The sequence below is a fragment of the Sporolactobacillus sp. PKPK-6 genome (assembly GCF_056678885.1).
The window spans coordinates 1-57,671 of the sequence record NZ_JBWXPA010000001.1 but is presented as its reverse complement, the minus strand read 5'-3'; the positions used below and the strand labels follow the sequence as shown (position 1 = coordinate 57,671).

The window sequence follows — 57,671 nt, the reverse complement described above, 5'->3', positions numbered from 1 at the left end:
GAATCTTTCTTTATTTCGGTAAGTCCATCCATGAAACACACATCCTTCATCATTTTATACTTTCTCAGCAGAATGGTATTGATGTAGTATTCTTGTTCCGATCTCATTTTAACATAGCAAATCATTCTGCTTGAATGATCTGTTGTTTATTTTTTTCCGCCGCTTCATTCTTTTCAGGCCAATCCCTGAAACCAAGGTTTATTCGCTGATGACTAATAAGTAATTTTGCTTTATAGTGGTTAAGGTTGTTAAAAAAGCTGTTTTTTGAGGTGAAAGCAATGAGTCCTGAACATACTGCAACGCCTACCAAACATAATGTCCCGCATTTTTTTCTGCCAATTTATCAATCACGGGCATTTAGAGCATTGTGGATCGGAAATACGCTCTCTGTGTTTGGTTCATCGATTACAGGCATTATTATTCCCATACTCGTTTATTCACTGACACAGTCAACGCTTGCCATGGGATTTGTTATGACTGCCTATATGCTTCCCAATGTCATTATCTTGCCCTTTGCCGGAATCATTGTAGATAAAGTGAATCGAGCAAAATTGATGCGTTTGACTGACATCGTTCGCTGCTCGATGGCATTCACAATCATGGGTATGGGATTAAACGGATCGTTAACTATTCACCTATTGTCAATGTTTGCAATTATACTTGGAATTATGGATGGACTTTTTCAACCCGCCTTTTCAGCAATGAGAGCGACCGTCTTCACACCGGAAATCCGCACCTCTGCAAATGCCCTGAATCAATTAAGCATTCAAGGCATGCGATTGCTCGGACCGGCATTAGGCGGATTAATCGTCACCGTGTGGTCTGCACCCATCGGATTTGGTATTGATGGGGTTACTTTTCTTGTCTCTTTTACCTGTCTGCTCTATTTGACCAAAGAAGGGAAAATAAGAAAAGCAGCTTTAGAAGCGAAAAAAACTTCCTTTATACACGACTGTTTCGGCGGCATCGAGATCATTAAGCAAAATACATGGCTGTGGGTAACCATCATGGCTTTTTGCTTTATCAATATCTGCACAACAGGGATTACCGTCATCATCATTCCTTGGCTGATGAATGTGCATCATCACTTTCCTTCCTACGTTTACGGCCTTGTTATGTCAGGGCAGGCAATTGGAGCTGCATTGGCTGCCTTTATTTTCGGCATGCGCAAAACATGGCATCATCGCGGTATCATTGCCTATCTTGGGATTGCTCTCGGCGGACTCGCGTTCATTGCCATGCCATTCGTATATAATATCGTCCTTCTCATCGTACTCATGATTTTTGAAGGTTTAGGGAGCATGGCTTTCGGATTAATCTGGGAAACAAGTCTTCAAGATCTTGTCGCTCCTGAAGCGTTTGGGCGCGTCGCGAGTATTGACATGCTCGGATCATTTGCACTTATTCCGGTCGGTTATATGTTCACAGGCTGGTTTGCCAATGTACTTGGAGGCGTTTCTGCAATGCTCGTGCTCAGCTCGCTGACACTTCTGCTGATCGCACTGAGCCTGTGTATTCCGGCCATTCGAAATTTCGATTAGTTATTCATTGCTATTTCCTGATTCGATCAATTCACTCTTAGCTGTGCCCGTTAATTCTCGGAAACAGAAACAATCAGTTAAATGGTCATTAACCATTCCTGTCGCTTGCATAAACGCGTAACAGATTGTCGGGCCAACAAATTTGAAACCTCTTTTTTTCAGATCTTTACTCATCAGAATTGATTCTTCAGTTAATGCGGGGATGGTTTTTGCTTCCTTATAATGATGAATAATTGGCTGTCCTTCTACAAAGGACCATAGGTACTTGTTAAAGGGTTGTTCTTTTTCAACTTCAAAAAACTGGCGTGCATTTGTAACAATAGCATTAATCTTGAGCCTGTTCCTGATAATCCCTGAGTTGTTCATTAACTGTTCAATTTTATCATCAGAAAAAGCCGAGATGGATTGAGGATCGAAACCATCAAATGCCTCCCGATATGCTTCACGTCGTTTTAAAATCGTAATCCAGCTCAATCCGGCCTGCATTCCTTCTAAGCAGAGCATCTCGAACAATTTTAGTGAATCATACTGGGGACGCCCCCACTCATGATCATGATAGTCTAAATAGACTGGGTCTGTTGTGTTCCAAGCGCAACGCCTGATCTTCTGGTCATGTATGTTTTCCAACTCGCTTTTCCTCCCTTAATCCGTAAGTGTTGTTTTGAATATCGCCTTCATATGGTTAAGAAATAAGTCATGCTGATTCGTGAAGGTCGCCATTCCTTTTCGATGGGCGACCGTCTTGTATCCTCTTGAATACGCACCATATGCAGTCAGAAAGTCACAGATATCCGTGCATACTCCTGTTAAGTGAACCGTGTCGATGCGATGCTCTTTTAGCTGCTGATCAAGGTCCGTTCGGATAAAAGCATCATACTCAGACTTAGGAATAAAGATGACATTTGAGTCCTTCTCATGTGTTTGAAACCATTCTCCGAGCCGTCCATACAATTGAGCGCCCCATGTACCTTTTACATTATGCGGCGGCCAAAGCTGGAAATGTGGATCATTCGGTTCATGTGCGTCCATGCAGAAAAAAATTGGTTTCTTCTCGCTTAAAAACCTGTCAGCAAGTTTCACAATATAAGGAACAATGCTCTGCGCTGGTTTCCCCGCTGTCAGTCCACCTCGATCATCAACGAAATCATTGCTCATATCAATAACTAGAAGAGCTTCATTACCCATCTGAACATCCTCCAATCTGCTGTAGACACCGATTTTTAATAGGTCTCATAATCTTATCTTTAAGTCTGTTCGCTCATATTGATCACAACTCAATCAATTGAAATGTGACCATCCAGCTGTGTCCCCCCGTTCTCTTCCAAAAGAAAAGACAGCTTTAAATTAATTATAGAACATTTGTTTTCATTTAACTATAAATAAGTAATTCATTCATCACTTTGGCATGGCAACAATTGCTTGCAACAATCGTGCACATTGAAAAAGCGGAAGCCGCGTATTCGTGTTACCTACGCCTGCTTCCGCTCTGTTTGATATCGACACATTATCCATGCCGTTGATGTGCGCAATCAGAATGACAGCTTTGAAAATTGACACTTTCGATTTGAATCGTTGAGTGTTCCAGATGATAGCCATCAAGCACTTGTTCGACTTGTCTCAGCATGTCATCATGGTTGATACCCTCTTCGACTGTCAGATGACAGCTTAACGAAAAAAATCCCGAAGTGATCGTCCAAATGTGGAGATCATGGATTCCGTTAACACCTTCCAATGCTGTAATCCGACTGCGAATTTCATCCAGATCAAGATTATCGGGCTTAGCTTCCATTAAGACGTTAATCGAGTCGCGTGTGACACTCCATCCGCTTTTCAATATAATTACAGATACAATCATGCTGGCAATCGGATCGGCAAGTCCCCAACCGAAAAACATAATTAGTGCCGATGCGGTAACAGCCCCAACAGAGCCAAGCAAATCGCCAAGCACATGTAAAAATGCACTTCGTACATTCAAATTGTCATCTTTTTCGCCTTGCATTAGAATTTTTGCCACAATAATATTTACGAGAAGTCCTATGAATGCAATCATCATCATTTCGCCGCTCGCAATGGTGACAGGCTGCGCAATTCTTGTGATCGCCTCTATGATAATCCAAATTGAAATAAGGAGAAGCAGAATTCCATTAAATAGAGCTGCCAATATCTCAAATCGCTTGTATCCGAACGTTTTCCGATTATTTACAGAAATTTTGCTTCCAATCACCATTGCAGTAAAACTCAAGCCCAGAGAAACAGCATCACTAAGCATATGTCCTGCATCCGACATCAGCGTTAAGCTTCCGCTTAAATAACCGCCGACGGCTTCAACGATCATGAATCCGAAAATAATCAAAAAACTGATAAGCAGTGCCTTTTGATTCGCTGTATGGTGGTGATGCGTGTGACCGTGCGCAACTTCATGATTATGCATTGAATGATTTGCCAAATTTTGTTCACTTCTTTCCTCGATAAGGGCCAAAAACATATGACTAACCGTTCATATGTATAGTATCCGTTTTTTTTAATTAACTGTCAATGGTCTCTTGTTTATGCTCTCAAACCTGCTCACGTTGTATTTTTGATATACTTTAAAATAAGTAAATCGTTTTTTTGAATACTTTGCTTCTAGCAAGTTTGCTGTTCCAGTGTACAGATCATGCAAATTACGCCGTTCTGACGTGAACAGCGAGCAGCATTTATATAAAATAAGGCCGATGAAAAAAGGTGGGAAACTATGGATTTTAAAGGCATTCATCACTGTGCAATCATCTGTTCCAATTATGAACGTTCAAAACATTTCTATGTAGATCTGTTAGGACTTTCCGTTATTAACGAAATCTACAGGGAAGACCGAAACTCCTATAAACTGGATCTTGCAATCGGAAATGGCAACTGCGGCCAAATCGAACTTTTTTCATTTACAAATCCTCCTCAGCGATCAACACATCCAGAGGCATGTGGACTCAGGCATCTCGCCTTATCTGTTGATGACTTGGAGAAAACTGTTACTGAACTAAACGACAAAGAGATAGAGACAGAACCCATACGTGTAGATCCGATTACGGGAAAAAAATTCACGTTCTTCAGGGATCCTGATGATCTGCCGCTTGAGCTCTACCAAAATTAATTTAACCAGCTCAATGTTTGCGTGATAAAATAGGTAAGACTTGTTCAATTTGAGGGAGGAACTATAAAATGAGTATTCATATTGAAGCAAAACCAGGTGAAATTGCGGAACGCATTTTGCTCCCTGGTGATCCATTACGTGCGAAATATATTGCCGAGACCTACTTAAAAGAAGTTACCCAGTACAATAATGTGCGTGGAATGCTTGGATTTACGGGTACATATAAAGGGGAACGCATTTCGGTTCAAGGTACTGGAATGGGAATTCCCTCAATATCGATCTATGTTAATGAATTGATTCGTGACTACGGTGTCAAGAAATTGATTCGTGTCGGTACCTGCGGCGGCGTTCAAAACGGAATTCATGTTCGAGATGTTATATTGGCTATGTCTGCAACAACGGATTCCTCCGTTAATCACGGTGTTTTTCCAACTATTGATTATGCACCTACCGCTGACTTTAGGCTTCTCCAAAAGGCATATAATATCGGCACAAAGTTAGGCGTTTCATTAAGAGCCGGCAACGTTTTATCTGCCGATGTTTTCTATCGTGACAGTATGGATATCGTGAAAAAATTAGGTGAGTATGGTGTATTAGCAGTAGAAATGGAGACTTCAGCGCTATACACATTAGCGGCCAAATATGGAGCCCAAGCATTAACTGTTCTGACGGTCAGTGATCACATTTTCTCAGACGAGCCGGATACGACAGCCGCCGAACGTCAGACAACATTCAACGACATGATTAACATTGCCCTTGATACTGCAATTAGCGAATGAATCCCATATTATATTCCCTTAGGTAGAAAAGCACTGATCCAAGGAGTATTGGATCAGTGCTTTTCTTTATACATGCTTTTGCTTTTGTAGCGCAAAATATTCATCAAGAATTCTTTTCTGGTTCTTCAGAATAAAATCCGGAAGATCTTCTTGTGTTCGGAACTCAAACCGCTCTGACTCTGTTTTATCAATTCGCCAATCGCCTTCAAACATATCTGCCTCATATGCAATTGTTACGGGATAATATTGATCTCCGTTTTCCGCTACAGCCGGCGTCTTCACGCCGGAATATACCTGAAACAGATGAAGCCCTTGAACCATTAAGCCGGTCTCTTCACGAATTTCTCGACTCGCCGTTTCCTCGGCCGTTTCGCCAAGCTCCATCAAGCCTCCCGGAAGTCCCCAGCTCCCCTTTGGATATTTGCGTTTCTGAAGGAGCACTGCTCCTCGGTCGTCGTGAATGATTGCGACTGCGCCAACCAGAATAATAGGCTCATGTCCAATCTTGCTCCTCAGATTCTGTATGTACCCCATGTTAATCCCTCCCCCAACTAATTTTATTGCTTGCGCAATTGGATTAATTGGTACACACGCGTCACAATTACCTTGCACACAGCATAGAAGGGAATGGCAAGCAGCATGCCGATAATACCGGCCAAGTTTCCTGCAACAAGCAGAATACAGATGATCGTCAGCGGGTGAATATCTAATTTTCTTCCCATGACAAGCGGTGAGATCACATTGCCTTCAATTTGCTGAACGACGGTAACTCCGATGATAACATAAAGTGCGAGAATCGGTGATTGAATAAACGCAACAATGACAGCCGGTATGGTTGCAATAAATGAGCCGATAAACGGGATGACATTTGTAAACAAAATGACTAAGGCGAGTACCAGCGAGTAGTGGAGTCCGATAATCAGATACCAAATATAAATGAAGACAAAATCAAAGAGTAAAACAATCATCTGCCCCTGAATATATCCGCTCAACGTTAGATCCATGTCTCTAAGTATCTCTCCTGCTTTTTCGCGATGCTCGGCAGGAATGAATTTTATAATTCCTTGAGACATGCGATCACCATCTTTTAAAAGATAGAAAAGGATAAAGGGAACGATGGCAATAATGAGCACAGTACCTGTAATCGATTGGATAATGGATAGAATATTATTTCCAAATGTAGTCGCCATTGCAGATAGAGATTTTGAAAAACGGTTGGCGAAATCAAGATATGGAATTTCATCCAAATGCATCTTTGAAAAAATTTCACTCTGTTGAAAGTTGACCAGTTGTTCGCCAAGCTGCTGTACCAAGCCCGGCATGCTTGTAATTAAGGAAAGAAACTGATTATATAAGAGCGGGCCAAAATTAAAGAGAAGCAAGGTGATTAATCCGATGACAACGAGATAAATAATGATTATAGCAACAACTCTTGGAATTTTAAGCCTTACTAATCCACGAACAAGAGGACGCAATAAATAAAAGAGCAATCCGGAAATAATGAGAGGAGCCGCAAGTGATGTAAATAGAACACCAATCGGCTGTAAAATAAAGGTAAGTTTCGAACCTACCATAAGTATTATTAATATCAGAAGCACCCAAACTGCAAATCGAAAGTATTTAGATTTCGGCATGACCATTCCCCAATCTTTCAAAAATGCCGATAATACGGCTAACATTCACTATTCCATTGTACCCTATTTCACAATCACTAATCCAATATAATCCAAATCTAACATCAAACTCGAGCACCATTGACGTTAAAAAAATTTGTACTAAATGATCCTCTTCCCTGTGAGTTCTGCAAAAAAAAAGGAAGCAGCCGTCGTTTACCCGGATCTGTTTCCTGCATAACATGACTCGTTTATTCTATTAAACTTATCTTATTTAATAAAAATCTCTTTACGCAAAAATTTAGAGTACCAATTTGAATGGTACTTCTAGATTTTGTTTAACCGTAGCTAAAAATGCGGCTGCCGGCGCTCCGTCAACTGCTCGATGATCAAAGGTCAAACTGAGCGGCATCATACTGCGTTTCTTTAGTTCATCGCCAAAGTAAACAGGCTGTTCACTTATCGTACCTACACCAAGTATACCTACTTCAGGAGGATTGATCACCGGTGTGAAGAAGCCGACGCCATAGGTTCCTAGTGAAGTAATGGTAAACGTTGATCCGCTTAACTGAAGCTGATTCAATTCCGAACCGCGTGCTTGCTTGCTCGCTTTGCGAATCTCGCGTGATATAGAACTCAATGATTTTTTGTCCGCGTCTTGAATGACCGGTACAACGAGTCCTTCATTAAGCGCTACCGCCACGCCAAGGTGAACGGCATCAAAAGTTGTAATCGTATCCCCTTCATAGATGCTGTTCATCGCTTTGTGTTCAAGCAAGGCGTTAATTGCTGCCTTGGCAATGAAATCAGTGATCGTTAAACGCACTTCATCATTAATTTGATACGCTTCACGCGCTTTTTTCTGGAAAGCTATCAGTTCTGTGACATCGACAGTGGTCTGCAGAGTCAATTGTGCTGTTGTCTGCAAACTGTTGAACATTCGATCTGAGATCACTTTACGCATTCCAGTAACTTTCTTTGCCGTTCCTATACTAAGTGATGATGGTGCAGGTGTTGGAGCAGGCTTAGATGTTTCAGCCGGCTGCTGAGCTTTTTTTGTCTGAGCCGCAGCAACATCGGCTTTTGTAATTCGTCCCATTGGCCCCGTGCCGGTAACGGTAGCTAAATCTATATTTTCGATTTTTGCTAAACGGCGAGCCGCAGGAGAAACACGAAGTCTCGGTTCTTCACCCTTCGCAGGCTCTGGAGCAGATTCTGCTGCAGGTGCAGGGGCTTCAGCAGCAACTGGAACATCTTGTTTCTTTTCCGGTGCTGGTGCAGATGCTTCTTCTGAATTAACTGTTTCCCCTGGAGCACCAATATATCCTAACGGGTGACCAATTGGAACAACATCGTCAACATCTGCTTCAATATCAATAAGGACGCCTTCTTCCGGCGCTTCCAGTTCTTTTTCAATCTTATCTGAACTAATTGAGACAACAGATTCGCCTTTTTTTACCGAATCCCCTTTTTGTTTCAACCATTCGACAACCGTTCCTTCTTCCATGCCCATGCCCATTTTCGGCATAATGATTTCTACCGCCATTTTTTCCTCGCTCCTTTCGGATAAACTCAGAAGGGATACTGAGATCAATTACGGAGCATCCCATTACTATAATTGCTGATTACTTTACACAGCTGAGAAAACTTTATCGCCTACCATAACACTGAATGCATCGATAATTTTCTCAGGTGTCGGCATATACAACTTCTCAAGCGGCGGAGAAAATGGTACTGGTGCATGAGGAGCAGTCACACGCTTAATTGGCGCATCCAGATAATCAAAGGCTTTATCACCGACGATCGCTGCGATATCCGTAGCTGCACTGCAACGAGGATAAGCTTCATCTACAATAATTAGTCGTCCCGTCTTCTTCACCGAATTGATAATCGTATCTTCATCAAGAGGTGATAAAGTTCTAGGATCAATAACTTCTGCTTCGAAACCTTTCTTCGCCAATTTGTCTGCAGCTTTTAAAGCGGTATATACTTGTTTTCCGAGGCCGACAATCGTCAAATCATTCCCAGCACGTTTGATTTCAGCTTTTCCGAATGGAATTGTATAGAAACCCTCGCCGACCTCGCCTTTCATTCCATAAAGAGTCTTATCTTCAAATACCACGACAGGGTCGTCATCAAAGATTGCGCTGAGCAGCAGTCCCTTCATATCATATGGATTGCTTGGTATGACTACTTTGATACCCGGAATATGTGTGAACAATGCGTAGAGGCTTTGCGAGTGCTGAGCCGCAGCGTTGAATCCGGCGCCGTCAATGGTTCGAATGGTCAGCGGTACCTTTGCTTTTCCTCCGAACATATAATGAAATTTTGCCGCTTGATTCATGACTTCATCTAAACAGCTGCCGATAAAGTCATTGAACATCAGCTCTGAAATAGGTCGTAATCCAGTTGCCGCTGCGGAAACAGCCGCGCCCATATATCCGGATTCAGCAATTGGCGTATCAATTACACGATCACGGCCGAATTCCTCTACAATTCCTTTTGTAACTCCGAAAACACCGCCCCATGCGCCTTGATCCTGCAAATGATCAACTTCCGCACCGCCTGCGACATCTTCGCCGATTAAGATAACATCATCATCTTTACGCATTGCAACTCGAATTGCGTCATTAATTGCTTCTGAATAACTCATTTTAACTGCCATTGCGAGCACCTCCAGATTTATCCAATCGATTTAATATGAGACATAGACATCGGTGGTGACTTCTTTATCATCAGGGAATGGACTTTCCTCACTAAATCGAACCGCCTCATCGATGGCTGCCTTGACTGAATCATCAAGTCCCTTGATTTCTTCAGCCGACAAAATTTTGTTTTTCTTTAAGTAGCCCTGAAATCTGAGAATAGCGTCGTCATCAGTAACTGCCTTTTGTTGTTTTTCTTTATCTTTATATGATTGCGTATCGCCTTCAAAATGTCCGAAATCGCGATAGGTCATGCATTCAAGAATCGTCGGGCCTTCACCTTTGCGTGCACGTGCAACTGCCTTTCCTGCAGCGTCATACACGGCAGTCAGATCTTTTCCGTCCACCGTTTCTCCTGCAATTTTATATACCTTGGCAAAATTTGCAATTGAATCAGCTGCTGCTGCGTATTCAAATGTAGAAGCTTCACCGAATCCGTTATTTTCGCATACGAAAATAACGGGAAGTTTCCAGATGGCAGCCATATTCACTGCTTCGTGGAACGTTCCGTGGTTGCTTGCTCCATCGCCGAAGAAGCAGACGGCAACATCATTCGTTTTCTTTACTTTGGCTGTTAGTCCCGCACCGACCGCCAGCGGCAGTCCCGCGCCTACAATACCATTGGCACCGAGCATGCCTTTTGATACATCCGCAATATGCATGGAACCTCCCTTACCCTTGCAGAGACCGGTTGCTCGTCCGTAGATCTCAGCCATCATTCCGTTCAAATCACAACCTTTTGCGATACAATGTCCATGTCCGCGGTGGGTACTTGTGATACTGTCATTGTCTGTCAGGTGAGCACAGACTCCGACAGCAACGGCTTCTTCGCCTGCATACAAGTGAACAAAACCCGGTATCTCACCCTTAGCGAAGATTTCATGTACAGCAGTTTCAAATTGGCGAATCTCTTGCATTTTCGTATAAATCCATTTTGCTTTCTCAACGGTCATGTCTTTAGCGGATGCTTGTGTTTCAGTTTGCATTCTGACTCCTCCCGTCATTTAGCGCTTACAAAATTGAACGCGCAATAATGTAAGCGTTTTCTTACAAATCAATAATACACTTTTTGCACGTAATATGCAAAATATATAGATTGTCACTGAAAAAAATGCCTACTTCATATTAATAATACGTCCGAAAATCTTCTCAAATACTCCGGGCATTAACTGATACAGCTTTGCACCTATACCCATATACCAAGGAAGATTAATTTCCCGCTTATTTTTTTCAATTCCACTGATCACTTTTTCCGCTACGGTACGTGCATCAAGCATAAAACGTCCTGCATTTTTCAAATAATGTCCTGAAGGATCCGCAATATTTAAAAACGGCGTACGAATCGGTCCGGGATTTACAACAATTACGCGTATGCCGTCCTTCAATGTTTCCATCCTCAATCCATTTGAGAAACCGATGACCGCATGCTTTGTTGCACCATAGACGACCGATTTTGATGTCGTAATGATTCCTGCAAGTGATGCAATATTAACGATACATCCGTGTTTTTGCCGAACCATTGATGGAAGAGCAGCCTGTGTACAGTGAATGAGTCCATGTACATTGACCGCAAGCATTTGATCAATCACGTCGCTTCCCATTTCCGAAAAAAATTGAAATTTTCCAACTCCGGCGCAGTTAATCAGTATGTCAATATGTTGGAAACGCAAAACAATTTTTTCAAAAATCAAGCGAATCGAATTGATGTCAGTTATATCCAATGAATAGTAATCAGCCGAACCGCCTTCAATATTAATTTGTCTCTGCAATTCAGCTAGTTTTTCTACATTGCGAGCAAGCAGCACAACCTGAGCTCCCTTTGAAGCAAATAAACAGGCAAGTTCACGTCCAACCCCACTTGAAGCACCAGTAATAACAATTATTTTCTTTTGAAACATGATGAATACTCCCTTAATGTCGAATCCTCATTTATTACAAATACTATTATAAATAATAGTACATTCAATAGATAACAAATGTTAGCCCCGTCTTATCGCCTAGATCAATTTAATCATTATAAATCACCTAAAGTGAAGCAAAATATGTCGAACTTCGCAGAATTATAGGAAAAAGGGCTTGCAAAATAGTAACAAAAATGCCGAAATTGAAAAGGCTTACATAAATAAATGAATATTTTTAATATTTAGTTGTAACTTTTACTGACATGATATGTTATAATTACTTCATCATAAAAAAGGGGGCATCAACTTAATGAAAGCAACAGATGCTATAACAGTAAGTTTGGATTCTTTATGGGTAATGGTTGCAGCAATTTTAGTTCTCCTTATGCAAGCCGGATTCGCATTTCTTGAAGCAGGATCACTGCGAAGCAAGAATGCGGGCCACATTACAGGAAAGCAGATTATTACACTCGGCGTTTCCTCAATTGTTTTCTGGGCAGTAGGTTATGGGGTCGCTTTTGGCGATGGTAATGCATTTATCGGTACTTCTAAATTTTTCTTGAGCGGCATCCCGAGCGGCGCTGATTCAATTTTCTTCCTCTTCCAGCTCGCATTCGCCGCTGTATCGCTGGCAATTGCTTGGGGCGGTTTTGCAGAACGTGCCAAGTTGTCTGTGTACTTCGTATTCGGAACGATTTTCGTTGCGATCATTTATCCGGTAGTTGGTCACTGGGTATGGGGCGGCGGCTGGCTGTCCACTCTTGGCATGCAGGATTTCGCTGGATCAACAGTCGTTCACCTTCAAGGTGCAACGGCAGCATTAGTTGGTACATTGCTTCTCGGACCTAGAATCGGCAAGTTTGTCGATGGAAAAGCAAAAACAATTCCGGCACACAGTATTCCATTTGTATATCTTGGTACATTTATTCTTTGGATCGGCTGGTTTGGATTCAACGCCGGCAGTACCGTTTCAACAGGTGTAGCAACATCTGGTTATGGTCAATTCTTCGGTTATGTAGCTTTGACAACGAACCTAGCAGCAGCAGCTGGCGCACTTGGTGCTCTGTTCGCAGCAATGCTTATTTCTAAAAAGGCAGATATCGGTGCAATGTGCAACGGTGTTCTTGCCGCACTCGTTGCGATCACAGCATCTTGTGCGTTTGTTGAACCTTGGGCAGCAATTGTCATTGGCGCAGTTGCCGGTGCATTCACTTACTGGACTTCAATCTTCCTTGAAAGCAAAGGTCTTGATGATCCGATCTATGCCTTCTCTGTACACGGCATCTCTGGTGTTATCGGTACTCTTTCAACTGGTTTCTTCGCAGCTCCTAAGCTTGTTGCACTCGCTGGTGTTGGTAAAGCCGGACTCTTCTATGGCGGCGGTTTCCACCAATTAGGCGTTCAAGCACTCGGCGTTATCGCAGCATTCGCTTTTGTTGCTGTTGCTTCGCTGATTGTACTCTCAATCATGAAAGCAACCATGGGTCTCCGCGTATCTGCTGAGGCTGAAAAAGCAGGTCTTGATATCAGCGAACACGGTGCATATGGTTACGGTGAAACAGAAGCAAAGTAATCTGTTTACTTAATGAACGATCAACATACATGAAAAATAAGGCTCCCACATTTGGGAGCCTTATTTTTGCTTATAAAAAAGGACAAGAAACAAATAACAAACGCAGCAATGAAAACGGATGTCATCATTATATCCTCACCCTCACCGACTTGTGTGAAATTCTTCAACACATCGAGTAAGATTTTTGAATGATCAATGCCGTGATGGGTGCTTTAATTCATAAGTCCACAAATCATGAGCGAGAAAAGTTAATGGAAAAACTGCTTTTGCTTCATTAAGCAGTGCTGATTGTTCCCTTTTTTGATATCTTGAACTTAAATGAGAGAGAATCAGAGCTTTTGCCTCCGCTTTATTTGCCGTTTCAGCAGCTTGCAGTGACGTAGAATGGTGATAATCATGAGCAAGCTGATCACAATCTCCACTAAACGTCGCTTCATGAATAAGCAAATCAGCATTTTTCGCAAGAAGCAAAGACGTCTCACAGGGCCTCGTGTCGCCTAAGATGGTAATCGTTCGCCCTTTACGTTGTTTTCCGATGAAATCAGCTGTATCTAGAACTTTTCCATCCGGTAGCATAACATTCTCTTGTTCCTTTATCTGCTTATAAATAGGACCCGGACGCACGCCTATATCGATCAGCTTGTCCACCAGCAACTCTCCGGGCTGATCTTTTTCAGTGATCCGATAACCGTATGTTTTGATGCCGTGATCCAGTTCGCCTGCATCCACAATAAAATGATCATTTTCATACACTATGTTTTCTGAATTAATTTCATGTACAGTAACCGGATAATAGAGATGCGTTCCGGAAACACGAAGTGATGTTTCAACATATTCCTTCAATCCCTTCGGACCGATGAGTGTCAACGGCGTAAGCGCTCCCTGAAAAGACCGACTGCCAAGAATTCCCGGCAACCCGAAGAGATGATCTCCATGCAAGTGGGTGACGAAGATAACTGACAGCTTTGTTAATTTAACAGAGGTATAAAGAATTTGCCGCTGAGTCCCCTCACCACAATCAAAAAGCCATAAATCTCCATCATATTCTGGAAAACTGACAGCGAGCGACGTAACATTTCGTTCTTTCGCCGGCATTCCCGCACCTGTTCCTAAAAATGTAAACCTCATTCTATCCAATCCACCTTTTATACCCTTACTACACTAAATTTTTCAACGATAATACTCTTAATTTCCAAATGAATCTCCCATTCGTTTCTTATCAAGTAGGCGCGTTGCCGGCAGCAACGTTTCTTCTCCAAATTGGTCGTTGATTTGATCAATTAAATTGACAAGCTGCTCTGATTGGGCATCTTTCTGGTATGAAAACAGATCAAGTTGTTTCGTTGAGTCACTGACTGACTGAAAAGAAGCAAGCGTGATACCAAGCAGTCGAACATCATTGCCTTTCCAATTTGAACGAAAGACTGAGAACGCAAGGTTCTCAATTTCTTCCAAGCTCCTCAACGGTTGTACTGTTGTTTTATGTCGCGTAACCGTTGTCCAATCATGATAACGTATCATCAAAATAAGTTCATAGCTTGCCACATGCTCTTTTTTTAATTGAAGCGCTAGCTTAGTCGAAAGCTGATGCAAGGTATCTTGAATAATTTTCATTGATCGTGTGTCCTGAGACAGCGTGACAGAATGTCCGATGCTTTTATAACGATCCCAAGCCTCTGGATCGACAAGACGATCGTCTTGTCCATTTGCCAATTCAAAAAGTCTGCGTCCATTCGTTCCAAAATGCCGTTCAACTAGAACCGGATCATGATTTGCAAGATCACCAATTGTCAGTATGCCTTCTGAGTTAAATTTTTGTTCTGTTTTCGGTCCGACACCATGCATTTTACCAATAGGCAACGGCCATAATAGATCCGCCAACTGTCGCTTTCTGATAACTGTTATGCCCATGGGTTTCTTCATATTAGACGCCATTTTTGCGAGAAATTTATTAGGTGCGATACCAATACTGCATGGCAAACGAAGCTCATCGCCAATCCTGTTTTGAATCGTGCCGGCAAGCTTCAATGGATGTATTTTATTCAAAGCACTCACATCAAGGTAACCTTCATCAATGGATGCTTTTTCAACTAAAGGAGTATATTCTTTAAGCATTTCGAATAATTGATCCGAAGTTCGTCGATACAAGGAAAAATCAGGATGACGTACAATGAGGTCAGGACACAGCTTTCGTGCTTCACGAACTGTCATGGTCGTCCGCACCCCTCTTTTTCTTGCCTCATAGCTGCTCGTTACAATGATACCATGCCGCTCCTCCGTTTTACCGGCGATGGCGAGCGGCTTTTTTTTAAGTTCCGGATGGTTGGCAATTTCAACTGAGGCATAAAAACTGTTCATATCGATATGAAAGATAATCCTTGCACTTGCCATCGCCATTAATCGCCTCTTCGTACGTCATTCTTTCTTAAGATTAATCTTTTTCAATTGCTTGATCAACTAGAGCAATGACAAGCTCAGTTGTCTTTATGAGTTCCTTAATTGCTATTTTCTCTTTGACTGTGTGAATGTTTTCATAGCCGACACCCAAGTTTATCGTTGGTATTCCTTTACCGCAAAGTACATTGGCATCGCTTCCTCCGCCGCTTTGGAGCATATGCGGTGTTCTGCCAACTGCTTCAATCGCCTTTGATGCGAGCTGGACCACTGCATCCTCACTGCCGAATTTGTATCCCGGATACATGAATTCAGCATGAACCTCTGCTTTTCCTCCCATTTTCATGGCGGTATCTTTGAAAGCCTCAGTCATTTTTATAATCTGATTATCCATTTTTTCTTTGACAAGTGATCGAGTTTCTGCAATCACCTTCACGTAATCACAGACAATATTTGTCGCTTTACCGCCTTCAAAACTGCCGATATTCGCTGTTGTGTCATTGTCGATCCGACCGAGCGGCATTTTAGCAATGGCTTTAGCTGCCAATGTAATTGCCGATACTCCTTTTTCAGGTTCAATGCCGGCGTGTGCAGTCTTCCCATATAAATCAACGATGAATTTCGTTTGAAATGGAGCTGCTACTACCACATCTCCTACCGGTCCGTCACTGTCCAATGCAAAGCCATAATCAGCATGGACCAGAGACATGTCAAGCGCTTTTGCTCCGAGCAAGCCGGATTCCTCGCCAATCGTAATGATGAACTGAACATCGGCATGTTCGTGCTGCTCCTCGATCATTACTTGAATTGCCTCCAGAATCGCTGCTATACCGGCTTTATCATCCGATCCGAGAATCGTTGTCCCATCTGAGGTGATGTAACCATTTTCAATTAATGGTTTAACACCTTTTCCCGGAAGAACCGTATCCATATGTGTACCAATGAAAATGGGAGTACCTGTTTTCGTTCCATGCAACGTGCAAATGAGATTATTTGCTCCATGACCCGTTGCATTTTTTGCCTGATCTTCTTTAACATCGAGTCCGAGTTCAAGAAGTTTTTTTTTCAGAACCTCATAGATTTTCCCTTCAAAACCAGTTTCCGAATCAATGCTGACTAATTCACAAAAATTCGTGATCAGACGTTCTTCATTAATCAATCCACTCACTCATTTCATCATTATTTCTGTAAAAATTACCTTTATTTCGTTTTGCCTGTTTCTCTTTTGTTATAATAACATACTGTTCATTCAATTTTGTTCAGTCGATTGAAAAGTCTGCTTATGATCAACTATAATGGACAAGAACTCACTAGGAAAGGAACGGTCTTATCTATGTCGAAGAAATTATTTAAAGTCGTTGTCTATCTCATGATCGGCGCACTTGTCCTATCAAGCATTTCCGTTTTTATCATTGCACTTGTCAATTAATTAGTGCTTTGGGACTTTGTTTCTGCCTTTTCCAACCATATAGAAAAAGTTGTCCCTTTTCCATAGTCGCTGCTTACACGAATTTCTCCTTGATGAACATCTATAATTTTCTTCACAATAGAAAGGCCTAAACCACTGCCGCCTTCACGACTGGTTCGCGAGCGGTTTCCTTTATAGAATCGTTCGAAAAGATGAACAAAATCCTCTTTTTTAATGCCCATTCCTGTGTCTGACAATTGGAAGAGAATACGACCACTCTGCTCTTTTAATAAAACACTGATCTTCCCTTCAGTGGGAGTGAATTTAATACTATTTTGAATTAAATTCATCCAAACCTGATTCATTAATTCACTGTCTGCATGAATCATAACCGGTTCTAATTTAATATCTAGATTCAATTTCTTACTGCTCCATTGAGGTTCAAGTGCGAGCAGGCATGATCTTATTTGTCGATCCGGATGATAATCAGTCATGTACATCGGGTGCTTCTCATTTTCAAGTGCTGTCAATTTTAATAAATTATCGCTTAATTTCGAGAGACGATCTGTTTCTGTTTGAATGATCTTTAAGTAATGATCTTTCTTTTCCTTCGGCAGCTGATCATTCTCCAATGCACGTGCGAATCCTTTAATCGAAGTCAGCGGCGATTGAATCTCATGGGAAACATTCGAAATAAACTCTTGCCGCACACGTTCCAGCTGTCCCAGTTCCTTCGCCATATAATGAACGCTGTCTACAAGCTGGACAAAAGGATTATGTCGGTTTTTTTCTTCCGTAGGAAGCGGAATGTTAAGCTCTATTTCGAAATTTCCCTTCGCCATCTGTCTAATCGCTTGGGAAATCGTCTGAAAGTAATTAAATCTTTTTGGCTTAATGTACTTTCCAACCTGAGTCATGACAAAGCCCATTAAAATGACACCAAGGAGTCCACTCACAACATGAATAAGAAGCGGATGGACATGAATTTCAAAATGATTCGTGACCGAATCAATCAACAGATAAAAAAGAATCCAGAACAGACTCAGTACTAATAAGAACAAAATGCCAAAACAGTGCACTTTGAATTTATTCCAAGGATATCTTTTCATAATAACTCTTCCAATCGATATCCGAGTCCACGTACTGTTTTTATTTCAAATCCGCATTTATCAGTGACAAAACGTTCACGAAGTCGTTTCACATGAACATCAATCGTGCGTTCATCCCCCTCGTAATCATAACCCCAAATATTTTCAATGAGGTCATCTCGAGTGAACGTTCGACCTGGCGCTCCAGCAAGCATAAACAGCAATTCAAATTCCTTCATTGGGATCATAATTGAATCGTTTCCATTAATAATGGTATACGATTTTCGATCTAAAACCAGTTTTCCTATGCGCAGGGTTTGCGAGACGGATACCTGATAGCGCCTCAGCAAAGCTTTCACACGCATAACAAGCTCAATCGGTTCAAATGGTTTTACGAGATAATCATCAGCTCCAAGCTCAAAACCCTTAACTTTCTGCATTGTCTCTCCCTTTGCTGTAAGCATTAAAATCGGAGTTTTTTTGGACTTGCGCACTTCACGGCAGAATGCCCATCCGTCCATCTCAGGCATCATAATATCCAATATAATGAGCACAACAGAATCATCATCAAGTATTCTTAGCGCTTCTCTTCCATTTTCTGCTTCAATGCAGGGCAAATTTTCACTTTCAAGAAACACAGTCACTAGCTCGCGAATATGCGGATCGTCATCAATAACGAGAATTTTGTTCATTGGTTTTTCGACTCCTTTTCACACAACATTCTTCTCTAATAGTGTGCATGTGAACTATGAACAGAAAATGAATCGATTGATATGTACGATGATAAAAATTATAATGCATAGTTGTTCCAAATGCATCCCGCAAATCGTGCGCCTGCCTATTTTGCCTAAACAATTACTTATCAGGACGGCTGTGCTTTTTAAACAGAGAGACAGCAAACCATGCACGAGGCATTTTGCGATCATTACCAATTTTGATTTCCATGATGACGATACTAAGTAAAACAAGCACGGCTCCGATTGATGCCTGAACAGATAACCGTTCTCCGACAAACAAATAGGCAAACAGCGCTGCAAATACGGGCTCTAATGAAAAAATAAGCCCTGCGTGGAGATCCGAAGTAAACTTTTGTGCTATGTTTTGCAGCAAATAACCGACTGCACTGCATAGAATGGCCAGACCAAGAACAGAAGTCCATGCCGCCAGGGTTGCAGGCAGCTGAAACGGCTCTAAGATCAGGGCAAGCAGTAAGGACAGAACGCCGGTGAACCCCATCTGCCAGATACTGAACGCAAGTGCGGGCACTTGCTTACCGACATGTCCGGCAAGAATAATATAGCCTGCATTGAATAACGCACCAATAATACAGAACAAATCACCACTGCTGAGCATGAGTGAGGAGGTACCTGTTAAAAGAAAAATACCAATTAACGAGACACCTGCTCCCGTCATCACGCGTCTTGGTGGCAGATGTCGCGTGATCAGCGCATGAAGAATCGGAACAAAGATGACCGTAAGACTATTCAAGAATCCCGCCTTTGACGCGGATGTTGTTAGCATTCCGAACATGAGAAATGCAAAAACGCCGAGAAGCATCAGACTTTGCAGCAAGCTATAAACCAGTGTTCTGAAATCTGTATGAAAAAGTGCACGATGGAAAAATAAAGCCATGATGACAAAAGCAATGAAAAAACGCAGTGCAATAAAAGTAAAGACCCCCAAATCATCCAGCCCGGTTTTCATAAACAAATAAGAAGTGCCCCAAAGAACGGTAACAAGGACAAGCATCCAGTCTGCTTTTTTTTGATTCATGCCTCTTCACCTCGATTCGATCATTTTCTTCATCAGTATAAAGGACGTATTGTCATTAATAAAATGAATCTTTATAATATAACAAATGAAATATTTTCATCATGAGGTGATGTCTCACATGGTTTATAAACAAACATGAGGAGGAGCACGAATGAGTCTCATTAAATATCAAATTTTTTCCAAAGTGGCTCAGCTGCACAGTTTTACGCGAGCGGCTGAACAGCTCGGATTGACGCAATCAGCGGTTAGCCACGCCATTTCCGGGCTTGAGCAGACCTTTGGTTTTTCATTGATCCATAGAGGGCGTTCTGCCATCACCTTAACTCGCGAAGGCAACCTGATGCTTCCGAATATCAATGCCGTATTGCAGTTGGATGAAGGTGTTCGCCAGGAAGCTTCATCCATTCTCGGTGTCATAAAGGGAACTGTGTCTGTGGGCAGTTTCAATAGTGTCTCCATTCATATCCTGCCACAAGTGATTCAGCAGATGGAGACGCATTATCCATTAATAAAAATCCGCCTTTTCGATGGGAATTATGAAGAAATTGAACAGGCACTGTTACGCGGTGAACTTGACTGCGGATTTGTAACAAAAATGGAAATTAAATCTGTCCGGGTCACACCAATTAAAAAAGATCGTATACTTTGCATTGTGTCGCCGAAAAGTCCGCTCTATAATCAAAAGACAGTCGCTTTTAAGCAGATTGAAGACGAACCCTTTATCATGCCGGCGTACGGTGGATATCACGAAATTAAACGTTTGTTATCTGAGCACCATTGCTCACCTAATGTTCGGTTTGAACTTATGGAAGAGAATGCAATACTCGCCATGGTCGCACATCATCTCGGGATTAGTATCCTTCCGGAACTTGTTCTTCCAGAAAACATTGAGCCGCTTCGAGCAATTCCATTTACTGTTGACAGTTTTCGAACAATCAGGCTTGCTTCTCGAGTTCCCACATCACCAGCTGCCAAATGTTTCGCAGATATTGTCCTTGAAGTCATAAAAGACAATGAATCTGCAAATCGATAGAATAAAACATTACATGAAAACAAGTCTTTATTGACAGATATTTTTGAAGCACTTAAAATTTATTTTAATTGATTCTCATTCAAATAAAGAATGAACACTTATCCTTTAAAGAGAGTTACCTCTCTTTTTTGTTTTTAAAGAATTAAAAGCGATTATCGCCGGCCCCAATGATCAATGAAAATAGTTAGGGAGATAAACATTGATGCATATTTCAGCAGATTCACTCAATGGTACTGTTGTTGTCCCACCTTCGAAAAGCTACGCACACCGAGCAATCATGGCAGCCTCACTGGCTCAAGGCACAAGTTTGATTCAAAATGTCGGACTATCCGAAGATATTACGGCTACTATAAATGCAATGCAGGCTTTTGGGGCACGAATCAGTTCCCCCCCTTTGTATAAGGAAAGAACTTCACTGACAATTACCGGAATTTCATCTCAATTTAATGGCACGGTTCCCACAATTGATTGTCATGAATCAGGATCAACGTTACGCTTTGTTCTTCCTGTAGCGCTTGCGTTATGCGGAGAAGCACTTGTTACAGGCAGCGATCGATTAGCACAACGTTCACTGACGCCCTATCAATCGCTCTTCGCTGAGAAAAAAATACGATGGCAGCAGATACCCAAGCAGTTTCCAATACATTTAAAAGGAGCATTGCATCCAGGCGACTTTCCCATCTCAGGAAGTGTCAGTTCTCAGCTTATTTCGGGATTAATGTTCGCACTTCCCTTACTTGATCACCCATCAGTAATTCGTATTACCGACTCATTGGAATCAAGCGGGTATGTGACCATCACTCGGGATGTACTCAGTCAATTCGGCATAGCAATTAAAGAAGACGGACGTTCCTTTTTAATAAATTCAGAACCCTACCGATCGAACACCTATACTATTGAAGGAGACTGGTCTCAGGCTGCTTTTCTTCTGCTAATGGGCGTGCTTGGCGGTCGGATTACCATACGCGGCTTAAACCGGGACAGTAAGCAAGGGGACCGCGCCATTAAGTCGATCCTCACGTCAATGAATGGACAGATTTATTGGAACGACGATGAATTAATTGCTGAGAAATCAAAATTAACAGCAACAACAGTGGACGTCGCACAATGTCCTGATCTTGCACCAGTAATAGCAGGAGCTATGGCATTAGCCGATGGAAAAAGTGTCATAAAAGGCGGAAAACGTCTTCGCGACAAAGAATCGGATCGAATCACTAGTGTAGCAAATGCATTGAATTCGTTGGGAGCAGATGTCACGGAGACTGAAGACGGTATGATTATTCGCGGTGTTCCCTTCCTTCGGGGAGGATCCGTTTCATCTCACAACGATCATCGACTTGCCATGCTTCTTACATCTCTTTCAGTGATCGTACACGGTCGGATTCATTTGCAAGAAGCACATGCCGTCGCAAAATCATGGCCGGATTTTTATCACGTATTTCAAACAATTGGAGGGTGCTGTAATGAGTAGTTGTTGGGGAAATCTAATGAAATTAACTATTTTCGGTGAATCACACGGACCTGCTATCGGCGGTGTGATTGATGGCCTCCCCTCTGGAATATCAATTGATTTTGATCAAGTAAATTTCCATATGAAGCGCCGTGCACCGGGCCTTCATCGGTGGTCAACACAGCGACATGAAACGGACACTTGGGAAATACTCAGTGGTATGTTTCAGGGTCGGACAACAGGTACCCCGCTCGCCTTTCTCATTCGCAATCATGACCAAAAGTCTAAAGCGTACGCGGAATTAAATATTATTCCGCGTCCAAGTCATGCAGATTATACAGGAAACGTACGCTATCACGGCTTCCAAGATTATCGAGGCGGCGGTCATTTTTCCGGTCGACTGACTGCCCCTTTGGTCTTTGCGGGATCTATTGCTCGTCAGTTGTTGGAAAATCAAGGAATTCATATCGGTGCTCATATTCGTTCAATTGGCAAAATAAATGACTCTCCTTTTGATCCGATTCATCCTTCAAGCGAGTTGATGAAGGAAGTGGCGAAAAAACAGTTTCCAGTCATTAATGATTCTTCAGGAGAGAAAATGAAAGCACTGATTGAAAAGGCTCGAATGGATTGTGATTCTGTCGGCGGTGTAATTGAAGCAGCAGCAAGCGGAGTCCCCGCAGGTATCGGCTCACCGATCTTTGATGCACTGGAAAGTGTACTTTCCTCAATTCTGTTTGCCATTCCCGCAGTGAAGGGTGTCTCTTTCGGAGACGGTTTCGGAATCAGCAACCTGCGTGGCAGTGAAGCAAATGATCCATACGAGAAGATGAACAAGGACGGTAAACTTGTTACAAGCAGTAATCACAACGGAGGAATATTAGGCGGCATTACGAGCGGTATGCCTTTATTGCTGAATGTAGCGGTGAAACCCACCGCTTCGATTGCCAAACCGCAACAATCAATTAACATGGACAACGGGGAACAAACCGAATTGAACATCAAAGGCAGACATGATCCATGCATTGTCCCGCGTGCGGTCCCAGTTGTCGAAGCGGCAACTGCCTTTGCCTTACTCGACACAATGATTCAAAACAGAGGATTGGAGCACTGGCTATGACCGATATGCAAAGACTTCGCCAGGAAATTGATAAAATCGACGAACAGTTAAGCTGTCTCCTTAATCGGCGTATGATGATTGCACGATCCGTTGCTCAATATAAAATAGATCATAATTGCTGCGTACTTGATACGGAGCGTGAAAATGAAATTATTCACAAAGCATGTGAACGAAGTGCGTGTGATGAACTAAAGCCCTATCAGGAACTTTTTTTCAAACAGTTGATGACACTCAGCCGAGATTACCAGAAAACATTTATCAAACTACAAAAGCAAATAAAAAAATAAAATAAGTAAAATCCCCTTGTCTTTGTTCCGAAACAAAGACAAGGGGATTTTCAATACATATTTATTTTAATTATCAATATATAGGTGTGTTCTCTGGGTTAATATTTTCCAGCAATTCTTTCACTCGTGCAAGGAAACGGCCGGTAATCAGTCCATCCAGTACGCGATGATCGATGGAAATACAGAGATTGACCATGTCTCGGATCGCGATCATGTTATTGACAACAACCGGTCGTTTGACGATGGATTCAATCGAGAGAATCGCTGCCTGCGGATAATTAATAATCGGCTGTGACTGAATTGAACCAAATGATCCCGTATTATTGACCGTAAATGTTCCTCCTTGCATGTCATCAGGAGATAATCGATTTTCACGAACATTAGCAGCAAGTTCATCTACCGCAAATGCAAGGCCTTTAATACTTTTTTCATCGGCATTCTTAATCACAGGCACATAGAGCGCCTCATCTGCTGCAACGGCAAGTGAAATATTTACTGCCTTTTTTTCTATAATCTTGTCGCCGGCCCATGTACTGTTAATGCGTGGGAATTCTTTCAGTGCAGCGACGATTGCTTTGATAAAAAAGGGCAGATAGGTCAATTTATGACCCTCTTTCTTAAGAAAAGCACCTTTGATCTGATTTCGGTAGTTCACCAAATTCGTAACATCCACTTCAATCATCGTCCATGCATGCGGAATTTCGTGCTTGCTTCGAAGCATGTTCGATGCAATTGCTCGGCGAACGCCTGTCAAAGCGACAACATGATCTCCCGCTTCGTTTTCAAAAGTTTTTGGAGCATGAACTGCAGGTTTTGCAGCTTCCTTAGCGACTGCTTCGGAAAAACACCCTGCTGCAGACGGCTGAGGAACATGCATATCAGATGGAGATTCACTTGTGTGTTCTTCAGGGACGGATGCGATATAGAGTTCAACATCCTTACGTGTAATTCGTCCGCTTCTGCCCGTTCCGGCTATCTGATCCAAATCCAGATCATGTTCCTGAGCGAGTCTCAAAACAGCAGGTGAATAACGTCTCTTCATTGATGTATCCTGTTGTTCCTCTTTTTGAGCAGCTTTTCCTGCCGTATTCTTGACCAGCTTTTCAACGGCCGGTTCTGCTCCTTCGACTTCGATGGTACAAATTGGCTCGCCAACGGGCAATGTATCTCCTTCACCCACAAGAAGCTCCGTAATTTTCCCGGAAAAACTTGATGGAATTTCCGCATTGACTTTGTCTGTTGTTACTTCTGCAATCGGATCATACTTGTTTACCGTATCTCCGACTGAAATCAGCCATTGGCTAATCGTACCTTCAGTCACACTTTCTCCTAACTGAGGCATCGCCATTTGTTCGACACTCATTCTGCTGCCCCCATCCTGTTAAAATTCAGCTAAATCTCGGATTTCATTTTCCACTTGTTCAGGTTTAACCATAAATGCTTGTTCCAAAGGTCCGGCATAAGGCATGGCCGGTGCATCTGGGGCAGCCAGTCGTCTGATCGGCGCATCTAAGTCGAACAAGCAGTTTTCAGCAATAATTGCCGCTGCCTCGCTGATCACACTGCCTTCCTTTGTGTCTTCAGTAAGAAGCAATACTTTACCGGTTTTTCGCGCTGCATCAATGATTGCTTCCTTATCCAAAGGATAGACAGTACGAAGATCCAGGATATGTGTTGAAATACCTTCAACAGCAAGCTTATCAGCAGCCTGCATTGCATAATGCACCATCAGGCCATAGGTGATCACCGTGACATCGGTACCGTCGCGTTTTACATCTGCCTTACCAAGCGGAATCGTATAATCATCAACCGGAACCTCGCCTTTAATCAGCCGATATGCACGTTTATGTTCAAAGAAGATCACCGGATCATTATCACGAATCGATGCCTTCAGGAGTCCTTTGACATCATAAGGTGTTGACGGAATCACAATTTTAAGTCCCGGAACATTGGCAAAAATCGCTTCCATTGATTGTGAATGATAAAGACCGCCATGCACACCGCCGCCAAATGGAGCACGAATCGTCATCGGAACAGACCAATCATTGTTTGAACGATAGCGCGTTTTCGCCGCTTCGGAAATGATTTGATTCGCTGCCGGGAGCATAAAGTCGGAAAACTGCATTTCAGCAACAGGACGCATACCATACATTGCTGCTCCGATTCCGACCCCGGCAATTGCTGATTCGGCAAGCGGTGTATCGATCACGCGATTCTCTCCATATTTGTCATATAAACCCTTCGTAGCTTGGAACACTCCGCCGCGTTTTCCAACGTCCTCACCAAGAACGAACACATTTTCATCTCGACTCATTTCTTCATCTAACGCCTGAGTCACGGCTTCAATATACGAAAGTACAGGCATATGCTCTCTTCCCTTCAGTTCTTTTCCTCATATACGTACCGCAAAACAGAATCAGGATCAGCGAACGGCGCATTTTCTGCATAATCAGTCGCTTCGTCAATTTCCTTGCGTACCTGATCTTCCATTTGTTTTTCTCGTTCTTCTGTAAGGACACCGACAGATCGCAAATAAGCGGCAAAAGTAAGAACACCGTCATGTTTCTTTGCTTCATCGACTTCTTGCTTCGTCCGATAGGTCATGTCATTATCATCACTGGTATGCGGCATTAAACGATAGCAGTTTGCTTCAAGCAGAGTCGGTCCTTCTCCACGGTGAGCGCGATCAGCTGCTTCTTTGACCGCCGCGTATGCAGCGAGCGGGTCATTGCCATCAAACGACTTTCCAAACATGCCATAACCGACCGCGCGATCAGAGACATGAGCACATGCCAATTGATGCTTTAATCCCACAGAAATCGCATATTGATTATTTTCACACATAAAAATAACCGGCAGTTTATGAACGGCCGCAAAATTAGCTGCTTCATGAAAATCACCTTGGTTTGATGAGCCTTCACCAAAATCAACAAAGCTGACAAGATCGTCTCCTTTAATTTTAGCCGCGAGTGCTATTCCGACTGCGTGAGGATTCTGAGTTGTCACCGGTGACGAATGACTGAGCATCCGCAGCTTTCGATAGCTGAAATGACCCGGCATCTGGCGTCCTGCAGAACTCGGATCTTCTGCTTTGGCAAAGTTATTGAGCATCATTTCTTTGACCGTCATTCCCCAAGCAAAAACAAAACCAAAATCACGATAATACGGTGCAACATAATCCTTCTCACGGTTCAAGCCGAATGCAGCGCCAACCTGGGCCGCTTCCTGTCCTTGGCATGACACAACAAAAGGAATCTTCCCGGCTCGATTAAGCAGCCAAAGCCGTTCGTCCACTCTTCTTGCTTTCAGCATACTCTCATACATTGACAAAACAACTTCATCGGATAGTCCTAAATTTTGATGACGGTTTTTCACTAACGTATCTCCACTTTTTGCTTTAATCATATATGAATCGCCCTCCCGTCTACCGCTAATGCGGCTTCTCCGATCACTTCTGTTAATGTTGGGTGCGGATGGATCGCTTCTGATAATTCCCATGGAGTCGCATCAAGTAATTTTGCTACAGCAGCTTCTCCGATCAAGTCCGTCGCATGCGGCCCGTAAATATGAATACCTAAAAGATCATTAGTCGTTTTGTCGGCAATAATTTTTGCAAAGCCATCGGATTCACCGTAAACAAGCGCTTTTCCAATTGCTCCGAACGGTACCTTTCCAACCTTGACAACGTGTTCCTTCTTCGCTTGTGCCTCTGTCAATCCGATCGAAGCAATTTCCGGATGCGTGTAAATGCAACGCGGTACAAGTTCCGGATGAAGCGGCTCAACTGAAAGTCCTGCTAAATGTTCAACAGCCTTTATACCCTCATGTGAAGCAACGTGTGCAAGCTGCAGTCCGCCGATCACATCACCGATGGCATAGATATGCGATTCCTTCGTTTGGCCGAAGGCATTTGTCTTAATATAACCATGATCCGTTTCAATTGATGTATTCGCTAGACCAATATCCTCGGTATTTGGCATCCTGCCTACAGACACGAGCATTTTCTCAGCTGTAAAGGTTTCGAGTTGGTCGCCAATTTCTGCACTGATTGTTACTCTATCCGTTTTCTTCAATGTTTCAGGAAGTACCTTTGCTGCAGTCACAACCTTAATGCCACGCTTCTTCAAGCCTCGTGCAAGCGTGATTGAAAGTGTTTTGTCTTCTGTAGGAATGATTCGGTCGCTGTACTCAACGATCGTCACCTCTGCGCCGAAGTCTGCCAGCATTGAAGCCCACTCAACTCCGATGACCCCGCCGCCGACTATCAAGATTGAGGCTGGACATGCCTGCAGCTGCAACGCTTCATCCGATGTCAGTATTTGTTTTCCGTCAATGTCTAGTCCTTTTAATGAGCGGGGCCTTGATCCCGTTGCAATAATTACATTTTTCGACGTTAAAATTTCATTTTCCTTTCCATCGGCAAATTCAACAGATATTGAACCGGGAAGTGGTGAAAAAATCGAGGGTCCAAGCATCCGCCCCAGTCCGTTATAGACATCAATTTTCCCCTTTTTCATCAAATGCTGAATGCCGTGGTGCAGCTTTTCTACAATTGCTTGCTTTCGTTCTTGAATTTTTTCGAAACGGAGTGCAACTTCAGAAACATCAATACCGAATGAACTGCTTTTCTTGATTTCATCGTATACTTCAGCGCTTCTGAGCAGCGCCTTCGTCGGGATGCATCCTTTATGGAGGCATGTGCCGCCAAGTGCATCTTTTTCGACAATGGCGGTTTTTAATCCAAGCTGGCTGGCGCGGATCGCCGCAACATAGCCGCCTGTTCCACCACCTAATAGGACCAGGTCATAATTTTGGGCCATAAAAAAAGTCACTCCTTATTCTTGCATGACCTATCTACGTTCAGATTTTAAAAAGGTTTCATTCATCATGACTTTATAAAAACAGTGACAGCAACTTGCATGTACTTTATTTTCTAACGATTATTTTACTCTTGTTTCAAGATAGGTACAAATAATACGATATTGAGGAATTAAATAGTCTCCCCAAGAAACAGCAAAGATGCCATTGGCGTTTCTCAAGTACTCCAGACATTTTTATAATTAATTTCCGCTGTTTGATGCGGCGGCTGCACTTGTAGATGCGGCAATAGCTGCGGCGCTAGCCGCTTGTTGAGCACGAATCACCATCTCGGTCATGACAAGCAAACTTGGATCAATTGATTTTTGTTTTTCCTCACCGTTCAACACTTCATTTACAAATAGACTAGCCGCTGTTTGAAAGTAAAGATCTTTGCCGACAAACAGAGTAAGCTTCTTGTTTCTTATTTGTTGATAGAATTCAATCACTTGTCCAGCTGCTTCGTTTTCATTGGCAAGCAAAGCAAGCACACCATACATCGGAAAACAGCTGGCTCTAAGACGCATGCCTTGATCTTCCATTGCCGACTTGATTTGTGCAGCTTTCCGAGCGAGTCTTAAGCTGCTTCCCTCAGAAATATAGGCAAGGAGACAAGCGAGCGTCTGGAGGTCATCGCATTTTCTAAATCCATTCTCATTCAAATGGGTATAAATCCGTTCCTCTTTTTCAACAAGTTCATTCGTGTCCTCTTCAAGCTGGGCAAGAAGCACAATAAGTGATACATCATTTTTATTTGTTAAGAACGGATGCTTTTTCTTTAATAATTTGTACAATGAAAAAGCCTTTTCCGAAATTTGAAACGCCTTGGAGGGATCCATTCCGGCAAGTATGGCTGCCGCTATGTAAGTCTGTTGCTGACGAGTAAATCCTGCTTTAACGAGATAGCCATAAATTACCCGAACAAAATCAGGTTCTGCTTGTTTTTGAATGAGCATGGCATTAATACAATAACGAATTTCACGACTAAGCACGGTGAACCACCCGGTCGCACCTTTCATTTGTTCATCGACACGGTAAAATGCCGCCGTATCAAAACGAACACCTGAAGCCGTATAAATCGATGCGAGGATTAGCCGCGTATTCGCCGAAGTCATTTTTAACTGTTTTGTCAGTAAATCCATATTTTTTTCGAGCAGGTTTAATTTATCGTCAAGCATCAGATTCATTTCATCACGCTCCAGTACCCATTTAACAGTACATATATGGTACCATATTTTTATAATGAACATCATGTTATGGCTTTTCGATTGATACAATCCCCTCAATAATCTTTTAGAACATGCTGTATAAACTTGGTCACATTTTTTCGTCATTTCTTAATTTTGAATGAACGTAGATGATAAATTCCATGCTATGATAGAAATAAAAAAGATTTTCGGAGTGAATAAAGTGGAACAACTGAACTGGATACTTAAAATAACATGGCTGGACGGGCTCATTTCAATAGGGATTTTTCTTGTCTTCTTCTTTGCCCGCGAGCTTTTTTCTAAATATTTTCTTAAACTCGTTACGCGGCTCTCAAAATTGAGCAAAACCCCCGTTGACGATGCACTGATCGGCGCATTCCGCAGGCCCGTTGCTTTTATTCTTTTCTTTGCTGGTATTTATTTGGCACTTATGTACTTGCCGATGCCGCATCAATGGAAATCCATTGCTACACTGCTTTTTAAGTCATCGGCAATCTTTTCGATTGGCTGGGGCTTTTTCATTTTTTCAGATGCGATTGGGATCTTCTTCCATCATATGGGAGATCGCTATGATCTTCAGTTCAATACAATTGTCATTCCATTTCTTGCCAAAATCATGAAATTCATTGTCGTTGTCTTCACGATTGTAATGATTCTTGATCAGTGGAATTATCATGTAACCGGGTTGATCACCGGCCTTGGAATCGGTGGACTCGCGATCGCCATGGCAGCAAAAGATACATTAAGCAATTTATTCGGAGGATTTGTGATCATCACCGATGCCCCATTCACAATCGGCGATTTAATTCAAATGGGTTCAATCGAAGGATTTGTTGAAGATATTAATTTCAGATCAACCCGAATTCGAACAATGGATCAGGCAATTGTCACGGTTCCAAATTCTACACTTGCTAATTCACCGATTACCAATTTGTCTAAAATGGATAAACGGCGGATATCATTTAATTTACCGCTCGATCTTGAAACAACGAATGAACAAATTAAGCGATGCCTTGGACAAATCAGACAAATGCTGCTAAACGATTCTGAGGTGTATGAAGATCGCAAACTGATTTATCTCGATAAAATTACGTCAAGCAGCATGAATCTGCTCGTTGATTTCTATATCAAGTCGATCGATGCAGAGGAATGGCTGAAGGAGAAGGAAAAATATACGTATGCAATATTAGAGATTCTGCAAAACGAAGGGGTAGAACTGGCAACAACGCGCTCTCTAATGGTTGTTCCGTCACAAAATAATCAAGAACAGCCTGATACACACAGAGATGACAAAAATCAAACTGAACGTGAACAAAGATCTCGCTCGCGTGAATAGTTGCAAGCATTTAACGTTATTTTTCGAAACTCAGTCCGACATTTCTTTCTTTTGAACAATCGGCGGCTTTGGTGTAATACTGTCTGACTTGCCTGCCATGGCAGCAATTCCTGTAATGACAAGAATGATACCGGCCGGAAGCCCTGTACCAAAGAGTATTAAGCTGTTCAAACTTCCTGAAATGAGAAAACATAGGCCTGGAATTGTGTGCCAGCGTTTTTTAATAAAAAAGTATAAGGCTGTACCTGAAATGATAGAACATAATAAACCTGCGAAAAAGGCATGAATGCTGAATGCGTTTAAACTGTAAATGGCACCCGCGGAAGTTATTTGATCGGTATTCAGCCGCAATTCATCAATCATTCCGCTGTCGAAGTGGGCCGCTATATATGAAAATCCTCCAAAAATAAATTGGATCACCGTCAAGATTGTTCCTAGTATACCTGCTACACAAGCGGTAATACGCCTAAACATAACCCTCGCTCCTCATATGTCCGAATCAATGATCTTGATTCAATAGTATGCTTGGCCAACACGCGAGATGCATGGTCTTTGGTTTTTTGCTTACAAAGAGGAGCAGGACGATCAAGGTTTTGTCGTCCTGCTCCTCTTTGATACACCATTTATTTATCAATTAACTTCAGACGGTTTAACATAACTTAGCCATGTCGATACAAGCCAGGATTTACTCGCGCATTCTCTCGAGCAAGCTGAATAGTATCCATGATTTTCTGATGCAACGATTGTGCATCCTCGCCTTCAAGGACAAGTAAAATCTCTTTTTTTTGCACGGACGAAAGATAGGTCATCGTTTGTGGTAAATTTTTCATCGGGAAAGTTGAGCCATTGTTCGAAAAGTATGCTTTGCAACGGCACTTTCTTATGGTCTCAAACAGCCTGATCGCACGTTTTAAGGTAATGCCGCCACCTGGAGTAAGCGGAATTTTAATTGAAACAATTTGTTTTTCCATGATTAAAAATCACCTCTAAATCCATTTCTCGGACACTCCAGCTACATCTATTATTATATGTCATCTTTCCACACTTTCGAAACAATAGGCATGCTGCTTGGTTGAATATGAAAAAAGAAGCCCGATATTAAAGGACTCCTCATTAATGATCATTAAATAAAAATCGTTTTTTCACTGCGCTGAAGACACTTCACCTGCGCCTTTTCCATGCTGTAATTGGTACATATTAAAGTACAGACCACCTTTTTGAAGCAGTTCTTGATGTGTTCCGCGTTCAACAATTTCGCCTCTATGGAGCACCAAGATTTGATCAGCGTCCTGAATTGTTGACAGTCGATGGGCAATCGCAATTGTCGTTCTGCCCTTTCTCATCTTAGACAAGGCTGTTTGAATTGCTTCCTCTGTCTCTGTGTCTACGCTCGCTGTCGCTTCATCAAGGACAAGTATTTTCGGGTCTTGAGCCATCGTTCGAGCGAAGGACAGCAACTGCCTCTGACCGCTTGAGAAGGTCGCTCCGCGCTCCCCAACTGGCTCATGGTATTGTTTCGGTAGCTTCGTTATGAAGTGATCCGCCTGGACAAATTCTGCCGCTTTCCTTACCTGTTCATCAGTTAGCTTCTCGTGACTCAGTCGAATATTATCAGCTACATCGCCCACAAACATAAAGGAGTCTTGGAGAACCAGACCGATACGTTTTCGTAGTTCGCCATCAGAAAATGCGGTTAGCGGCTGTCCGTCAATGAAGACAGTGCCTTGTTCAATCGGATAGAAACGCATGAGCAGATTAATAATCGAACTCTTTCCGCTCCCTGTATGACCAACAAGCGCAATGGTTTCGCCCGGATTTGCTGTGAAAGAAATATTCTTCAAAACCGGGTTCTTGCCATCGTAAGCGAACGTGACATTGCGAAATTCCACTCGTCCTTCCTGTACTGCCGGATTCACATCGCCCTGCTGAACAGGTGCCATGCGCTGATCATCAAGCAACCCGAATACCCGTTCAGCGGAAACCATCGCCTGCTGGAAGATGGTCAGCTGCTGCATAATTTGGTTGATCGGATCAAAAAATCGGTCAAGATAATTGATAAACGCATACAAAACACCAATTTTGACTGCATTGTCAAATGACTGGATACCAAAAAAGCTCAAGATCATCATTAAACCAATGAGGTAAACAGAGTAAACGGCCGAACGGAGCATGAGACTGTTTAACCGTACACTTTTTAGCAGTGCCTTTTTGTGATCATTATTGATTTTGCCAAATTCCCGCCTCAACCGTTTCTGTTGCCGCATTGCCTGAATCATTGACATTCCTTGCAGCGACTCGTTCAGTTTCGCATTTAGCTGGCTGAGTTTCACTCGTGTAACCCGGTATACTTTCGAGCTCAATGTACGATACACCCACATCAGAACCAGAAGAAAAGGCATCAGAATGAAACAAATAAGTGCCAGACGAGCATCAAGGAAAAACATGCCCGCGAAAATACCGATCATCATAATTGTGCTGTTCACAATTGTCGACAATACCGTGACATACAGATCCTTGATGGTTTCGGTATCATTTGTGATTCGAGACACCAGACTTCCTCCCGGCGTCTGGTCAAAAAAGCGTAAACCGAGATGCTGTACCTTAGAAAACACTTCTACCCGCATGATTTGGATAATGTTCAGTGCAATTTTCTGAAACGATATGACTTGATAATAATTAAATAAAGCAGAAATTGCGTACAAACCGATGAATAAAGCGCCAAGCAAAATCAGCGGCTGAACCGGAAATACACGCGGTGTCAGATAATCATCAATAAACACCTTCATCACGATCGGTCCAAGAACATCCGCACCGGTAGCAATCAATAACACAATGAATGTAATGATTACTTTTTTCTTAAAGTATTTAAGATAAGACAGCAGCCGTCTCATAACTCGACGTCCTGAGAGCTGCGCGAGATTCTGTTCCTCGTTCACGCCTTTGTGCCTCCTTCCGAAACAAGCGATTCAAGTTGTTGGTGCGCGTACATCTCCGCGTACCATCCTTCTGCTTGAATAAGATCTTCATGCGTTCCCCGTTCGATAATTTTGCCATCGCCCATGACAATGATGAGGTCGGCGTGTTCAACTGCACTTAAACGATGTGCAGATATCAGCGTTGTTTTATTTCGACGTTCATGTTTGAGCGCATGAAGTATGGAAACCTCAGTACGAGCATCAACTGCAGAAAGCGAATCATCGAAAATCAACAGTTCAGGATCGGCAAGCAGCGCCCGGGCAATTGAAATACGTTGTTTCTGCCCCCCTGATAATGTAACGCCTCGTTCCCCGACAACCGTCTCGTACCCTTCTTTAAAATGAAGAATATCTTCATGAATACTTGCTAACTTAGCAACGCGTTCAACTTCTTCTTGGGATGCTTCCGGTTTTGCAAACGCAATATTCTCAGCAATGGTTGCTGAAAATAAGATATGATCCTGTGGGACATAGCCAATGGCACTTCGAAGCGCATCAAGTGTGACTGCCTGTATTGCGGTTCCGCCTATACTTATCTGACCATCCTTGATGTCAAATTCACGCAGAAGCAACCGCAGCAATGTGGTTTTTCCTGCACCCGTTTTCCCCACAATACCTAATGTTTGTCCTTGGTTAACTTGAAAACGGATATCAGTCAACGCATCAGAATCACTTCCCGGATAGCGGAAACTCCGTATTGAAAAATCAATCGATCCGCTCGGCACTTGATCAGAAGCACCCTTCTGATCTGTAATTTCCGGTTTTATTGCTAATAGCCGCCGAATCCGATCATAGGAAGCACTGCCACGTTCGACAATATTGAATAGAAAACCGAATGCGAGCATTGGCCAAACAAGCTGACCGAGATACAGAGTAAAACTTGTTAATCCGCCAAGCGTCATTGACCCGCCAACCACATAAACTGATCCGAAGATGAGTGCAAGAAAATAACAAAAGGCAACGATGAACGTTATGGTTGGATCAAACAATGAGTCTACTTTTGCAACCGCAATATTTTTATTGACCACATCTTGTGATGCCTTTCGAAACATAGTGATCTGTGCGTCTTCTTCACCAAACGCCTTGATCACTCGAACGCCGGATACGTTTTCCTGCACTTTATCATTGAGATCGGAAAAAGCGGCTTGTGCTTTTCCAAAACGTTTATGCAATAGTGATCCATAATACATGGTGAGTATAACCATAATTGGCATAGGCAGCAGCGTAATTAAAGTCAGTTTCCAGCTGATAAACACGGACATGGTCACGATAACCATGCCGCCGAGTGTTATTGAATCAAATAAAGTGAGAATACCTTCACCAGCAGCACCTTGAACTGCATTAATATCATTGGTCGCATGCGCCATTAAGTCGCCGATCCGTCTTTTTTGAAAAAAGTTGGGTGACAGTTTCGTGAAGTGTTTATATAAATCATTTCTTAACTGATTCGCTAAAATAATGGACGATCCAAAAATTAATTGGCGCCAAATATAGCCTGTAAAATAATAAATGATCCCAATGATTACTAGAAATGCAATCCATTTTCCTAAAGTTAACGGAGTTAAACTTCTTGTTCTGATATCGTCAACTAAAATACCGACAACATAAGGAGGAATCATCGATAAAAAACTTGAAAGCATGAGAAAGATGACACCAAAAGAATATTTCAATCGTTCTTGCTTAAAAAACCACCATAAATCAATAAAAATACGCACCAGACAACCCCCTCGTCAAACAACCTTATCTTTAAAAACACAAAAAAGCCACAAGAGAACAGAGTTCCTTTCTCCTGTGGCTTCATAGACAAAAACCGTAAAAAATACCGATTATTATGTCAACAATACCGAAGGAAAGAGGTAAGTGTCACAAAATCAACAACAGAATGTACAAATGAATACTTAACTCCATTTACCATCTTCTGAGTATTCTTCATGACGCTCACCTCCTTCCCTATTTGAATCAATGTAGCAATTATATAATTTTTTCCAAATGAAGTAAACCATCAATTTAAAGTATTTATTATAATTGCTCTGTTAAATAATGGTCAATTCTTGGCGGATCATTCAACCGACATGTTACCGGCAAAACATAATTAAAGTAAACCTGAAAACTATATGTATAAAAAAGGATGTCTCATGAAAAGTTAATTTCTTAACTTAGAGACATCCTTTTTCGTTTTATTGTTCAAATTTCTAACATTCTAGTTTTGTCAGCTTCTCACTCATTTAGAGATGATATTCATTTAATTTATAGTAATTTCATTACGATTACGTTTGCTTTCTTCCTTTTTAGGCAAGGTAATTTGAAGCACTCCGTCCTTAAACGCGGCTTTAATTCCATCCTCTTTAACGTTGTCAAACATAAAATGACGTGTATAAGAACCGGACGCACGCTCTTTTCTAATGAAGCTGCCATCTTCTGCTTTTTCACTTGTTTGCTGATCACGTGTTGCATCAACAGTCAGAACACCGCGATCAAAATCAAGATGGATACTGTCTTTACTGAAGCCAGGCAGATCCAGTTTTACACTGTAAGCATCATCACGTTCTTGAACATCTGCAGCGAATGTCTGCAATCCACTATTGTGAAAGAAGTTGTGCCCCCATTCATCAAACCAGGAAGGCAAGAAATCAAAGAATCCGTCACGGTCTTTTTTCGTTGGATAAAGATTTGCCATCATAAATTCCTCCTCATTAATTTAAGGCTGTCCAAAAGTTACGTCTGTCTTTTCACGTTGCTTTGACACGTAATGTCTAAGAACCATGAAATTACATGACTGCTCGCTCCTTTTAAACGTGTTTGATTTTTTAATTCGGGGTTTGAATTTCATCTCTTCTAACCCTTACAACTGTATTATAACCGTTTGGTCAGTAAAGGTCAAATGTTTTTGACCTTTACTGATCTTTTTTCAAGAACCTGAAATTATGCGTGTATTCCGTTATAATAGGCTGTATCAGTCAATAGGTTTTATAAGAGAAAGGAATTTCCGTATATGTCAAAATCACTCGTTTTAGCTGAAAAACCCAGCGTTGCTCGTGAAATTGCGCGTGTTCTGGACTGCAAGAAGACGAACCGCAGCTTCATTGAAGGAGAACGCTATATTGTTACCTGGGCACTTGGTCATCTTATCGAATTAAAAATGCCTGAAGAGTACGATAATAAATACAAAACCTGGCGGCTTGAAGATCTCCCGATTATTCCAAAACAGATGGAAACTAAGCCGATTAAACAAACGCGTGCACAATTTCAAGCGATTGCCAAGCTAGCTAAGCGATCGGATATCAGTGAATTGATTATCGCGACTGATGCGGGACGCGAAGGTGAACTAGTGGCGCGGTGGATCCTTGAAAAAATCAATTGGCGCAAGCCAGTCAAAAGACTTTGGATTTCATCGCAAACTGACAAAGCCATTCGTACCGGCTTCAAACAACTTAAACCTTCGAAAGAATATGACGACCTGTTTCAATCTGCTGTTTGCCGCTCAGAAGCAGACTGGCTGATTGGGCTCAACATTTCACGGGCCCTTACGACAAAATACAATGATTCGCTCTCTGCCGGACGTGTACAAACACCGACGCTTGCCATGATTTTAGAACGTGAACAAACCATTCAATCCTTCCAGCCCAAGCCCTACTGGAATCTTTCTGTTGATTTAAATGGCGGTACCGCTTCTTGGAAAAACGGTGATCGAACACGCATTGCAACAAGAGATGAGGCCGCTGCGTTGAAGAACAAGGTGTCTGGCCATCAAGCTGTGGTTCGCAGTGTCGTCATTAAAGAAAAGCGGGAGAAGCAGCCGCTTCCCTATGATTTGACCGAACTGCAACGTGATGCGAATAGAAAGCTTGGCTTCTCAGCAAAAAAAACACTCAATGTTCTTCAGAACCTTTATGAGCGTTATAAAATTGTTACGTACCCGCGTACGGATTCGCGTTACCTCACCAAGGATATTGCTGCGACGATGCCCGAGCGGCTTCGCGCCATTTCTTCCGTCTACGGTGATGAAGTTCGTGCGATTCTGCACAAGCAAAATGGCAAGGTAAAAGCTGCTTATGTATATAATGACTTAAAGGTTAGTGATCACCACGCCTTGATTCCAACGGAAGAACCTGTCTATATTCATGATTTGTCCGATGATGAACGTCGACTGTACGATTTAATCGTTCGAAGATTTTTAGCCCTCTTCTACCCTGAGTACACATTCCAGAGCATGCGTGCGGAGTTAGAAATTAATGGGGAAACGTTCGTATTGAAAGAAACAAAAGAACTGGATTTGGGATTTAAACGTTTGAACGAATCATCCGGCAAACAAGTGAGTGAGGACAGCCTTAATGTGACAAAAGGGCAAAAATTGCCAGTACATCAGGTTCTGCTGGATGAAAAAATGACAGAGCCGCCTGCACGTTTCTCAGAAGCTGACTTATTAACAAAAATGGAGACATTTGGTTTAGGAACACCAGCCACCCGAGCAGATATTATTGAGAAAATACTGCTCGCCGAATCTGTTGAGCGTGTAAATGGGCGTTTGCGCCCTACCGGCAAAGGCAAACAATTGATTGACCTTGTAAGCACGGATCTGAAATCTCCAAAGCTTACTGCAGAATGGGAACGGCAATTAGAAAATATCGCAAAAGGCAGTGGGAATGCGAATCAGTTTATGGCAGAAATTCGCAAACGCACCTTAGAACTGGTGCGCGAAGTCAGAAACAGTCAGCAAGACTATAAAATTCAGAATTTAACCGGATCTAAATGTCCGGAATGCGGCTCGCCAATGAAAGAAGTTAGAGACCGTGATGGCGGACGGGTTCTTGTTTGCATTAATCGTGCCTGTGGACTACGAAAGCGTAAAGATCCGAAATTATCGAATAAACGCTGTCCGACCTGCCATAAAAAGATGGAAATGCATAAAGGAAAAGCGGGATTGTATTTCCAGTGCCGCACTTGTGGAATCATTGAAAAGGCAGATCAAATTAAGAAAAAAGCGGATAAAAAAGAAACTCGGAGGCTGCTCAATAAACTGAATAACAACAGTGACCCGATCGGAAACAGTCTTGCAGATGCCTTAAAAGCAGCGATGAAAGAAAAAAATGAGTAAGAAAAGCCTTTTGGCTTTACTTACTCATTTTTTAGTACTTTTGTTACACAGCATGCATTTCCGTGACACTTTTTCTGAGTTCAGGCACGAACCCAGACACAATCTCAGCTAACGCTTTATATCCCTGGGCTGTCGGATGCAAGCCGTCTTCATTAATCAACGCCTTCAAATCGCCTTTCAGTTTAAACGCGGAACGGACATCAATAAGCGTTGCACCACTCTTTTTACACAGATCTTTGAGTGCGCGATTGTACATCCCGTGCCAATGCTCAATACCGCCGCACATACCGATCCAATGACCAATCGAGTGACTGTAGTGACTCATCAGCGACTGATAATATCTGGCAGGATCAAGCGGCAGCAAACTTAAGATTACGGGCAGAGCTCCTGTCGCCGAAATACGATCAATCATAAGCTTTATGTTGGACAAATAGCGATCGATCGGAACAATCGGTACATGTTCCGAATCCGGAAGCTTTGCAACTTGATCCCAAGGAAAATTGCAATCATTTCCGCCTACATTAATGAGCACAAGATCCGGATGCTCGTCTAGCACATCATGATCAAGTCTTTGTACAAGAAGATCTGAGTTGTCGTTAAAGACGCCTTTGTTGATGACCTCATCCCCATCGCCAAGGAAGCGTTGCAGTAATGCAGGATAATTTTCACGAATGATCTTAAATCTTCCGCGTACAAATGTAATACCCCGTGTCACACTATCGCCAAAACAGATCAATTTCATAACCGCTCACCTCTCAAAATAACCGGATGTACATAATTCTTTCATTCGGTCTGTTTCATTTGCATTTATAGTAACAAATTACCTAATTAATTTACAGTTTATTTCGAGAAATGTTTCACTTTTTTTGAAAGAAAAAGTCCAGCTGCCATTTTATTTGATGCATGATGCTTCATTTTTTCGAAAATTTGATAAAACACTTCTGCCAAAATCAATCCCATTGCAATCGCTCCGGACAAAACAAATACCTTCTCAGCAAAATAAATAGCAACATCATAATTGTTATCCACCGCACGGCTCATTACCGAATAAGTGAGCCCTCCGGGAACAAGTGGAATAATACCCGATACACTATATAGAATGACCGGATTTTTGCATAGCCGTGCAAAGATCTGACTCATGAGCGCAATGACAAATGATGCGGCAAAGGTGGCAACAAAATCATTGCCGCTATAGTGAAACAGGAAGAAGTAGATCAGCCAAGCAATCATTCCAATCAAACCACCATGGATCAGCGGTTTAAATGGAATATTGAATATAATACCAAACGCACATGTGGCAAGATAACTAGTAATCGATTGAATGGTAATGACGACAAATAAGTGCATGAACTCACCTCAACCGAGCACAATTGCGGCCGTCACGCCAATGCCAATGGCAAAGGCTGTCAGGCCTGCTTCTGCGCTTTTCGATAGTCCGGCGACCAAGTCGCCGGCCATGATATCTCTCACAGCGTTTGTGATTGGCACTCCGGGAACGAGCGGCATCACAGCACCGATGATAATTTTATTCATTTCGACACCGAATCCCAACTTTACACTGACTAATGCAATCATTCCGATAAAAATCGATGACATAAATTCAGAAAAGAACTTAACTTTCGCGAGCCGATGCAGATAAATCATTCCGGCTTGACCAGCACCGCCTGCGATAAATGCCGGCAGCAAATCTTGCCATTTACCCAAGAACATGAGTAAAAAACAGCTGCTGGCAATCGCAGCTGCAAGAATCTGCAAGCTGTTCGAATACATGACTGTAGAACGATCGATCTGGATTAAATCACGGTGCAGATCCTTCAGACTGACTTCGCCATGAGCAACTCTTCTTGACAAGGTGTTTACTTGCGTGACCTTACGCAGATTAGTTCCTCGATTCTTGATTCTCACAAGCTGCGTGACATCGTGGTCTTCAATGGAGAAGATGATTCCGGTTGGCGTAACAAAACTCTGCGCATCATGCACAGAAAAGCTGTTAGCGATTCGATTCATTGTATCCTCAACCCGATATGTCTCTGCCCCGTTCTGCAGCAGAATTTTTCCCGTTAATACGCAAACAGCCGCAACTTCATGCACAAATCCTTCCTTGCTGTCCTTCCTCTTATATGACCCTAAGAAACCATTCATTTTCACGACTTCTCTCTCTTTTTTTGAGTAAGATCATTATAATATGAGCATTGGCTGATAACAATACTTTCACATTGTTTTAAAAGATGAAAATGTCAAAGATAAAAAAGCATGTTATAATTAATTGATGAAAAATCACTGTTTCGTCATTCTATGCCGCTTGACGCGAGTGATTTGAGTAAAATGGCTTCATCACGTCGATACTTTTAATGCATGCTGCCCGTGCATAAAACGTGACTGATACACCATCGCTCACGATTCGGGTAAGCATTAATTATCGAATGTGCAAATTTGAGAGGAGTGTTTCACACTAATGATCAAACTCGTATTGATCAGGCACGGTCAAAGTGCTTGGAACCTTGAAAACCGTTTTACTGGTTGGACTGACGTAGACCTTACGGAAAAAGGTGAACAAGAAGCAACAGAAGCAGGAGAAATTCTGAAGAAAAACGGCTACACATTTGACCAAGCCTATACTTCCGTGCTCACAAGAGCAAACCACACCTTATGGAATGTGCTCCACGAACTCAACCTTACTTGGATTCCTGTAGAACATTCATGGCGTCTGAACGAACGCCATTATGGTGCTCTTCAAGGATTGAACAAGGCAAAAACTGCTGAAAAATACGGTGCTGAACAAGTACATATCTGGAGGCGTTCCGCTGACATTAAGCCGCCGGCTCTTGAAAAAGACGACGAACGTTTTGTTGCTCAGCTGAACGATCCGAGATACGCTAACCTTCCTGAATCGGAACAACCGCTTACGGAGGACCTTCTTGACACGGTTGATCGTGTACTCGTTTATTGGAACAATGAAATTGCTCCGCAAATCAAAGAAGGCAAAAAAATTATTATCGCAGCACACGGCAACTCTCTGCGTGCGCTTGTTAAACACCTTGACAACGTGGATGCAGGTACAATCGTTGGTCTGAACATTCCTACAGGCACACCGCTTGTTTATGAATTAGACGATGATCTGAAGCCGCTCAATCGCTACTATCTGACCGCTGACGGCCCTAGCGACAAAGAAGTACTTCCTTCAGCAGAAACAAAATAATTTTATTTGAAAAAACACTCCGTACGGAGTGTTTTTTTTTACCCTTTTTGGATGGAGACAGATTGTAAAAATAAGCAAAAAAAATCCCTTGAAAGTTCAAGGGATTAATTATGGATTAAAAACTGTTCAAATCCTGATGCATTGATCGTGATGGGCAATCCGACCAATACAAGAATTCAACGCATCCATATAAAATAACTGGGTAACCATGCAAGGTGCAAAGTATTATGATGGGCATTTAACAACTCATAACAAAGATATTGTAAACCCTTTCTTCAAAAATGTAAAGGCTGTCATTCTTTTTACAGTGCATGATTCATTTTTTATAATAAGACCTATTTTAGTTGATATTATTTAATTGGTCACTTGATGGTGAATGATTGCCTATAATCCTCATGACTGTATAACCAGAATCAGATACGGTACGTCGCAGATCCTTTTCCGGCAGAGGATATCGCATGTGAATCGTAGCCGTCCGCTTATCCAAACTGACCCTGGCCAAGACTCCATCCAAAGTATTAAGCGCATTTTCAATATGGATCACACAATTTTGGCACGTCATTCCATCGATTAGCAACGTCGCTACATAAGGATAATGTGCCATATCTCGATCATGAACTTTTATTTTCTTTACAGGCGCTTCACCGGATCCGCAGCAGCCTGACCGCATTTTCTTCCTTGTGCTATGCAAAGCAAATCCAGCAAGTATGATGAGCAATGCAAAAATAAGAAACGTCACCATTTAATCAGGTCCTTCCAAACTATTGATACTACTGATTACTTACGAATCATCGCACGCAATTCAGCTGCTGTCGGCTTTTGAATTGATGCAGCTGCAATCGAACATGGCTTTTGGTGAGCATTCCGCTTCAGATTTTCAATGGGACATGATCCACTCAAACCACAGTCCGTACACACGCTTTTGTTTCTCTTTACATAACGCAACGCCAAGAAATACATTGAACTGACAAGAACAAAAATAAGAAGTGTTGACAGATTCAAAATCAGGTCCCCCCTCATTAGGTCGTTTTAGTCGTTCAAGCTCGCGCACTTGTGCTTCGCAAATCGACGGTATGTGACCGCGGAGCGGGCCGCAGGAGCAGATATAGGACAAATGCAATAATAATCAAGGCGAGAATCGGACCAAGCCCAAAGCTCTTCCCGAGGAAGAATACGCTGCCGAGCTGATAAACGACAAAGGCAATACTATAACCGAGTAAAGTTTGATAGCCAAGAGCGATAAATGTCCATTTAATACCGCCCATCTCTCTGCTTGTCGCCCCGATCGCAGCAAAGCAAGGCGGATTGAAGAGATTAAAGAGCATGAAAGATAAGGCACTGACACCTGTGAACATTGAACCAACACCAGCAATAAGCGCTTGCGTATTCGCTTCATCGGAAACACCACTTAAAACTGCCAAAGTGCCTATCGCATTTTCTTTCGCAACAAGCGCACTGATTGTCGCCACTGCACCTTTCCATGTACCGAAGCCTAACGGAATAAAGATCCAACTGATCAATTGACCAAGAGTAGCGAGTATACTCCGATCAATGTCGTCAACCATGCGCATATTCCATCCAAATGAGGAGAGGAACCAAATCAATCCGCAAGCAATAAAAATTATTGTACCAGCCTTCACAATAAAATGTTTGCCGCGCTCCCACATGTGAATCAGAACGCCTTTGAGTGAAGGCAACCGGTAAGACGGAAGTTCCATAACGAACGGTGCCGGCTCCCCAGCAAACAGTCTTGTTTTCTTTAAGATGATTCCGGAGACAGCGATCATCGTCAGTCCTAGAAAATACATTGCCGGTGCGATCCAGGTGGAACCAGGAAAGAAAGTTGTGACAATCATCGTAATAATTGTCAGCTTCGCACCACAGGGAATAAACGTCGTGAGCATGATCGTCATTTTCCTGTCTTTCTCGTTTTCAATTGTTCGTGTTGCCATAATACCCGGGACACCGCATCCGGAGCTGATCAGGATTGGAATAAAAGACTTTCCTGATAAGCCGAAGCGGCGGAAAATCCGATCCATAATAAAAGCAACTCGAGCCATATAGCCGGAATCCTCCAAAATGGATAGGAAGAAAAAGAGAATCAGCATCTGCGGAACAAAACCAAGAACTGTACCTACGCCTCCGATAATGCCGTCAACAATCAAACCATTCAGCCAATCTGCTGTACCGATTGTTTCAAGAAAATGCGTTGCGGCTTCTGTTATCCAGCCGCCAAATAAGGTATCATTTGTCCAATCGGTCACTAACGTTCCAAGCGTTGTTACCGAAATATAGTAAACGAGCCATATAATACCCGCAAAAATAGGCAGTGAAAGAAAGCGATTTGTAACAATCCGATCAATCTTGTCAGAAGCAGTCAACTTTCTACCTTTTTTATGTAATGTATCTTCAAGAACGTTCTCAATATAATCATAACGTTCATTCGTAATAATCGATTCACTATCATCCTCAAATTCTTTTTCGACCCGAGCTACGACTGTGTTCAGCTTTGTTCGCAGTTGTTCGGATAATGTTACTGATGCCAGCACTTTCTCATCGCGTTCAAAAAACTTAACTGAGTACCAACGCAAACGTTCCGGTTCTGCATGTTCCTTTACAAGTTCAGAAATTGATGCAATCGATGCCTCAACTTCTTTACTGAATACTGGTTTTGCAGGAATGGCTGTCTTGGAAGTTGCCAATTCAATAGCTTTTTCCGCAGCCGTCATTGACCCTATCCCCTTAACTGCTGAGGTTTCAACCACGGGACAGCCGAGTTTATCTGCGAGTTTCTTCACATTTATTTTATCGCCGGATTTCTTAATGATATCGATCATGTTTAAAGCAATGATCACTGGTATGCCTAATTCAACGACTTGAGTCGTCAAATACAAATTACGTTCCAAATTTGTGCCGTCAACCAGATTAATAATTGCATCCGGACACTCATGAATCAGATAGTTACGGCTGACCACTTCCTCAAGTGTATAGGGTGAAAGTGAATAAATACCCGGGAGATCGGTAATAATCACATCTTTATGACCTTTAAGACGGCCTTCCTTTTTCTCAACCGTTACACCTGGCCAATTACCGACATATTGACTGCTGCCAGTTAGATCATTAAACATTGTAGTCTTCCCGCAGTTCGGATTCCCGACTAAAGCAATTTTCATTGTCATTGTCCTTTCCAATTTAATCATTGATTATGGCTTTCATTTAGATAAGTTCGATATTTTCAGCCTCCACTTTACGAATGGACAGTTCATAACCGCGTACTTGAATCTCGATCGGATCTCCAAGTGGTGCAATCTTTCGAATAAAGAGCTTTGTCCCCTTTGTAATTCCCATATCCATAATCCGTCTTTTTAATGCGCCTTCTCCATGGATTTTGGCTACAGTCACCGTTTCACCCGGTTGCATTTCTTTTAAAGTTTTCATAGTCACAAACCCTCTCCCAACGTTTAAACGGTCATAACACGTCTGGCCATCGCTTTGCTGACAGCCAATCTAGTTCCTTTTATTGACACGATAACATTACCATCCATTTCGGCAATGATCGTAACCTCTGTATTCTCCACAAATCCAAGGTTCCCGAGAAGACGACGTGTCTCATCTTTACCGCAAACACATGCCACATGTACTTGCGCACCAGCACGAGCCAGGCTCAGTGGTATTGCAGGTTTGCATCGAGACTCTGACACGATCCGGTGGCATTTCATTTCATCAAGTATTGATTGATTCATATTTTTCATATATGTTCTCCTTCCGTAAAGCAACAGTCGGGATTACTAACAAGGCAATCATGAAAACCTATCTCGACTGTTCGGAAATTTCTTTGATAATGATAATTGTTTTCAATTAAATTTTAATGGAATCCTACTTGTTTAACAATCCTCAATTGTGAACTTATCGTGACACCTGCGAAATACGGAACAAGCATTCGCTTATTTCGACTTTTCATATTGTTTTTCAACAATATAAAACAATAAGAAGAAATATTTGCTAAAAGTGCTTCATATATATTTACAAATAGATTTGTTCAACCTATCATCTTCTTAGGAGGCAACGGTATGTCTAGTAACAGTAATTCTACTGAATTCGATTTTAAAAAAATGATTGACTTGGTCATGGACGCGATCCTGATCCTTTCTGGAGATGAAATTGTTTATTCAAATCGGGCGGCAAATCGTCTGCTCTCTTTTGATGAACATACGTCACTCTGTGGTTTGCCCATAGGCATGTTCGTCGATCCATTGGATATGCCCTTAATTCATGCCTCACTTAATAAGATCTGTTGCCGTCAAAGTGATACGGAATCCGTTCAACTTTCCATACATTCAAGTAATAATGTGCAGATTCCCGTGGAAATAGCGCTGTTTTATTTTCCCGATGAAGATCAGTCTCTCGTTCAATTAACCATTCGTGACGTCAGCAACCGCAAAGAGGCTGAGGAAAGCATGATCCAATCTGAAAAGCTCTCGGTGATTGGTGAACTATCAGCAGGGATACTTCATGAGATTAGAAATCCGCTCACATCGATCAAAGGTTTTTTACAGTTAATGCAGACCACTGAAAAGCTCAATCAGGATTACCTCGACATTATAATGCGAGAGATCGAGCAAATCGAGAAAATCACAAGTGAACTTTTATACTTCACAAAACCAAAAAGTGAGCATTTTTCCCAAGTGGATCTTTCGAACATTGTAAACGAAACACTCCAACTGTTCGAATCACAGGCTGTAAACCTTAACACACAAATGATTCTTGATTCAGACGGTGCCTCTCATTTTATTCTTGGTGATAAGACCCAACTCAAACAAGTATTCGTCAACCTTATTAAAAATGCTCTTGAAGCCATTCATGGTCACGGCACGATCACAATACGACTAACTTCTTCTGAACAATACGAAAAAGTCCTTATTCAAGATACTGGATCGGGAATCCCGCAGCACATTTTCAATAATTTAGGAAAATCCTTTTTTACAACAAAAGAAACTGGTACCGGGCTTGGTCTCATGGTTACGTACACTATTGTAAAAAATCATAAAGGAACAGTAAACGTAACAAGCAAGGAGCATTGCGGCACAACATTTCATCTGAGCTTTCCCAAAGTGACAACTAAGTAAATCTAAATCAGCTTTTAACTTTTTGCAATGCTCTCTTTATCTATATAAATTAAAAACTCCCTTAGACCTGCCCGAGCAGTCTTGGGAGTTTTTTCTATTTTAATTTTGATAATGCGCAATAATTCCTGCTTCTTCATCAAGTTCCAATCGCAGGGATCCGTATGGATTTTCTTTTAATTCGATCTCAACCCATGAACGGAGAGCCTCAACAATATTTGCTTCAATTAATATCTGCTTGCGATCACCAACGTAAGCCTCCGCAGAAAATCCATAGTCATCATCGTAGAGAAGCTCGATTTGGATTTTTTGAGGATTAATACCTTTTTTGGTTGCGAGATGGAGGCATAATGCATTGACAATATCTTGCTCTGAAATCGTCAACGTTTCCATGGATTGGAATCCTCAGGCTTTTTTCGCCTTGAAAAACTCGTTATGATGTATCGGATAAGTGAAATAACCACAAGAATCGCAATCAAATTGATCAGAAATCCTGCCATCATACCAAATCCACCAAGATGCGAGAACAAGCTGCCGAATAACAAACCTGACAATCCGCCGAAGATCATCCCGCGCATAAAACTCCCACCTGTAAAATTCTTTGCTGAGGTTCCCGTACGTGCATTTTGACTGCGGTTGCTCTTAAAAAATGAAGTCGTGCCCGTGCCTCGATTCGATTGAAAGCTTTTAACACCGGATCGATATCCTCGCGCACTCACTTGTTGATCCGAACTATGAAAAACAAAATTACCGACAGGCGTAAAAATAAGCGTTAATGCAAGAAATGCGGCCATAATCTTCTTCATCGAATGTATCAATTCCTCCTGTACTTTTGTGTACTATGTTATACGTTTTATTTTGCAAAAGGTTTCAAAGTAAGCGATTCAAGACCAGACTCATAAATTTTGTTGAAAAGCAAACTGCAGCTGATTCATTGCTTGCTTGAGCAGGCTTTGCGGACATGCTAGATTAATCCGGACGAACCCTTCTCCCTCAGCACCGAACGCATAGCCCTGATTAAGGGCCAGCCCCGCTTCTTTTCTTAGAAAATTCTGCAAGTGCAGTTTATCCCAGCCAAGCTTGCGACAGTCAATCCAGCCAAGATAGGTACCTTCAATTGGCGTCATTTCCAAATTCGGCAAGTTCTGTTTTAAGAAATTGGTGACAAAATCGGCATTCTTTTTAATATAAGCAAGACATTGATCGAGCCAATTTGCACCAAACCGATAAGCAGCTTCTGCAGCTGTGACTCCTAATGTATTCGGTTCACTCAAACTGAAACGCCGCACCTGTTTTAAATAATTCCTTCTGAGTGTTGGATTTGGAATAATAATATTTGATATTTGCAGTCCTGCAAGATTAAAAGTTTTGCTAGGTGCCGTGCAAATGATTGAGTGGGCACTTGCCTCTTCAGATATCTGTGCATATGGCGTATGATGATGTCCAACAAATACGAGATCATTATGAATTTCATCGGCAACCACCAAGACATCGTATTGACTCGCCAGTTCCGCTACTTTCGTTAATTCTTTCTTCGTCCAAACTCTTCCAACCGGATTATGCGGCGAACACAGGATCATAAGTTTGACCTTTGGGTCGGATAGCTTATGCTCTAAATCAACGAAGTCCATGCGATATTCACCATTGTCATTGATTAAAGGATTTGTTACCACCTCTCGATTTTGGTTCAAAGCCGACTTAGCGAACGGCGGATAAACTGGAGACTGTATAAGCACTCTGTCCCCCTCATGTGTAAATCCGTCCACAATAAGATTTAACGCAGTTACAACTCCTGGGCTGTGGCATATCCAATCCTTCTCAATAGACCAATGGTGCCGCTCCTCCATCCACTTTTGAACAGACTCCAGATACCCTTCTGTTTCAGTGGTGTACCCATAAATGGCATGATTAACTCGCTTAGAAAGAGCTACTGTAACCTCAACCGGCACTTGAAAATCCATATCTGCTACCCATAGAGGAATTAAATGATCTCCTCCAAACAGGCGATCTGCCTCATCCCATTTTATTGAAGCAGTTCCGTTTCGATTGATCACTTGATCGAAATCATAACTTTGTATCACTGGCATTCATCTCCCTCTTATTTTTAAACGATTAATGATTGAAGCTTGGCACTCAATAATCGCAACTGTTTCCGTTGATTACGAATTTTAATCTCTTCATTCATTAAAAATGTTTCTTGTTTTTCAAGCGCTATGGTTACATCGCGAATTAATTTTTGGGAACCGCAACCGCTCTTCTTTTTCATTTTAAAGACACTTTGAATGATTTTCAGAGACAGTCCCAAATTCTGCATTTCTTTGATAACCCTAAAATCTTCTATATTTTTTTGACTGTACTCTTTATATTGATTGGACGCGTCCGGCTGTATCAACATCAGTTCCTCATAATAACGAACTGTATCCTTTGTTGTCCCGCACTGTTTCACAAATTCCCCGATTTTCACATGCTGCCTCCTTTCTCGATCTCTTGACATGGGGTTAACCCCATCGTTTTTAATTACCTTATTAAGAATATAGGGGGTATTTTATAATGATCGCAAGTTTTCTTTTATTCGTTTATTCACTCTCATGTCTCATTGCAGGATGTATTTATTTTATGAAAAAAGGTCGCCCCATAGTAATCAGCTTCTTTATCACTGCACATCTAGCGAGTCTCATTCTTTCGTTCTATCTTTTTATGTATCACACGGCCGTGTACCAGTCGATCATTATTCTTCTGCTCTGCCTCATGACAAGGATCGTAAACGGTTTTTTTATTTTTCATCATGTACAACCGGTGCACCTTGCCATCACGACATCGTTATTTATCATCATTGTCATTTTACAATGAAGCAAAGGCTGATTTAAAAAAATGCCTTTCCCCAGCCGTCGGTCGAAGAAGGGCATCAATTATATTATACTAAATCGCAAGCTTCGCCGGGCATCCAATGCGCATCTTGACCGTTCCACTTGACATTGCATCCGATCGGATTAGTCAGCGGTGTTGTCACTGATTTTCTATTAGTGAGTTGGTCCAGCGCACGATCCAAGTCGTTCACTGTCGCCTTCTCCGGCTGTCTCGGGTTATCAAGCTCGCGTCCCGTATAAACCAGTTTCCTTTCTTTATCGAAAACGAAGAAGTGAGGTGTTCTCAAGGCGCCGTATGCACGCGCTGCATCTTGAGATTGATCGCGCAAATAAATCCAAGGAAATTTTTCTTCATTCATCTGTTCTACCATATATTTGAAGGAATCCTTTGGATGTGTTTCTTCACTGTTTGAGTTAATGGCGACGAACTGAACACCTTTATCCTGATAATGTTCAGCAACTTTTCTCGTGGTTTCGTTTGAACCAAGAACAAAGGGACAGTGATTGCACGTAAAGAATACGACCAGTACATCTGCATCTGAAAAATCATTTAAACCATATGTTTTTCCGTCAGTCGCCGGCAACGAAAATTTTGGTGCTTTTTCGCCGATTTGCAAAGTGAACGCCACAACAAAAACCTCCTTGTTTATATTCATTTCTATTGTACCATCACTATTTTTGTGAGGAAAAAAATTTGCTTGAAGGTATGTTCTCTTGACTTCTATTCAATAGCTGAATATAATAATATCAATTATAAAACGGCGTTGACAGGGATTAGTAAACAATGAACAAAGCGTAAGAGAGTGGCATCCATCGGCTGCGAGATGCCTCGCATCATTCGTGTTGAACCTGCCCTTGAGCAGTCCGGATGAAAACTGGGCCGTCTTCTTCACGATACGAAGATCCGAGAGAGTACGGACTTGCACCGTACTAACAAAGGTGGTACCGCGGGCAAAGCCTCTCCCCGTCCTTTTAATTTAGGATGGAGAGAGGCTTTTTTACGAAGGGACGCAACAACTTATGGAAACAAAACGAGTGGTTATAAAAATCGGCAGCAGTTCTTTAACGGATGCTCGTGGGCAACTCGATCACGCCAAGCTGCGAGATCATGTCGATGCTATTGCACGGTTAAAAACGAACGGTCATGAGGTCGTTCTCGTATCATCCGGTGCTGTTGCAGCCGGTTATGGCGGATTAGGCTATCCGGCACGGCCGGTGACCATCGCCGGAAAACAAGCAGCAGCAGCTGTCGGTCAAGTCATGTTGCTGAACAGTTATGCAGAAAATTTTCACAAATACGGAATGACCATTGGGCAGCTGCTGCTCGCCCGCCAAGACTTTGAACGGCGTGAACAAATGAGTCATGCTTATTCGGCACTTTCGGAACTGCTGAAGCGTTCTGTGATACCGATTATTAATGAAAACGATTCGGTTTCACTTGCCGAGCTGACTTTTGGAGACAACGACATGTTATCCGCCCTTGTGAGCGGCTTGATCCATGCAGACTTTCTAGCCATACTGACTGATGTTAACGGCTTATATAATAAAAATCCGAATGTATATGATGATGCAGTCCGCTACCATTTTCTCGACAATCTCCCGGAACATCTACTTGACGAAACAAGTGAGGTTGCCGGCTCAAAGGTTGGGACAGGGGGCATGAAATCAAAGCTGCGTGCCGCACGCATGGCACTGTCGCTTGGTGTCCGAACATTCATCGGCAAGGGAGAAGGACCTGATAAGCTGGTTGCCATTATCAACGGAAATGGTGATGGCACCTATATCGGATCCGATTGTCTGAAACCGTCGCTTAAGGTTTCCGAGCAATGGATTGCCCTTCACTCACCAGTATCCGGTAAAATTGAAATTGATGACGGGGCCGTCAGAGCATTGATGAAGGAAGGCAAGAGCCTGCTTCCCGCTGGGATCAAAAGAATCGACGGGCATTTTCTTGCTGGAGAAGTGATTCAAATTGTAGATCGAAAAAGCCATGTATTAGGCAAAGGTCAAGTAAACTATTCATCGGAGCAGCTTGAGGAAATTAAACGAATGCCAAGCAGTCGTGCCATGATCACGGTCAACGGCGGACATCCGGAGGTTGTACACCGTGACAATTGGGTTCCGTGGACCGCAGTTCTCAAACCTGCCGTTTACGAAAGGAGAAATACTAATGAATGACACTAAAGACAATGAACTCATTTATAAGGCAAGATCAGCACATGAAGCTTCTCAAATAATTGCGGCAAAATCGACAGAAGAAAAAAATGATGCCTTAAATCACATTGCCGTTTCTTTACGAATGCATGCCGCAGAAATCATAGCGGCCAACCAACAAGACATGGCGCAGGCACAACAAAACGGTATGACGAATTCTTTGCTCGATCGTTTAATGCTGAACAACGATCGTATTGATGCGATGGCACATGCTTTAGAGCATCTCGCAGATTTACCGGATCCAATTGGTGATGAACTGGAAAACTGGGATCGTCCCAATGGATTGAATATAAAAAAAATTCGTGTTCCAATCGGTGTCATTGGAATGGTTTATGAAGCACGACCTAATGTCACGGTTGATGCGGCAGGTCTGTGCTTGAAAACAGGAAACTCTGTCTATCTGCGCGGAAGTGCTTCTGCGCTTAATACGAATAAAGCAATCGTTGCTGTCATTCGCGAAGCACTCAAAACGTCAACACTTCCTGTCGACAGTGTTCAGCTACTCGAAGACACACGCCATGAGACGGCAGATCAATTTTTCCGATTGAATGGATTGATCGATGTTCTCATCCCACGCGGAAGCAGCAGACTCATTCAAACCGTGATTAAACAAGCCAGTATTCCTGTTTTGGAAACAGGAGCAGGCAACTGTCATGTGTTCATTGATGAAACGGCAAAGCCTGAAATGGCGATCAGCATTGTACTGAATGCAAAAACGCAGCGTCCATCTGTTTGCAATACAATAGAAACAGTCATCGTTCATCAAAAATGGTTCGAAAAGTTCGGTCCTGATTTGATTGATGCTTTGCAGACGGCAAATGTTTCTTGCCGAATTGATCCGGTAATTGCGGGACAATTTCCTGCTTTGAAGATCGCAACCGAAGATGATTGGGCAACTGAATATCTAGACAAGATAATTGCTGTAAAGATCGTTGCTAGCTTGGACGAAGCAATTGCACATATTAACAAATATGGTACAAAGCATTCAGAATCCATCATTACAGAAAATACAGATCATGTCTCAACCTTTTTCAAATTTGTTGATGCCTCAACCTTGTATCATAATGCTTCAACACGATTCACGGATGGCGAAGAATTTGGTTTCGGCGCTGAGATAGGCATCAGCACACAAAAGCTTCACGCACGAGGTCCAATGGGACTTAATGCATTAACGAGTATCAAATACCTCATCGAAGGAAACGGACAAATTCGCAATTAATTGAAAAGCAAAATTAAAAAGCAGACGCTGCTAAAGGCGTCTGCTTTTTGTTTTCATTGCAAATGTGGATTATAGATCAGAAACAATAATATAGGCAACTTTAATTGGTCCGTGAACTCCGACAACAAGCCTCATTTCAATATCCGCGCTATTGCTTGGCCCGGAGATGAAATTGATGTAGGAGGACACATCTTCTCCATTCTCAACCTTATTCTCAATAAGATTCATAGCCTGTGTCAACCGCGGAACAATACTGCTTTTTGGAACAATAACAATCGATGTTTCCGGAAGAAGGCTGACACTTCTTGCCTTGTCTTTATCATTGAAAAGGCCGGCAGTCGCTGATTCAGCAAGCATAACATCACAAATTGATAAACCAATATTTGCCTCTGCTGCTTTATCAATATTCTGGTGACCTTCTTTATAATTCCATGTATAAGCTTGATAATTTTCTAAAACATTACTAATACCGAATGCTTCAAATCGTTCGTCTTTGGTCGCAACAATTTTACCCGCACCATATTTATCAATTAATTGTTTCAATTTTTCTGCAAGTCCATCCGAATTTGTTTCACAAACAGTTGTATGAATCGACTCGCATGCTTTTTTCATCATAGCTGTAAGCTGGTCTTCAGAATAGTCCTCATAAACGCGTTCCTGGGGCTTATGCGCCCAGATAGGCATCTCAGGTACTTCACCTACTGTCCGATTCAATTTTCCAGCTATCTTTTCAAGAAACGAATCTCGATTTTCAATCGTTCCTCTCATAATGATTCACCTGTACCTTTCGCCTGGATCGTTGCTGATTGCTGCTTATGCTTCTTAAACCAATCTCTGAAATTTTCTTTGCTTGGTGCCGGAAGGTCTCTGCCATGAGTCCATGGTTTCATCGGTCCCGGACCTTTTGGAATGGATCCATCATGAACAAGCGGCTTTAAAATGATCGGTGCCATTTTGGTACCTGCCCGGAAAATCATTGGAGAGGATGCACCAATACTGAATCCCTTCATTGCTGCTCGTTCCATAACAGGTGGATGACCGCCGCCTTCCACATATTTTTCACGATGACGAATCAATAGTTTGTGCAGTGGTATTTTTACTGGACAAGCTTCTGAACACGCCGCGCAAAGACTGGATGCATACGGCAATTTTCCATACTCTTCGTATCCTCCTAAAATCGGCGAAAGAACTGCACCGATCGGTCCCGGATAAATAGAACCGTAGGCATGTCCCCCAATATGTCTGTAAACAGGACAGACATTGATACAAGCTGCACAGCGGATACAGTGCAATGCTGATTGAAAATCGGTTCCAAGAGCATTAGAACGTCCTGCATCAACAATAACCAAATGATAATCTTTTGGACTGTCAACAGCATCCTGATCTGCCTTTGGAGTTATATCTGTAACATAGGTTGTTAGGCGTTGACCAACCGAGCTTCGACAAAGCAGAGATACGACAACATCAAGCTCTTTCCAGGTTGGAACAAGGCGTTCCATACCCATTACCGTGATCTGAGTTTCCGGAAAGCTCGTCACCATGTTTGCATTGCCTTCATTCGTTACAAGACAGATACTGCCGGTATCAGCGACCGCGAAGTTGCAACCGGTTATCCCGACGTCTGCATTCAAAAACTTGCTGCGTAGTGTCTTACGTGCAAATCCTGCGAGCTCTTTAGGATCATCGCTTCCTTCATAGCCCAATTTCTTGAAGGCATCACGAATTTGCTGACGGTTTTTATGAACAGATGGGACGACAATATGAGATGGCTGATCATGATCAACCTGAAGGATAAATTCAGCAAGGTCTGTTTCGAGCACTTCGCAACCTTCTTCTTCAAGTGCTTCGTTCAGACTGATCTCTTCAGTGACCATTGATTTCGCTTTAACCACATGCTTTGCGTTTTTTTCTTTACATACTTTTTTAACATAGTCGCGTGCTTCTTCCGCTGTTTCTGCGAAGAATACATGTCCTCCGCGAGCTGCAAAGTTATCGCTCAACTGTTTCAGATAATAATCCAGGTTATTTAGTGTATGTGCCCTGATTTCTTCACCGGCACTTCGCCATTCTTCCCAATCACCCAGTGCTTTGTCTCCGATTGTAGCGCTAAGTTTTCTCCCGCGCAGACCATCTTGTGCTGAAGAAACGGCGTTTACCATAAAAGAGTCATGGATAGCTTTGTCAACTCCTTCAAAGAATGGTCGATTTCCGACTTTCATCGGCATGGCGCTCAGCTCCTTCAGTTTGATGGCTATTTAAAATTTGTGCAATATGTAATACCTTTATCGGCCTTCCAAGCCGCTTCATTCGTCCGCCTATATTCATAAGACAGCTTGCATCGGCGCCAACAACCACTTCAGCATCTGTTTCTTCAATATGGCGGATCTTTTCATCAACCATTTGTTCTGATATGGGAAACATCTTCACCGAGAACGTACCGCCAAAACCGCAGCAGTCATAATTGTTCGGAAGCGGAACCAAGTCAAGACCTTTAACGTGTTTCAGTAGAGTATAGTGAGCTTCACGTTCCCCAAGCAGCCGCGTCATATGACACGAAGTATGCAACGTCGCTCTTGCATGATATTCCGCGCCTACATCAACAACACCCAAGACACGCACAATAAACTGCGTAAATTCATAGGTTTTGTCCGCAATATTCTTGGCTTTTTCTTGCCATTCCGGTTCATCCGCAAAAAAATTAGGATATTCATGAAACATGGTCGCACATGATCCGGACGGACACACAATATAATCTGAATGTTCGAATGCTCGAATCATGTTCTTTGCCGGGCCTTTTGTATCTTTCGCGTAACCGCTATTATATGCCGGTTGTCCGCAGCAGACCTGACCCTCAGGGACATCCACTTCACACCCTAGCCTCTCAAGAACCTCTGTTACATCTTTTAATACATCAACGTAAAACAAGTCTCCCAAACATGTTGTAAAAAGAGAAACTTTCACTAATCTCAGCTTCTTTCTTTTTGATTGTGACATTCTCTTAAGTGATACGATGCATCCGTTTTCATCGTTTTAATTCGTCACAATTTCATCACTCTTCACTCACATTTTATACATATAAAAAAAAAGATCAACCCAATTAAGCGAATTGAGATGATCAATTAGTTATAACAGATATGCCTTTTTTCTATCTAATAATTATTCTAATTCTTTAACATATTTAAATATGTCTGGAGCATTCGTGATAAGGCGCAAAAATGCTGGCTTTATGTAATCCTTTAATTTTAATAAGCAAAAACGCCAGGTTCTTATTTCCGCAGGACGCAGTGGCTTCCGCGTTGCATACAGGGGACGTATGCGTCTTTAGCGAAAGCTCCTTTACACCTGCGAAGGTTCCCTTACATACGAAAGTTCCTTCATCCTACCTCTGTTTCATTAAGCATTCTGGTCCTTCATTAGTTAACGGGTATAATAAGCGGAGATTTTCCGGTTATATGCACCATGGGGCTTGTTTCGCCGGTAAATAAGGGTAATTTTTCCGATTATACAAAGAAAAAACGTCCATTTTCACGTTTTTCGATTCAATAAGCGGAATTTCTCCGTCTATTTAAGCTATTTTTTCGTTCATTTTCTAATTAAGCGGAGTTTTTCCCTCTATTTATCAGATTGGGCACTTAACTGATCGCCCAACCGATAAGTGCGGATTGGGAATAAGCAACTTATCACCTTATCATCGTCGTACCAGTGGGGCAAGCTCTTAAACCTTGTACATACATGTAAAAGCAAAAACACGCACCTCTCAAAATTGAGAAATGCGTGTTTTTCAAT

General features: G+C 42.2%; 58 protein-coding genes and 1 other annotated feature (1 of these 59 running past the window's edge). Of the genes, 16 read left to right on the top strand and 42 right to left on the bottom strand.

Going from position 1 to position 57,671, the window contains the following annotated elements; translation table 11 throughout:
• Positions 1–32, bottom strand: partial view of an NUDIX hydrolase gene (locus AC1MBV_RS00290; protein ID WP_480948238.1) — the beginning only. 505 nt of this gene lie to the left of the window's left edge; the window shows 32 of its 537 coding nt (coding positions 1–32); the start codon lies at positions 30–32; its stop codon lies off the left edge, out of view.
• 246 nt (positions 33–278) lie between these two features.
• On the opposite strand from AC1MBV_RS00290, the gene AC1MBV_RS00285 reads away from it, so the two are divergent.
• On the top strand, positions 279–1,541 hold the full coding sequence (locus tag AC1MBV_RS00285; protein ID WP_480947314.1) for an MFS transporter: 1,263 nt from the start codon (positions 279–281) through the stop codon (positions 1,539–1,541).
• Here the strand turns inward: AC1MBV_RS00285 and AC1MBV_RS00280 are convergent, their stop codons facing one another.
• From AC1MBV_RS00280 to AC1MBV_RS00270, 3 genes are all read right to left on the bottom strand, one after another.
• Entirely contained in the window at positions 1,542–2,168 is a 627-nt protein-coding gene (locus AC1MBV_RS00280) for a DNA-3-methyladenine glycosylase I (RefSeq protein ID WP_480947313.1), read from the bottom strand.
• Between the two features lie 15 nt (positions 2,169–2,183).
• A complete protein-coding gene (locus AC1MBV_RS00275; protein WP_480947312.1) occupies positions 2,184–2,726 on the bottom strand; it encodes a cysteine hydrolase family protein in 543 nt (180 codons plus the stop codon).
• Positions 2,727–3,045: 319 nt separating this feature from the next.
• Positions 3,046–3,972 carry a cation diffusion facilitator family transporter gene (locus AC1MBV_RS00270; protein WP_255748177.1) on the bottom strand — a complete coding sequence of 309 codons (927 nt, stop codon included), beginning with the start codon at positions 3,970–3,972 and terminating at the stop codon, positions 3,046–3,048.
• 303 nt (positions 3,973–4,275) lie between these two features.
• On the opposite strand from AC1MBV_RS00270, the gene gloA2 reads away from it, so the two are divergent.
• Together gloA2 and deoD are read left to right on the top strand one after the other, a co-directional pair.
• Positions 4,276–4,668 carry an SMU1112c/YaeR family gloxylase I-like metalloprotein gene (gene gloA2 / locus AC1MBV_RS00265; protein WP_255748014.1) on the top strand — a complete coding sequence of 131 codons (393 nt, stop codon included), beginning with the start codon at positions 4,276–4,278 and terminating at the stop codon, positions 4,666–4,668.
• 68 nt (positions 4,669–4,736) lie between these two features.
• Positions 4,737–5,447: a purine-nucleoside phosphorylase gene (gene deoD / locus AC1MBV_RS00260; RefSeq protein ID WP_480947311.1), complete on the top strand. Its 711-nt coding sequence runs from the start codon at positions 4,737–4,739 to the stop codon at positions 5,445–5,447.
• Positions 5,448–5,513: 66 nt separating this feature from the next.
• Here the strand turns inward: deoD and AC1MBV_RS00255 are convergent, their stop codons facing one another.
• The 6 genes from AC1MBV_RS00255 to AC1MBV_RS00230 all read right to left on the bottom strand — a co-directional run bounded on the left by AC1MBV_RS00255 (position 5,514) and on the right by AC1MBV_RS00230 (position 11,663).
• Positions 5,514–5,981: an NUDIX hydrolase gene (locus AC1MBV_RS00255; protein WP_480947310.1), complete on the bottom strand. Its 468-nt coding sequence runs from the start codon at positions 5,979–5,981 to the stop codon at positions 5,514–5,516.
• 23 nt (positions 5,982–6,004) lie between these two features.
• On the bottom strand, positions 6,005–7,126 hold the full coding sequence (locus tag AC1MBV_RS00250; RefSeq protein ID WP_480947309.1) for an AI-2E family transporter: 1,122 nt from the start codon (positions 7,124–7,126) through the stop codon (positions 6,005–6,007).
• A 235-nt stretch (positions 7,127–7,361) separates the two neighbouring features.
• Positions 7,362–8,606, bottom strand: coding sequence for a dihydrolipoamide acetyltransferase family protein (locus AC1MBV_RS00245; protein WP_480947308.1), 1,245 nt, complete (start codon positions 8,604–8,606; stop codon positions 7,362–7,364).
• 84 nt (positions 8,607–8,690) lie between these two features.
• Positions 8,691–9,725 (bottom strand): alpha-ketoacid dehydrogenase subunit beta, encoded by a 1,035-nt coding sequence (locus tag AC1MBV_RS00240; RefSeq protein ID WP_480947307.1) that lies wholly within the window; start codon positions 9,723–9,725, stop codon positions 8,691–8,693.
• A 30-nt stretch (positions 9,726–9,755) separates the two neighbouring features.
• Entirely contained in the window at positions 9,756–10,751 is a 996-nt protein-coding gene (locus AC1MBV_RS00235; protein ID WP_255748006.1) for a thiamine pyrophosphate-dependent dehydrogenase E1 component subunit alpha, read from the bottom strand.
• Between the two features lie 129 nt (positions 10,752–10,880).
• Positions 10,881–11,663 carry an SDR family NAD(P)-dependent oxidoreductase gene (locus tag AC1MBV_RS00230; RefSeq protein WP_480947306.1) on the bottom strand — a complete coding sequence of 261 codons (783 nt, stop codon included), beginning with the start codon at positions 11,661–11,663 and terminating at the stop codon, positions 10,881–10,883.
• Positions 11,664–11,976: 313 nt separating this feature from the next.
• Between AC1MBV_RS00230 and AC1MBV_RS00225 the strand changes: the two genes are divergently transcribed.
• The gene (locus tag AC1MBV_RS00225; protein ID WP_255748003.1) at positions 11,977–13,239 is read left to right on the top strand and encodes an ammonium transporter; all 1,263 of its coding nucleotides are present in this window, start codon (positions 11,977–11,979) and stop codon (positions 13,237–13,239) included.
• Positions 13,240–13,431: 192 nt separating this feature from the next.
• Here the strand turns inward: AC1MBV_RS00225 and rnz are convergent, their stop codons facing one another.
• Genes rnz through AC1MBV_RS00210 form a run of 3 tightly spaced genes read right to left on the bottom strand, consistent with a single transcriptional unit; the run spans position 13,432 to position 16,792 of the window.
• On the bottom strand, positions 13,432–14,367 hold the full coding sequence (gene rnz / locus AC1MBV_RS00220) for a ribonuclease Z (RefSeq protein ID WP_255748001.1): 936 nt from the start codon (positions 14,365–14,367) through the stop codon (positions 13,432–13,434).
• 57 nt (positions 14,368–14,424) lie between these two features.
• Positions 14,425–15,636: a DNA polymerase IV gene (locus AC1MBV_RS00215; protein WP_480947305.1), complete on the bottom strand. Its 1,212-nt coding sequence runs from the start codon at positions 15,634–15,636 to the stop codon at positions 14,425–14,427.
• A gap of 34 nt (positions 15,637–15,670) precedes the next feature.
• Positions 15,671–16,792 (bottom strand): M20/M25/M40 family metallo-hydrolase, encoded by a 1,122-nt coding sequence (locus tag AC1MBV_RS00210; protein ID WP_480948237.1) that lies wholly within the window; start codon positions 16,790–16,792, stop codon positions 15,671–15,673.
• 174 nt (positions 16,793–16,966) lie between these two features.
• Here AC1MBV_RS00210 and prli42 point away from each other — a divergent pair, with 174 nt between their 5' ends.
• Positions 16,967–17,062, top strand: coding sequence for a stressosome-associated protein Prli42 (prli42, locus tag AC1MBV_RS00205; RefSeq protein WP_480947304.1), 96 nt, complete (start codon positions 16,967–16,969; stop codon positions 17,060–17,062).
• Here the strand turns inward: prli42 and AC1MBV_RS00200 are convergent.
• From AC1MBV_RS00200 to AC1MBV_RS00190, 3 genes are all read right to left on the bottom strand, one after another.
• Positions 17,059–18,150, bottom strand: a complete 1,092-nt coding sequence (locus AC1MBV_RS00200; protein WP_480947303.1) for a sensor histidine kinase — start codon at positions 18,148–18,150, stop codon at positions 17,059–17,061. The genes prli42 and AC1MBV_RS00200 overlap by 4 nt on opposite strands.
• Positions 18,147–18,821 (bottom strand): response regulator transcription factor, encoded by a 675-nt coding sequence (locus AC1MBV_RS00195; protein ID WP_255747993.1) that lies wholly within the window; start codon positions 18,819–18,821, stop codon positions 18,147–18,149. Before AC1MBV_RS00195 ends, AC1MBV_RS00200 begins: the two co-directional genes overlap by 4 nt.
• Before the next feature lie 163 nt (positions 18,822–18,984).
• Entirely contained in the window at positions 18,985–19,902 is a 918-nt protein-coding gene (locus AC1MBV_RS00190; protein WP_480947302.1) for a DMT family transporter, read from the bottom strand.
• A 151-nt stretch (positions 19,903–20,053) separates the two neighbouring features.
• Between AC1MBV_RS00190 and AC1MBV_RS00185 the strand changes: the two genes are divergently transcribed.
• The 4 genes from AC1MBV_RS00185 (at position 20,054) to AC1MBV_RS00170 (ending at position 23,792) form a co-directional block, all read left to right on the top strand.
• Complete coding sequence (locus AC1MBV_RS00185; protein WP_480947301.1) at positions 20,054–20,935, top strand: LysR family transcriptional regulator; 882 nt, start codon at positions 20,054–20,056, stop codon at positions 20,933–20,935.
• 202 nt (positions 20,936–21,137) lie between these two features.
• The gene (gene aroA, locus AC1MBV_RS00180; protein ID WP_255747988.1) at positions 21,138–22,406 is read left to right on the top strand and encodes a 3-phosphoshikimate 1-carboxyvinyltransferase; all 1,269 of its coding nucleotides are present in this window, start codon (positions 21,138–21,140) and stop codon (positions 22,404–22,406) included.
• Positions 22,399–23,505 carry a chorismate synthase gene (aroC, locus tag AC1MBV_RS00175; protein ID WP_255747987.1) on the top strand — a complete coding sequence of 369 codons (1,107 nt, stop codon included), beginning with the start codon at positions 22,399–22,401 and terminating at the stop codon, positions 23,503–23,505. Before aroA ends, aroC begins: the two co-directional genes overlap by 8 nt.
• Positions 23,502–23,792, top strand: a complete 291-nt coding sequence (locus tag AC1MBV_RS00170; protein WP_255747986.1) for a chorismate mutase — start codon at positions 23,502–23,504, stop codon at positions 23,790–23,792. The genes aroC and AC1MBV_RS00170 overlap by 4 nt, the downstream gene beginning before the upstream one ends.
• Positions 23,793–23,865: 73 nt before the next feature.
• Here the strand turns inward: AC1MBV_RS00170 and AC1MBV_RS00165 are convergent, their stop codons facing one another.
• The 5 genes from AC1MBV_RS00165 to AC1MBV_RS00145 form a co-directional block, all read right to left on the bottom strand.
• On the bottom strand, positions 23,866–25,155 hold the full coding sequence (locus AC1MBV_RS00165; protein ID WP_255747985.1) for a dihydrolipoamide acetyltransferase family protein: 1,290 nt from the start codon (positions 25,153–25,155) through the stop codon (positions 23,866–23,868).
• 18 nt (positions 25,156–25,173) lie between these two features.
• Positions 25,174–26,157: an alpha-ketoacid dehydrogenase subunit beta gene (locus AC1MBV_RS00160; RefSeq protein WP_255747984.1), complete on the bottom strand. Its 984-nt coding sequence runs from the start codon at positions 26,155–26,157 to the stop codon at positions 25,174–25,176.
• 14 nt (positions 26,158–26,171) lie between these two features.
• Complete coding sequence (locus AC1MBV_RS00155; protein WP_255747982.1) at positions 26,172–27,197, bottom strand: thiamine pyrophosphate-dependent dehydrogenase E1 component subunit alpha; 1,026 nt, start codon at positions 27,195–27,197, stop codon at positions 26,172–26,174.
• Positions 27,194–28,612, bottom strand: a complete 1,419-nt coding sequence (gene lpdA / locus AC1MBV_RS00150; protein WP_255747980.1) for a dihydrolipoyl dehydrogenase — start codon at positions 28,610–28,612, stop codon at positions 27,194–27,196. Before lpdA ends, AC1MBV_RS00155 begins: the two co-directional genes overlap by 4 nt.
• 240 nt (positions 28,613–28,852) lie before the next feature.
• Positions 28,853–29,836, bottom strand: a complete 984-nt coding sequence (locus AC1MBV_RS00145) for a DUF4003 family protein (RefSeq protein ID WP_480947300.1) — start codon at positions 29,834–29,836, stop codon at positions 28,853–28,855.
• Between the two features lie 187 nt (positions 29,837–30,023).
• Between AC1MBV_RS00145 and AC1MBV_RS00140 the strand changes: the two genes are divergently transcribed.
• Positions 30,024–31,193 carry a mechanosensitive ion channel family protein gene (locus AC1MBV_RS00140; RefSeq protein WP_480947299.1) on the top strand — a complete coding sequence of 390 codons (1,170 nt, stop codon included), beginning with the start codon at positions 30,024–30,026 and terminating at the stop codon, positions 31,191–31,193.
• 30 nt (positions 31,194–31,223) lie between these two features.
• On the opposite strand, the gene AC1MBV_RS00135 is transcribed toward AC1MBV_RS00140, so the two are convergent.
• The 5 genes from AC1MBV_RS00135 to AC1MBV_RS00115 all read right to left on the bottom strand — a co-directional run bounded on the left by AC1MBV_RS00135 (position 31,224) and on the right by AC1MBV_RS00115 (position 36,845).
• On the bottom strand, positions 31,224–31,667 hold the full coding sequence (locus tag AC1MBV_RS00135; protein WP_255747974.1) for a hypothetical protein: 444 nt from the start codon (positions 31,665–31,667) through the stop codon (positions 31,224–31,226).
• A 185-nt stretch (positions 31,668–31,852) separates the two neighbouring features.
• Positions 31,853–32,164, bottom strand: coding sequence for a hypothetical protein (locus AC1MBV_RS00130; protein WP_480947298.1), 312 nt, complete (start codon positions 32,162–32,164; stop codon positions 31,853–31,855).
• A 171-nt stretch (positions 32,165–32,335) separates the two neighbouring features.
• Positions 32,336–34,084: an ABC transporter ATP-binding protein gene (locus tag AC1MBV_RS00125; RefSeq protein ID WP_480948236.1), complete on the bottom strand. Its 1,749-nt coding sequence runs from the start codon at positions 34,082–34,084 to the stop codon at positions 32,336–32,338.
• A 41-nt stretch (positions 34,085–34,125) separates the two neighbouring features.
• The gene (locus AC1MBV_RS00120; protein ID WP_255747972.1) at positions 34,126–35,883 is read right to left on the bottom strand and encodes an ABC transporter transmembrane domain-containing protein; all 1,758 of its coding nucleotides are present in this window, start codon (positions 35,881–35,883) and stop codon (positions 34,126–34,128) included.
• A 527-nt stretch (positions 35,884–36,410) separates the two neighbouring features.
• Positions 36,411–36,845 carry an Hsp20/alpha crystallin family protein gene (locus AC1MBV_RS00115; protein ID WP_480947297.1) on the bottom strand — a complete coding sequence of 145 codons (435 nt, stop codon included), beginning with the start codon at positions 36,843–36,845 and terminating at the stop codon, positions 36,411–36,413.
• Between the two features lie 315 nt (positions 36,846–37,160).
• Between AC1MBV_RS00115 and AC1MBV_RS00110 the strand changes: the two genes are divergently transcribed.
• Positions 37,161–39,263 carry a DNA topoisomerase III gene (locus AC1MBV_RS00110; RefSeq protein WP_480947296.1) on the top strand — a complete coding sequence of 701 codons (2,103 nt, stop codon included), beginning with the start codon at positions 37,161–37,163 and terminating at the stop codon, positions 39,261–39,263.
• A 43-nt stretch (positions 39,264–39,306) separates the two neighbouring features.
• On the opposite strand, the gene AC1MBV_RS00105 is transcribed toward AC1MBV_RS00110, so the two are convergent.
• The 3 genes from AC1MBV_RS00105 to AC1MBV_RS00095 all read right to left on the bottom strand — a co-directional run bounded on the left by AC1MBV_RS00105 (position 39,307) and on the right by AC1MBV_RS00095 (position 41,405).
• A complete protein-coding gene (locus AC1MBV_RS00105; RefSeq protein WP_255747968.1) occupies positions 39,307–40,005 on the bottom strand; it encodes an SGNH/GDSL hydrolase family protein in 699 nt (232 codons plus the stop codon).
• 98 nt (positions 40,006–40,103) lie between these two features.
• Positions 40,104–40,610 (bottom strand): threonine/serine exporter family protein, encoded by a 507-nt coding sequence (locus AC1MBV_RS00100; RefSeq protein WP_255747967.1) that lies wholly within the window; start codon positions 40,608–40,610, stop codon positions 40,104–40,106.
• Between the two features lie 9 nt (positions 40,611–40,619).
• Complete coding sequence (locus AC1MBV_RS00095; protein ID WP_255747966.1) at positions 40,620–41,405, bottom strand: threonine/serine exporter family protein; 786 nt, start codon at positions 41,403–41,405, stop codon at positions 40,620–40,622.
• A 313-nt stretch (positions 41,406–41,718) separates the two neighbouring features.
• Between AC1MBV_RS00095 and gpmA the strand changes: the two genes are divergently transcribed.
• Positions 41,719–42,462, top strand: a complete 744-nt coding sequence (gpmA, locus tag AC1MBV_RS00090; RefSeq protein ID WP_480947295.1) for a 2,3-diphosphoglycerate-dependent phosphoglycerate mutase — start codon at positions 41,719–41,721, stop codon at positions 42,460–42,462.
• Positions 42,463–42,802: 340 nt separating this feature from the next.
• On the opposite strand, the gene AC1MBV_RS00085 is transcribed toward gpmA, so the two are convergent.
• From AC1MBV_RS00085 to AC1MBV_RS00065, 5 genes are read right to left on the bottom strand one after another with little or no spacing between them, the layout of a single operon-like run.
• A complete protein-coding gene (locus AC1MBV_RS00085; protein WP_480947294.1) occupies positions 42,803–43,204 on the bottom strand; it encodes a heavy-metal-associated domain-containing protein in 402 nt (133 codons plus the stop codon).
• 35 nt (positions 43,205–43,239) lie between these two features.
• Positions 43,240–43,464, bottom strand: coding sequence for a hypothetical protein (locus tag AC1MBV_RS00080; RefSeq protein WP_480947293.1), 225 nt, complete (start codon positions 43,462–43,464; stop codon positions 43,240–43,242).
• 35 nt (positions 43,465–43,499) lie between these two features.
• Positions 43,500–45,662, bottom strand: coding sequence for a ferrous iron transport protein B (gene feoB / locus AC1MBV_RS00075; RefSeq protein WP_480947292.1), 2,163 nt, complete (start codon positions 45,660–45,662; stop codon positions 43,500–43,502).
• Positions 45,663–45,678: 16 nt separating this feature from the next.
• Positions 45,679–45,900, bottom strand: a complete 222-nt coding sequence (locus AC1MBV_RS00070; RefSeq protein ID WP_255747961.1) for a FeoA family protein — start codon at positions 45,898–45,900, stop codon at positions 45,679–45,681.
• 23 nt (positions 45,901–45,923) lie between these two features.
• A complete protein-coding gene (locus AC1MBV_RS00065; protein WP_255747960.1) occupies positions 45,924–46,214 on the bottom strand; it encodes a FeoA family protein in 291 nt (96 codons plus the stop codon).
• 318 nt (positions 46,215–46,532) lie between these two features.
• Between AC1MBV_RS00065 and AC1MBV_RS00060 the strand changes: the two genes are divergently transcribed.
• Positions 46,533–47,588 carry an ATP-binding protein gene (locus AC1MBV_RS00060; protein ID WP_255747959.1) on the top strand — a complete coding sequence of 352 codons (1,056 nt, stop codon included), beginning with the start codon at positions 46,533–46,535 and terminating at the stop codon, positions 47,586–47,588.
• Between the two features lie 99 nt (positions 47,589–47,687).
• Here AC1MBV_RS00060 and AC1MBV_RS00055 read toward each other — a convergent pair whose 3' ends face one another.
• The 4 genes from AC1MBV_RS00055 to AC1MBV_RS00040 all read right to left on the bottom strand — a co-directional run bounded on the left by AC1MBV_RS00055 (position 47,688) and on the right by AC1MBV_RS00040 (position 50,049).
• Positions 47,688–47,978: a DUF2653 family protein gene (locus AC1MBV_RS00055; protein ID WP_255747958.1), complete on the bottom strand. Its 291-nt coding sequence runs from the start codon at positions 47,976–47,978 to the stop codon at positions 47,688–47,690.
• Positions 47,966–48,391: a hypothetical protein gene (locus tag AC1MBV_RS00050; protein WP_480947291.1), complete on the bottom strand. Its 426-nt coding sequence runs from the start codon at positions 48,389–48,391 to the stop codon at positions 47,966–47,968. Before AC1MBV_RS00050 ends, AC1MBV_RS00055 begins: the two co-directional genes overlap by 13 nt.
• Before the next feature lie 90 nt (positions 48,392–48,481).
• The gene (locus AC1MBV_RS00045) at positions 48,482–49,672 is read right to left on the bottom strand and encodes a MalY/PatB family protein (protein WP_255747956.1); all 1,191 of its coding nucleotides are present in this window, start codon (positions 49,670–49,672) and stop codon (positions 48,482–48,484) included.
• A gap of 17 nt (positions 49,673–49,689) precedes the next feature.
• Positions 49,690–50,049 carry a MerR family transcriptional regulator gene (locus tag AC1MBV_RS00040; protein ID WP_255747955.1) on the bottom strand — a complete coding sequence of 120 codons (360 nt, stop codon included), beginning with the start codon at positions 50,047–50,049 and terminating at the stop codon, positions 49,690–49,692.
• A 152-nt stretch (positions 50,050–50,201) separates the two neighbouring features.
• Between AC1MBV_RS00040 and AC1MBV_RS00035 the strand changes: the two genes are divergently transcribed.
• Entirely contained in the window at positions 50,202–50,435 is a 234-nt protein-coding gene (locus AC1MBV_RS00035; RefSeq protein WP_480947290.1) for a hypothetical protein, read from the top strand.
• A 64-nt stretch (positions 50,436–50,499) separates the two neighbouring features.
• Here AC1MBV_RS00035 and AC1MBV_RS00030 read toward each other — a convergent pair whose 3' ends face one another.
• Positions 50,500–51,081 (bottom strand): thioredoxin family protein, encoded by a 582-nt coding sequence (locus tag AC1MBV_RS00030; RefSeq protein WP_480947289.1) that lies wholly within the window; start codon positions 51,079–51,081, stop codon positions 50,500–50,502.
• A 126-nt stretch (positions 51,082–51,207) separates the two neighbouring features.
• Positions 51,208–51,427: a binding site (T-box leader), on the top strand.
• 45 nt (positions 51,428–51,472) lie between these two features.
• On the opposite strand from AC1MBV_RS00030, the gene proB reads away from it, so the two are divergent.
• On the top strand, positions 51,473–52,630 hold the full coding sequence (proB, locus tag AC1MBV_RS00025) for a glutamate 5-kinase (protein WP_480947288.1): 1,158 nt from the start codon (positions 51,473–51,475) through the stop codon (positions 52,628–52,630).
• The gene (locus AC1MBV_RS00020; protein WP_480947287.1) at positions 52,623–53,885 is read left to right on the top strand and encodes a glutamate-5-semialdehyde dehydrogenase; all 1,263 of its coding nucleotides are present in this window, start codon (positions 52,623–52,625) and stop codon (positions 53,883–53,885) included. Before proB ends, AC1MBV_RS00020 begins: the two co-directional genes overlap by 8 nt.
• 69 nt (positions 53,886–53,954) lie before the next feature.
• Here AC1MBV_RS00020 and AC1MBV_RS00015 read toward each other — a convergent pair whose 3' ends face one another.
• The 3 genes from AC1MBV_RS00015 to AC1MBV_RS00005 are packed head-to-tail and all read right to left on the bottom strand — an operon-like array spanning position 53,955 to position 56,846.
• Positions 53,955–54,653 (bottom strand): LutC/YkgG family protein, encoded by a 699-nt coding sequence (locus AC1MBV_RS00015; RefSeq protein WP_480947286.1) that lies wholly within the window; start codon positions 54,651–54,653, stop codon positions 53,955–53,957.
• Positions 54,650–56,110: a LutB/LldF family L-lactate oxidation iron-sulfur protein gene (locus AC1MBV_RS00010; protein ID WP_480947285.1), complete on the bottom strand. Its 1,461-nt coding sequence runs from the start codon at positions 56,108–56,110 to the stop codon at positions 54,650–54,652. Before AC1MBV_RS00010 ends, AC1MBV_RS00015 begins: the two co-directional genes overlap by 4 nt.
• On the bottom strand, positions 56,076–56,846 hold the full coding sequence (locus tag AC1MBV_RS00005; protein ID WP_255747947.1) for a (Fe-S)-binding protein: 771 nt from the start codon (positions 56,844–56,846) through the stop codon (positions 56,076–56,078). Before AC1MBV_RS00005 ends, AC1MBV_RS00010 begins: the two co-directional genes overlap by 35 nt.
• Between the last annotated feature and the right edge of the window lie 825 nt (positions 56,847–57,671).

Bases quoted from the DNA above. Each gene is read 5' to 3' on its own strand.
- AC1MBV_RS00285 (WP_480947314.1), top strand. From the start codon at position 279: ATGAGTCCTGAACATACTGCAACGCCTACCAAACATAATGTCCCGCAT.
- AC1MBV_RS00275 (WP_480947312.1), bottom strand. From the start codon at position 2,726: ATGGGTAATGAAGCTCTTCTAGTTATTGATATGAGCAATGATTTCGTT.
- AC1MBV_RS00270 (WP_255748177.1), bottom strand. From the start codon at position 3,972: ATGCATAATCATGAAGTTGCGCACGGTCACACGCATCACCACCATACA.
- gloA2 (WP_255748014.1), top strand. From the start codon at position 4,276: ATGGATTTTAAAGGCATTCATCACTGTGCAATCATCTGTTCCAATTAT.
- deoD (WP_480947311.1), top strand. From the start codon at position 4,737: ATGAGTATTCATATTGAAGCAAAACCAGGTGAAATTGCGGAACGCATT.
- AC1MBV_RS00255 (WP_480947310.1), bottom strand. From the start codon at position 5,981: ATGGGGTACATACAGAATCTGAGGAGCAAGATTGGACATGAGCCTATT.
- AC1MBV_RS00250 (WP_480947309.1), bottom strand. From the start codon at position 7,126: ATGTTAGCCGTATTATCGGCATTTTTGAAAGATTGGGGAATGGTCATG.
- AC1MBV_RS00245 (WP_480947308.1), bottom strand. From the start codon at position 8,606: ATGGCGGTAGAAATCATTATGCCGAAAATGGGCATGGGCATGGAAGAA.
- AC1MBV_RS00240 (WP_480947307.1), bottom strand. From the start codon at position 9,725: ATGGCAGTTAAAATGAGTTATTCAGAAGCAATTAATGACGCAATTCGA.
- AC1MBV_RS00235 (WP_255748006.1), bottom strand. From the start codon at position 10,751: ATGCAAACTGAAACACAAGCATCCGCTAAAGACATGACCGTTGAGAAA.
- AC1MBV_RS00230 (WP_480947306.1), bottom strand. From the start codon at position 11,663: ATGTTTCAAAAGAAAATAATTGTTATTACTGGTGCTTCAAGTGGGGTT.
- AC1MBV_RS00225 (WP_255748003.1), top strand. From the start codon at position 11,977: ATGAAAGCAACAGATGCTATAACAGTAAGTTTGGATTCTTTATGGGTA.
- rnz (WP_255748001.1), bottom strand. From the start codon at position 14,367: ATGAGGTTTACATTTTTAGGAACAGGTGCGGGAATGCCGGCGAAAGAA.
- AC1MBV_RS00215 (WP_480947305.1), bottom strand. From the start codon at position 15,636: ATGGCGATGGCAAGTGCAAGGATTATCTTTCATATCGATATGAACAGT.
- prli42 (WP_480947304.1), top strand. From the start codon at position 16,967: ATGTCGAAGAAATTATTTAAAGTCGTTGTCTATCTCATGATCGGCGCA.
- AC1MBV_RS00200 (WP_480947303.1), bottom strand. From the start codon at position 18,150: ATGAAAAGATATCCTTGGAATAAATTCAAAGTGCACTGTTTTGGCATT.
- AC1MBV_RS00195 (WP_255747993.1), bottom strand. From the start codon at position 18,821: ATGAACAAAATTCTCGTTATTGATGACGATCCGCATATTCGCGAGCTA.
- AC1MBV_RS00190 (WP_480947302.1), bottom strand. From the start codon at position 19,902: ATGAATCAAAAAAAAGCAGACTGGATGCTTGTCCTTGTTACCGTTCTT.
- AC1MBV_RS00185 (WP_480947301.1), top strand. From the start codon at position 20,054: ATGAGTCTCATTAAATATCAAATTTTTTCCAAAGTGGCTCAGCTGCAC.
- aroA (WP_255747988.1), top strand. From the start codon at position 21,138: ATGCATATTTCAGCAGATTCACTCAATGGTACTGTTGTTGTCCCACCT.
- aroC (WP_255747987.1), top strand. From the start codon at position 22,399: ATGAGTAGTTGTTGGGGAAATCTAATGAAATTAACTATTTTCGGTGAA.
- AC1MBV_RS00170 (WP_255747986.1), top strand. From the start codon at position 23,502: ATGACCGATATGCAAAGACTTCGCCAGGAAATTGATAAAATCGACGAA.
- AC1MBV_RS00165 (WP_255747985.1), bottom strand. From the start codon at position 25,155: ATGAGTGTCGAACAAATGGCGATGCCTCAGTTAGGAGAAAGTGTGACT.
- AC1MBV_RS00160 (WP_255747984.1), bottom strand. From the start codon at position 26,157: ATGCCTGTACTTTCGTATATTGAAGCCGTGACTCAGGCGTTAGATGAA.
- AC1MBV_RS00155 (WP_255747982.1), bottom strand. From the start codon at position 27,197: ATGATTAAAGCAAAAAGTGGAGATACGTTAGTGAAAAACCGTCATCAA.
- lpdA (WP_255747980.1), bottom strand. From the start codon at position 28,612: ATGGCCCAAAATTATGACCTGGTCCTATTAGGTGGTGGAACAGGCGGC.
- AC1MBV_RS00145 (WP_480947300.1), bottom strand. From the start codon at position 29,836: ATGAATCTGATGCTTGACGATAAATTAAACCTGCTCGAAAAAAATATG.
- AC1MBV_RS00140 (WP_480947299.1), top strand. From the start codon at position 30,024: ATGATAGAAATAAAAAAGATTTTCGGAGTGAATAAAGTGGAACAACTG.
- AC1MBV_RS00135 (WP_255747974.1), bottom strand. From the start codon at position 31,667: ATGTTTAGGCGTATTACCGCTTGTGTAGCAGGTATACTAGGAACAATC.
- AC1MBV_RS00130 (WP_480947298.1), bottom strand. From the start codon at position 32,164: ATGGAAAAACAAATTGTTTCAATTAAAATTCCGCTTACTCCAGGTGGC.
- AC1MBV_RS00125 (WP_480948236.1), bottom strand. From the start codon at position 34,084: ATGAGACGGCTGCTGTCTTATCTTAAATACTTTAAGAAAAAAGTAATC.
- AC1MBV_RS00115 (WP_480947297.1), bottom strand. From the start codon at position 36,845: ATGGCAAATCTTTATCCAACGAAAAAAGACCGTGACGGATTCTTTGAT.
- AC1MBV_RS00110 (WP_480947296.1), top strand. From the start codon at position 37,161: ATGTCAAAATCACTCGTTTTAGCTGAAAAACCCAGCGTTGCTCGTGAA.
- AC1MBV_RS00105 (WP_255747968.1), bottom strand. From the start codon at position 40,005: ATGAAATTGATCTGTTTTGGCGATAGTGTGACACGGGGTATTACATTT.
- AC1MBV_RS00100 (WP_255747967.1), bottom strand. From the start codon at position 40,610: ATGCACTTATTTGTCGTCATTACCATTCAATCGATTACTAGTTATCTT.
- AC1MBV_RS00095 (WP_255747966.1), bottom strand. From the start codon at position 41,405: ATGAATGGTTTCTTAGGGTCATATAAGAGGAAGGACAGCAAGGAAGGA.
- gpmA (WP_480947295.1), top strand. From the start codon at position 41,719: ATGATCAAACTCGTATTGATCAGGCACGGTCAAAGTGCTTGGAACCTT.
- AC1MBV_RS00085 (WP_480947294.1), bottom strand. From the start codon at position 43,204: ATGGTGACGTTTCTTATTTTTGCATTGCTCATCATACTTGCTGGATTT.
- feoB (WP_480947292.1), bottom strand. From the start codon at position 45,662: ATGATTAAATTGGAAAGGACAATGACAATGAAAATTGCTTTAGTCGGG.
- AC1MBV_RS00070 (WP_255747961.1), bottom strand. From the start codon at position 45,900: ATGAAAACTTTAAAAGAAATGCAACCGGGTGAAACGGTGACTGTAGCC.
- AC1MBV_RS00065 (WP_255747960.1), bottom strand. From the start codon at position 46,214: ATGAAAAATATGAATCAATCAATACTTGATGAAATGAAATGCCACCGG.
- AC1MBV_RS00060 (WP_255747959.1), top strand. From the start codon at position 46,533: ATGTCTAGTAACAGTAATTCTACTGAATTCGATTTTAAAAAAATGATT.
- AC1MBV_RS00055 (WP_255747958.1), bottom strand. From the start codon at position 47,978: ATGGAAACGTTGACGATTTCAGAGCAAGATATTGTCAATGCATTATGC.
- AC1MBV_RS00050 (WP_480947291.1), bottom strand. From the start codon at position 48,391: ATGAAGAAGATTATGGCCGCATTTCTTGCATTAACGCTTATTTTTACG.
- AC1MBV_RS00045 (WP_255747956.1), bottom strand. From the start codon at position 49,672: ATGCCAGTGATACAAAGTTATGATTTCGATCAAGTGATCAATCGAAAC.
- AC1MBV_RS00035 (WP_480947290.1), top strand. From the start codon at position 50,202: ATGAAAAAAGGTCGCCCCATAGTAATCAGCTTCTTTATCACTGCACAT.
- proB (WP_480947288.1), top strand. From the start codon at position 51,473: ATGGAAACAAAACGAGTGGTTATAAAAATCGGCAGCAGTTCTTTAACG.
- AC1MBV_RS00020 (WP_480947287.1), top strand. From the start codon at position 52,623: ATGAATGACACTAAAGACAATGAACTCATTTATAAGGCAAGATCAGCA.
- AC1MBV_RS00015 (WP_480947286.1), bottom strand. From the start codon at position 54,653: ATGAGAGGAACGATTGAAAATCGAGATTCGTTTCTTGAAAAGATAGCT.
- AC1MBV_RS00010 (WP_480947285.1), bottom strand. From the start codon at position 56,110: ATGCCGATGAAAGTCGGAAATCGACCATTCTTTGAAGGAGTTGACAAA.